At 66.2% G+C, this 57671-nt stretch carries 38 protein-coding genes (2 of these 38 cut by a window edge); 12 read left to right on the top strand and 26 right to left on the bottom strand.

Annotation, left to right across the window (positions count from 1 at the left end; all coding sequences use genetic code 11):
• Together EDF57_RS22490 and EDF57_RS22495 are read left to right on the top strand one after the other, a co-directional pair.
• On the top strand, positions 1-602 hold the 3' portion of the coding sequence (locus tag EDF57_RS22490) for an ornithine cyclodeaminase family protein (protein ID WP_134095932.1). 379 nt of this gene lie to the left of the window's left edge; the window shows 602 of its 981 coding nt (coding positions 380-981); the start codon falls outside the window, past its left edge; its stop codon occupies positions 600-602.
• Positions 599-2689, top strand: coding sequence for an amidohydrolase family protein (locus EDF57_RS22495; protein WP_243841235.1), 2091 nt, complete (start codon positions 599-601; stop codon positions 2687-2689). The genes EDF57_RS22490 and EDF57_RS22495 overlap by 4 nt, the downstream gene beginning before the upstream one ends.
• A 51-nt stretch (positions 2690-2740) precedes the next feature.
• Here EDF57_RS22495 and EDF57_RS22500 read toward each other — a convergent pair whose 3' ends face one another.
• The 5 genes from EDF57_RS22500 to EDF57_RS22520 form a co-directional block, all read right to left on the bottom strand.
• The gene (locus tag EDF57_RS22500) at positions 2741-4036 is read right to left on the bottom strand and encodes an amino acid permease (RefSeq protein ID WP_134095933.1); all 1296 of its coding nucleotides are present in this window, start codon (positions 4034-4036) and stop codon (positions 2741-2743) included.
• The gene (locus EDF57_RS22505; protein ID WP_134095934.1) at positions 4033-5568 is read right to left on the bottom strand and encodes a septum formation initiator; all 1536 of its coding nucleotides are present in this window, start codon (positions 5566-5568) and stop codon (positions 4033-4035) included. Before EDF57_RS22505 ends, EDF57_RS22500 begins: the two co-directional genes overlap by 4 nt.
• On the bottom strand, positions 5565-6734 hold the full coding sequence (locus tag EDF57_RS22510) for a pyridoxal phosphate-dependent aminotransferase (protein WP_132268891.1): 1170 nt from the start codon (positions 6732-6734) through the stop codon (positions 5565-5567). The genes EDF57_RS22505 and EDF57_RS22510 overlap by 4 nt, the downstream gene beginning before the upstream one ends.
• A gap of 85 nt (positions 6735-6819) precedes the next feature.
• Positions 6820-9828, bottom strand: a complete 3009-nt coding sequence (locus EDF57_RS22515) for a TonB-dependent receptor (protein ID WP_134095935.1) — start codon at positions 9826-9828, stop codon at positions 6820-6822.
• A gap of 150 nt (positions 9829-9978) precedes the next feature.
• On the bottom strand, positions 9979-11460 hold the full coding sequence (locus tag EDF57_RS22520) for a peptidase S10 (protein ID WP_134095936.1): 1482 nt from the start codon (positions 11458-11460) through the stop codon (positions 9979-9981).
• Positions 11461-11634: 174 nt separating this feature from the next.
• Here EDF57_RS22520 and EDF57_RS22525 point away from each other — a divergent pair, with 174 nt between their 5' ends.
• Complete coding sequence (locus EDF57_RS22525) at positions 11635-12903, top strand: aminotransferase class V-fold PLP-dependent enzyme (RefSeq protein WP_134095937.1); 1269 nt, start codon at positions 11635-11637, stop codon at positions 12901-12903.
• A 16-nt stretch (positions 12904-12919) separates the two neighbouring features.
• A complete protein-coding gene (locus tag EDF57_RS22530; protein ID WP_134095938.1) occupies positions 12920-14470 on the top strand; it encodes a peptidase S10 in 1551 nt (516 codons plus the stop codon).
• Between the two features lie 64 nt (positions 14471-14534).
• On the opposite strand, the gene EDF57_RS22535 is transcribed toward EDF57_RS22530, so the two are convergent.
• The 4 genes from EDF57_RS22535 to EDF57_RS22550 all read right to left on the bottom strand — a co-directional run bounded on the left by EDF57_RS22535 (position 14535) and on the right by EDF57_RS22550 (position 17696).
• Complete coding sequence (locus tag EDF57_RS22535; protein ID WP_134095939.1) at positions 14535-15005, bottom strand: nuclear transport factor 2 family protein; 471 nt, start codon at positions 15003-15005, stop codon at positions 14535-14537.
• Positions 15005-15631 (bottom strand): pyridoxamine 5'-phosphate oxidase family protein, encoded by a 627-nt coding sequence (locus EDF57_RS22540; RefSeq protein ID WP_134095940.1) that lies wholly within the window; start codon positions 15629-15631, stop codon positions 15005-15007. The genes EDF57_RS22535 and EDF57_RS22540 overlap by 1 nt, the downstream gene beginning before the upstream one ends.
• A gap of 71 nt (positions 15632-15702) precedes the next feature.
• Positions 15703-16686, bottom strand: a complete 984-nt coding sequence (locus tag EDF57_RS22545; protein ID WP_134095941.1) for an alpha/beta hydrolase — start codon at positions 16684-16686, stop codon at positions 15703-15705.
• 131 nt (positions 16687-16817) lie between these two features.
• Complete coding sequence (locus EDF57_RS22550) at positions 16818-17696, bottom strand: LysR family transcriptional regulator (protein WP_243841236.1); 879 nt, start codon at positions 17694-17696, stop codon at positions 16818-16820.
• 170 nt (positions 17697-17866) lie between these two features.
• On the opposite strand from EDF57_RS22550, the gene EDF57_RS22555 reads away from it, so the two are divergent.
• On the top strand, positions 17867-19264 hold the full coding sequence (locus EDF57_RS22555; RefSeq protein ID WP_134095943.1) for an aldehyde dehydrogenase: 1398 nt from the start codon (positions 17867-17869) through the stop codon (positions 19262-19264).
• 52 nt (positions 19265-19316) lie between these two features.
• Here the strand turns inward: EDF57_RS22555 and EDF57_RS22560 are convergent, their stop codons facing one another.
• Entirely contained in the window at positions 19317-19727 is a 411-nt protein-coding gene (locus EDF57_RS22560; protein ID WP_132268875.1) for a MarR family transcriptional regulator, read from the bottom strand.
• A 77-nt stretch (positions 19728-19804) separates the two neighbouring features.
• Here EDF57_RS22560 and EDF57_RS22565 point away from each other — a divergent pair, with 77 nt between their 5' ends.
• The 3 genes from EDF57_RS22565 to EDF57_RS22575 all read left to right on the top strand — a co-directional run bounded on the left by EDF57_RS22565 (position 19805) and on the right by EDF57_RS22575 (position 23250).
• Positions 19805-20638: a p-hydroxycinnamoyl CoA hydratase/lyase gene (locus EDF57_RS22565; RefSeq protein WP_132268873.1), complete on the top strand. Its 834-nt coding sequence runs from the start codon at positions 19805-19807 to the stop codon at positions 20636-20638.
• Positions 20639-20663: 25 nt separating this feature from the next.
• The gene (locus EDF57_RS22570) at positions 20664-22787 is read left to right on the top strand and encodes an acetate--CoA ligase family protein (RefSeq protein ID WP_134095944.1); all 2124 of its coding nucleotides are present in this window, start codon (positions 20664-20666) and stop codon (positions 22785-22787) included.
• Between the two features lie 85 nt (positions 22788-22872).
• Complete coding sequence (locus EDF57_RS22575) at positions 22873-23250, top strand: VOC family protein (protein ID WP_134095945.1); 378 nt, start codon at positions 22873-22875, stop codon at positions 23248-23250.
• Here the strand turns inward: EDF57_RS22575 and mddA are convergent.
• The 5 genes from mddA to EDF57_RS22600 all read right to left on the bottom strand — a co-directional run bounded on the left by mddA (position 23231) and on the right by EDF57_RS22600 (position 33148).
• Positions 23231-23986 carry a methanethiol S-methyltransferase gene (mddA, locus tag EDF57_RS22580; protein WP_134095946.1) on the bottom strand — a complete coding sequence of 252 codons (756 nt, stop codon included), beginning with the start codon at positions 23984-23986 and terminating at the stop codon, positions 23231-23233. The genes EDF57_RS22575 and mddA overlap by 20 nt on opposite strands.
• 201 nt (positions 23987-24187) lie before the next feature.
• The gene (locus tag EDF57_RS22585) at positions 24188-26701 is read right to left on the bottom strand and encodes an exo 1,3/1,4-beta-D-glucan glucohydrolase (protein ID WP_134095947.1); all 2514 of its coding nucleotides are present in this window, start codon (positions 26699-26701) and stop codon (positions 24188-24190) included.
• Positions 26702-26794: 93 nt separating this feature from the next.
• The gene (locus EDF57_RS22590) at positions 26795-29098 is read right to left on the bottom strand and encodes a glycoside hydrolase family 3 protein (RefSeq protein WP_166675364.1); all 2304 of its coding nucleotides are present in this window, start codon (positions 29096-29098) and stop codon (positions 26795-26797) included.
• Positions 29095-30648, bottom strand: a complete 1554-nt coding sequence (locus tag EDF57_RS22595; RefSeq protein ID WP_134095948.1) for a tryptophan halogenase family protein — start codon at positions 30646-30648, stop codon at positions 29095-29097. The genes EDF57_RS22590 and EDF57_RS22595 overlap by 4 nt, the downstream gene beginning before the upstream one ends.
• Positions 30649-30670: 22 nt before the next feature.
• Positions 30671-33148, bottom strand: coding sequence for a TonB-dependent receptor (locus tag EDF57_RS22600; RefSeq protein ID WP_134095949.1), 2478 nt, complete (start codon positions 33146-33148; stop codon positions 30671-30673).
• A 177-nt stretch (positions 33149-33325) separates the two neighbouring features.
• Here EDF57_RS22600 and EDF57_RS22605 point away from each other — a divergent pair, with 177 nt between their 5' ends.
• On the top strand, positions 33326-34591 hold the full coding sequence (locus EDF57_RS22605; RefSeq protein WP_134095950.1) for an MFS transporter: 1266 nt from the start codon (positions 33326-33328) through the stop codon (positions 34589-34591).
• Entirely contained in the window at positions 34588-35604 is a 1017-nt protein-coding gene (locus EDF57_RS22610; RefSeq protein ID WP_134095951.1) for a LacI family DNA-binding transcriptional regulator, read from the top strand. Before EDF57_RS22605 ends, EDF57_RS22610 begins: the two co-directional genes overlap by 4 nt.
• A gap of 276 nt (positions 35605-35880) precedes the next feature.
• On the opposite strand, the gene EDF57_RS22615 is transcribed toward EDF57_RS22610, so the two are convergent.
• Positions 35881-37041: an acyltransferase gene (locus EDF57_RS22615; RefSeq protein ID WP_134095952.1), complete on the bottom strand. Its 1161-nt coding sequence runs from the start codon at positions 37039-37041 to the stop codon at positions 35881-35883.
• A complete protein-coding gene (locus tag EDF57_RS22620) occupies positions 37038-38531 on the bottom strand; it encodes a hypothetical protein (RefSeq protein WP_208324939.1) in 1494 nt (497 codons plus the stop codon). Before EDF57_RS22620 ends, EDF57_RS22615 begins: the two co-directional genes overlap by 4 nt.
• A 393-nt stretch (positions 38532-38924) precedes the next feature.
• Here EDF57_RS22620 and EDF57_RS22625 point away from each other — a divergent pair, with 393 nt between their 5' ends.
• The gene (locus EDF57_RS22625; RefSeq protein WP_134095953.1) at positions 38925-41441 is read left to right on the top strand and encodes a calcium-binding protein; all 2517 of its coding nucleotides are present in this window, start codon (positions 38925-38927) and stop codon (positions 41439-41441) included.
• A 76-nt stretch (positions 41442-41517) separates the two neighbouring features.
• Entirely contained in the window at positions 41518-41712 is a 195-nt protein-coding gene (locus EDF57_RS22630) for a hypothetical protein (protein WP_134095954.1), read from the top strand.
• Between the two features lie 214 nt (positions 41713-41926).
• Here the strand turns inward: EDF57_RS22630 and EDF57_RS22635 are convergent, their stop codons facing one another.
• From EDF57_RS22635 to proP, 9 genes are all read right to left on the bottom strand, one after another.
• A complete protein-coding gene (locus EDF57_RS22635) occupies positions 41927-42472 on the bottom strand; it encodes a calcium-binding protein (protein WP_134095955.1) in 546 nt (181 codons plus the stop codon).
• Positions 42473-42958: 486 nt separating this feature from the next.
• Positions 42959-45625, bottom strand: a complete 2667-nt coding sequence (locus tag EDF57_RS22640; protein WP_134095956.1) for a S8 family serine peptidase — start codon at positions 45623-45625, stop codon at positions 42959-42961.
• A gap of 509 nt (positions 45626-46134) precedes the next feature.
• Positions 46135-46599 carry a hypothetical protein gene (locus EDF57_RS22645; protein ID WP_134095957.1) on the bottom strand — a complete coding sequence of 155 codons (465 nt, stop codon included), beginning with the start codon at positions 46597-46599 and terminating at the stop codon, positions 46135-46137.
• A 381-nt stretch (positions 46600-46980) separates the two neighbouring features.
• Positions 46981-48624 carry a hypothetical protein gene (locus tag EDF57_RS22650; protein ID WP_134095958.1) on the bottom strand — a complete coding sequence of 548 codons (1644 nt, stop codon included), beginning with the start codon at positions 48622-48624 and terminating at the stop codon, positions 46981-46983.
• 158 nt (positions 48625-48782) lie between these two features.
• Positions 48783-50072 carry a polysaccharide pyruvyl transferase family protein gene (locus tag EDF57_RS22655; protein WP_134095959.1) on the bottom strand — a complete coding sequence of 430 codons (1290 nt, stop codon included), beginning with the start codon at positions 50070-50072 and terminating at the stop codon, positions 48783-48785.
• Between the two features lie 13 nt (positions 50073-50085).
• The gene (locus EDF57_RS22660) at positions 50086-51438 is read right to left on the bottom strand and encodes an FAD-dependent oxidoreductase (RefSeq protein ID WP_243841237.1); all 1353 of its coding nucleotides are present in this window, start codon (positions 51436-51438) and stop codon (positions 50086-50088) included.
• Positions 51439-52652: 1214 nt separating this feature from the next.
• Positions 52653-53708, bottom strand: a complete 1056-nt coding sequence (locus EDF57_RS26245; RefSeq protein WP_134095960.1) for a MucR family transcriptional regulator — start codon at positions 53706-53708, stop codon at positions 52653-52655.
• A 245-nt stretch (positions 53709-53953) separates the two neighbouring features.
• Complete coding sequence (locus EDF57_RS22670) at positions 53954-56221, bottom strand: glycoside hydrolase family 3 N-terminal domain-containing protein (RefSeq protein ID WP_134095961.1); 2268 nt, start codon at positions 56219-56221, stop codon at positions 53954-53956.
• Between the two features lie 159 nt (positions 56222-56380).
• Positions 56381-57671, bottom strand: partial view of a glycine betaine/L-proline transporter ProP gene (gene proP, locus EDF57_RS22675; RefSeq protein WP_243841238.1) — the 3' portion only. The gene runs 155 nt beyond the window's last position; only the last 1291 of its 1446 coding nucleotides appear in the window; its start codon lies off the right edge, out of view; it ends in the stop codon at positions 56381-56383.

Below are 57671 nucleotides of genomic sequence, written 5' to 3' on the forward strand. Positions count from 1 at the left end.
CGCGGGACGATGCCGAAGTGCTGTTGCTGATGGGCACGGGCGGGCAGGTCCATTCGCACCTCGAAGCCCTGCCGTTGGTCCACCGCTTTTCGCGCATCCTGATCTGGGGACGCGATCCGGCCAGGGCGCAGGACGTGGTCGACGCCTGGAAGGACCGCCTGCCGGTGGAAGTGGCGCTGGACGCGCAAGCGGCGGCGGGCGAGGCGGACGTCATCTGCACGCTCACCGGTGCGCGCCAGCCGATCCTGCTGGGCGCCTGGCTGCGACCGGGCACGCACGTCAACGTCGTCGGCTCCAGCGGACCGGGGCCGGTGGAAGTGGACAATGCGCTGGTCGTCGCCTCTCGCTTCATTGCCGACAGCAAGGCCTCCGCCCGCGATGCCGCCGCCGAGTTCCTGGTGGCGAAAGAAGCCGGCCTGGTGGACGACGCGCATATTGTCGCAGAGATCGGCGAAGTCCTGCTGGGCCAGGTGGCCGGGCGCCGCAACGCCGAGGACATCACCGTCTACAAGTCGCTCGGCCATGCGGTGCAGGACCTGGCATCGGCCGCCCATCTCTACGAAGCACACAGCCACAAGATCCACGGAACCCAGAACCGATGACGATGAGACCGACCGCCGGCCTGCGCTGGCTCGCCTGTTCCGCCCTGGCGCTTTCGGCCGCCGCGCTCCATGCCGAGACCCAGCGCTTCGCGGTGATCGACAATGGCGAGAACGTCGGCCATGTCCTGGCCGATATCGAGGGCGATACCGTCTCGATCGACCACGACGTCAAGAGCAACGGCCGCGGCCCGACGATGCACGAGACGATCGTGCTGGGCGCCCAGGGGCTGCCCACGAGCTGGACCCTGCAAGGCACGTCGACGTTCGGCAACAAGGTGGACGAGCAGTTCACGGCCAAAGGCAAGCGGCTGTCCTGGGTCGACACCACCGGCAAGGGCGCGATGGCGGCCAGGGTGCCCACGCTTTACGTCGCGCAGGAGGGCAGCCCGTTCTCGCTCGGCCTCTATGCCCGCGCGCTGCTGGCCGATGCCGATCATGTGCTCGCAGCGGCACCGGGGGGAACGCTCTCGCTGGAGGAAGAAGCGCCGGTCACGCTGGGCGGCACGGCCTATCGCGCGTTCCTGGTCAAGGGCATCGGCCTGACCCCCAGCGCGATCCTGCTCGACGACAAGGGCGCGCTCGTCGCGGCCTATTCGCCCACGAATGCCACGGTGCGCGAGGACCTTTCCTCGTTCGCCGGGGACCTGGCGAAGATCGCCGCCGTGCGTTCGGCCGAGCGCTTCGCCGCGATCCAGAAGAAGGTCGCGCATACGTATACCGCACCGATCCGCATCCGCGACGTGCGCGTCTTCGACCCGGCGAGCGGCAAGATCGGCGATCCGGTCTCGGTGGTGGTCTTCGGGGATCGCATCGCCTCGGTGGAGCCGCTGGACAGCCCTGCCTCACCCGGCGAGGCGACCGTGGAGGGTGCGGGCCGCGTGGTCATTCCCGGCCTGCACGACATGCATGCCCACGTCTCGCTGCAGTCCGCCCTGCTCTACATCGCCTCGGGCGTGACCAGCGTGCGCGACATGGGCAACGAGAACGCCTTCCTGATCGACCTGACGCACCGCATCGATGCGGGCGAAGTGGCCGGGCCGCGCATCGTGCGCAACGGCTTCCTGGAAGGACGCAGCCCCTACAGCTCGCGCAACGGCTTCATCGCGGGCAGCGAGGCGGAAGCGCTGGACGCGGTGCGCTGGTACGGCGCGCGCGGCTATTGGCAGGTGAAGATCTACAACAGCTTCAATCCCGCATGGGTGCCCGGCGTGGTCCGGGAGGCGAAGCGCCTGGGCATGGGCGTGACCGGGCACATCCCGGCCTTCACCAATGCCGATGCCATGATCGCGGCGGGCTATGACGAAGTGACTCATATCAACCAGCTCATGCTGGGCTGGGTGCTCGATCCCAGGGAAGACACCCGCACGCCGCTGCGCCTCACGGCCATGCGCCGGACGGCGGGGCTGGACCTTGCCTCTCCGCGCGTCGCCGCCACGCTCGATACGATGCAGGCGAAGCACATCGCGCTCGACCCCACGGCGGTGACGCTGGAACTGCTGATGATGAGCCGCGATGGCAGGATCAGCCCGGCGGTGGCGGGCTATTTCGATCACTTGCCGGTGGGCGTGCAGCGCAATCGCCGCCAGGGCATCGCCCCGATCAAGACGCCCGAAGATGCCGCCGGTTACGACGGCGCCTTCGTGACGATCAAGGCGCTGCTGCTGGACATGTACAAGCGCGGCATCACGCTCCTGCCCGGAACCGACGACGGCACCGGCCTGTCGGTCCACCGCGAATTGCAGATCTATGCCGAGGCCGGGCTGCCCACAGCCGAAGTGCTGAAGATCGGCACGCTTGGCCCCGAGCGCTACATGCACCGCGACCAGTCCTACGGCTCGGTCGAGAAGGGCAAGTATGCCGACTTCGTGCTGCTGGACGGCAATCCGCTGGAAGACCTGTCGGCGATCCATCGCATGGCGATGGTGGTGAAGGGCGGGACGGTCTACTTCCCTTCGGAAATCTGGCGCGAGGTGGGGGTGAAGCCCTTTGCCGAGGCGCCCCGGATCGTGGCGCCCGTGGCCGAGGCGAAGCCGGTGGCGCTGACCAATGGATCGGGCGCCGAAGCCCACGAGGACCTCGCGTTCTGAGCCGGTAGAGGGCGCGGGCAGGGGCCGATAGGCCGCCTGCCCGCGCCTTCCTCAACGTTCCCGGCGGGCGAAATACCAGATCGCGCCGATGCCGCCCCAGACCAGCAGCAGCACGTAGGGCCGCCAGTCCGCCTCGAGGCCCACGGCGATCAGGCCGAGCGCGCAGACCGCGCCGGCCAGGCCCAGGACCACCATCGTCCGGCGCGCCGGCCTGAAGCCCGCGCCTTCGTGAAGCTGCGGGTGGCCATGGGCGACGCGGGCGGCGGAAAGGCAGATGCTGCCGTATTTCACCAGGTTCGGGATGTTCACGGCCAGGAACAGGAACGTCAGCTCCATCGGCATCAGCAGTCCCACGCAGCCGATGCCGAAGACGGCGAACAGGGCCATGTGCGGAACGTGCGAGCGGGGATGCACGCGGGCGATGATCCGCGGCAGCACGCCCGCCTCGGCCATGGCGAAGAGGCTGCGGCTGAACATCGTGAAGATCGCGTTGAGGCTGGTGCCGATCGCGGCGACGGCGGCCAGCATGATCACCGGCACGGCCAGGGGCCCCATGAAGCGTTTGGCCGTGTCGAGGATCGGCGCCTCGCTGCCGGCCAGGGCTTCCGGCCCGAGCACGGTGAGCGCCACGAAGGCGACGGCCACGTAGAGCACCGTGGCCGAGCCGATGGCGAGCGCGATGCCGGCCGGGATGTTGCGGCGGCTGTTCGCCACTTCGCCGCCGGCTTCGGTCGCGGCCTCGATACCGAAGAACAGGCCCATCAGCAGCGGCGCGGCGGCGAGCGCGCCGTGGAAGCCCTTTGGCAGGAACGGTTCCAGCCGCGCCGGTTCCGACGCGGTGAAGCCGCCCCAGGCCACGAACAGGCCGAACAGCACGATCAGTGCGGCCACCATCGCCGTCTGCGCGCGGGCGGCGACATGGACGCCCACGAGGTTCGCCAGCAGCGCCAATACCAGCACCGCGAACATCGTCGGCTTGACCGGCAGCGGCACCAGCATCGAGACATAGCGCACCAGCACCAGCGCCAGCACGACCATGGCGCCCATGTTGGCGATGATGCGCATCCAGGCGATGAAGAAGCCCAGGGTGGGATGAAGATAGCGGGAAGGCCATACGAAGCTGGCGCCCGATACCGGATCGGCCGATCCGAGATAGGCATAGCTGACGGCGATCAGGTACATCGGCAGCGCCGCGATCACGACCGAGAGCAGCATGCCCGGCCCGGCCAGCCCGGTGGCGGGGGATACGGCGGAGAAGATCGACACGCCCACCGCCGTCCCCAGGCCGAGCGAGACGACGCCCCAGAGACCGATGCCCTTGCGCAGGGCCTGTTCCGCGTCGCTCACTTGCGCGCCCCCCGGCAGCCGTCGGCCGCGATGAATTCGGCAAGGTCGGACTGGAACCGCGCACGGCTGCCGTCATCGGAGTAGAAGACGTGGCCGCCGACGTAGCGGGCGTTGCGATAGCGCTCGCGGGGCAGGCTGGACTGCGCGAAAAGGTAGTCGGCCGCGCCGATGGTGGTGGTGGTGTCGTAGATCCCGGTGCCGACGAACAGGCGCAGGCAGGCGTTGCTGGCGGCGTGGCGCTCCACGGTGGCCATGAACGGCCAGTCCGCGAAAGGCGAATCCTCGGCGCCGTAGCTCCAGCTTCCCTCGAAGCGCGCGATCACCTTGTAGGCATCGGCGCCCGGCGCCTTGAGCGTGCCGGCCAGATAGTCCTTCATCGCCTGGCCGAAAGCCTCGGAGATCGACGAGGACGGATCGCCGGGCATCATTGTCGTGACGTTGTCGGGCCGGTCGGCCAGGTAGCGCGCGTCGTAGCGACCCATGACCTTGCCTTGCGCGCGCAGGAGTTCGACGCGGAAGTGCTCCTTGGAGATGCGCAAGTCGTTGGCGAGGTAGAACCCGGCGGGAATGCCGGTGAGTTCGGCCAGCCGCGCGGCCAGGCGTTCACGCCCGGCCTGCGGCAGGTCGCGGCCAAGGTAGAGCGCGGGCAGGTATTCCTCGCGGGCGAAGCGGGCGGCCTGCGCCGTCACGCTTTCGGGCGTGCAGGGGGCCTTCACCATGCCGTGATAGCAGGCGATGGCGGCCAGCGTCGGCAGCGACACCGCATAAGTCACCACGTTGTCGGGCCGCTGCGAGGTCTCGATCATGTTGAGCGCCTGGCCCAGCAGGACCACCCCGCGCACGTTCTTCCCAAGGCCCTGCCGGTCCAGCGCATCGAGCATGGCCACGGCGCGGATCGTGCCGTAGCTCTCGCCCAGGATATAGACCGGCGCCCCCAGGCGGTCATGGCCGCGCAGCCATTGCCGCACGAGGTCGGCGGCGGCGTTGGCATCGCCCTCCACGGTGTTGTAGGGCGCCGCGGCTGCCCCTTCCGGGCGGCTGGAAAAGCCGGTTCCGGGCGGATCGATGAACACTACGTCGGCGAGGTCGTAGAGCTTTGCGGGGCCGGGGCCGCTGCGGCCGGGGCGGGCATCGCGGCTCGCCGGGTCCTGCGGGACATGGGCGAGCACGGGGCCAAGCAGCCCCATGTGCAGATAGGCGGCAGAGGCGCCGGGGCCGCCGTTGAAGGCGAAGATCACCGGCCTCTCGGCCGAACGGGCGACCTTGCGCGAATAGGAGAGGTAGCCGGCCGTGGCCGCGGAACTGTCCGCGCCGGCTGAAACAGGGACAAGTCCCAGCTCGGCGCGGACAGGATGCGCGGGATCGGGTTGCGATACCCGCGCATCGATGAGGACCCGTTCGGCCGGCGGCGCGGCCGCGAGCGTCGGAAGGGGTCCGGCAGACGCCGCTGACAGTGCGATCCCCGTCAGCACCGAAAGGCGCAGCGGAGACTTCTTTTTGCGACCGAAGGGCTGCGGCGGCGTGAACTTCATGGCGTTTCCAGCTGCTTGTTATGTTCCCGATAGGTGATGAGGCCGTCGGTCAGGGCCTGAAGCCCGTAATCGAGGCGCGACGGCTCCATGGCGAAGCCGAGGCGGACATGTCCGGGCGCGCCGAAATATTCCCCCGGCGCCACCAGTACGCCGCAGCGATCGGAAAGCCAGCCGGAGAAGCGCTCGGTATCCCCGATCCCGACAAGGCGGGGGAAGGCGATGCAGCCGCTTTCCGGCAGTTCGCCCTCGGCCAGGCCCTCGGCCAGCCAGTAGGCATGGTAGGATTCGATGATCGGCCGCGCCTTGGCCAGCACGGAGAACGTATTGTCCAGAAACCGCGCGGGATGCTCGACGATGAGCGCGGACACTGCGTGGGCGAGGTTCGAGATCGCGAAGTCCACTTCCTGCGCCAGTTCGCGCACGGGATTGACCACGCTCTCGTCCCCGACGATCCAGCCGCAGCGCAAGGTGCTGAGACCGAAGATCTTCGTCAGGCTGTTGACCGAGACCAGCCGCGGCGAGGCGCCGAGCGAGGCGGCCGGGCGGATCCGCGTTCCGGCGTAAGGCGCATAGACTTCATCCACCACGACGAGGAGGTCGTGCCGCTCGGCGATCTCTCCCAGCGCGGCGATCGTGGCATCGTCCACCGCCATGCCCGAAGGGTTGTGCAGGTTGGAGATCACGATCATCCGCGTCTCCGGTCGCAGGCCGGCCTCGACCGCGCCCGGATCGATGGCGAAGCGCGGTGCCGGGCGCTCGAAGGTGTCCACCGCGATGCCGCTGGCCTGGGCCAGGTTGCCGAACAGTTCGAAGCTGGGGTTCTCCACCAGCACGCGGTCGCCCGGCGAAAGCAGCGCGCGGTAGATCAGGGACAGCGCCCCCGTGGCGCCGGTGGTCGTCAGCACCTGTTCCTCGCGCACGCCGTAGTCCCGCGCCAGCGCGGCCACGAGGTAGGGATTGCCCTTCACGAAAGTGCTGGCGTAGCGCGAGGTCATGCCCGCCTCGAAGCCTTCGAGCAGCACGTCGCGCAGCAGGTCGCGCGGCTCGGGGACCGAGCTTTCGAACAGGCTGACGAGGAGGCTGCGGGAATTGCTGTTCCGGATGATCGAGCGCCTGACCCATTGGGCGTAGGACTGCGAAGTCTGGTCGTCTGGGCGGGAAGCCATTGTCTCGTATCTGCCGGGTAATGCCGAGTGCGTCGGGTGGCGGCGGCGCCGGGAAGGGAATGTTCCCCGGCGCCGCCGGAACCCGTCACATCTTCAGCTTGGCGCCGATCCAGAATCGGCGGCCGAGGATGTCGCCATAGGCGATCTGCGGGTAGGAAGGCGCTTCGTCGGTGAAGTTGTCGATGCCGGCGCGGAAGGTGATCGCGCCCGCTTCGACTTGCGCCGAGATCGAGTGCGTCAGGTTGCTGTCCAGCATCGGGTTGGGGTTGGTTTCGATCGTGGCGTCATAGGCGGCACGGGTCTTGTCGAGGTAGTAGGCCTGGTAGCTCACCCGCACCGGACCCCTGGTCCAGTCCAGGTTGAAGCGGCCTTCCCAGGTGGGCTTCTCGTACGTGTTGTCGGTGCGGATATAGTTCTCGCCGGTGACCGAGGTGGTCAGCAGCGTGTTGTGCGTGGCGTTGACGCCGACGTGGAAGGCGCCGATCCGGCCAGGCTCGAAGGTGTAGTCGATGGCGTAGACTTCGCCGCGATACTTGACGACGCCGGCGTTGAAGGTCGTGGTGGTGCCGGCCAGGATCGTGCCGCCCGGGCTTACGCCGTCCGAGGAGGCAATGCGCGAGAACGCATTGCAGACCGCCGGATCGGGGGTGGTGTTGTCATAGCAGGCGGCCGTGAAGTCCTCGGTGGTGAAGGCCGAGAGACCGTCCTTGAGGTCGATCTCGATGCGGTCCGCACTGATCGTCAGGCCGGGGATGAACTTGGGCTGGAGCACGATACCGTACGTGAAGGTATCCGAGATCTCGTTGCGCAGGTTCGGGTTGCCGCCCGTGGTGATGGTGGCGCGCTCGAAGTTCTCGGCCGGGTCCTGGAACCGGGCGAGGCGTTCGGCGGGGCTGAGGCCCGCATTGGTGCCGTCGGCCTCTACGCCGTAGTTCGCGTTCGCGGTGAAGGCGGCCAGGCAGTTGGCGTAGCGTACCGAAGGGTTGGCGCCGCTGTTGATGCGGTCGGCGTCGCAGGGGTCGTAGCCCACCGAACCGAGCGAGGTCGTCGTCGGCGCGAACAGCATCGCCAGGGTGGGCGCGCGGAAGTTGCGGCTGCGGCTGACGCGCAGGGTCACGCCGTCCACCGGCTGCCAGCGCAGGCCGAGATCCCAGACCTGCTCCTTGCCGGCGATCGAGTTGTCGACCAGGCGGCCCGCCGCGCTGGCTTCCAGCATGTGCACGATCGGCACGTTCATCGCGCTGTCGATCAGCGGGATCAGCAGTTCGCCGGAGAGTTCGTCGGTATTGTATCCGGCCGACTGCGCCATCTCCAGCGTGCCGCCGCCGAACAGGCCCTGCTGGTTGGCGGCGAGCGGGTTGTAGGAAACCTGCTCGTCGCGGTGCTCGTAGGCCAGGCTGAACTTCACCGTGCCGCCCGGCAGGCGGATCACGTCACCGCCGAGCGTGGCGAGAATGTCGGTCTGCTCGTTGCGATAGTCCAGTCCGGCGCGCACGCTTACGTACTTCTGCGCGGCCTTGGAGACATTGCCGTTGCCGAAGGGGTTGATCGGCGCGCAGGCCGCGTCGTCGTTGGTGGCATCGGCGTCGGCGTTGATGCCGCAGACGATCTGGCCGCCCGAGAGCACCGCGTCGATGGCGTTCGCGTACTTGGCGTTGTCCACTTCCCAGCGGCGCTGCGAACCGTCGACCCGGGCATAGCTGCCGGAAACCGACCAGTAGAAGTTGCGGCTTCCGGCCGAGAATTCACCGTCCACGCCGAGCAGGGCGCGATAGGTGTCGGTCTTGTAGCGCTGGAGATTGTCCGGCGTCAGGTCCTGGAAATACTTGGACAGGAACAGCGGCGCACCGGCCGCGAAGGCCGGGCGGGCGGCGGAAAGCGCGGCCTTGGCCTGGTCGGTCAGGTAGGGGTTGTCGATCGTGAAGACCACCGGCCCCGCGTAAGTGCCGAAGTTCAGGATCGTGCGGCTCTGGCCCTGCGGGATCTCGGTGCCTTCGGTATGGGCATAGAGCAGTTCGGTGCGCAGGGTGATCGCGTCGGTCAGGTCGTAGTGCGCGATCAGGTTGCCGGTGAAGCGCTGGACGCCGGTGCGCAGCCCCGCCAGGTCGCGATAGGCGAAGCCCTGTCCGCCGCTGGAGAAGGGAATGCCCACGCTGGTGCCGGGATCGTAGGGCACCACGTTGCCACTGGAATCGAACTGCAGCGGCGTGCCGTTCGACTGGGTCAGGAAGCGCGTGAAGGGGGCGGGCGTGTTGAACAGCACACCGTTCGAGTTGAATTCCCAGAAGTGCGCGTCGAGCAGTTCCTTGACCGAGGGAATGCCGTCGCTGGGGCCGGTATCGTCCGGGTTGCTCACCGTCAGGCGGCCCAGCGCCGAAAGCGGGCGCGCGGCGAACATCAGCGTAGGCGACTGGGCATAGTTCAGGTCGATGGCGACATTGCCGCGCCCGTCGGCGAAGTTCTTGCCCGCCGTGCCGCGCAGGCTGTAGGTGTGATAGTCCCCGCGCGAGGAAATGCCGTTCTGGCCATCGAGTTCGAGGCCTTCGAAGCTTTCCTTCAGCACGTAGTTGACCACGCCGGCGATGGCGTCCGATCCATAGACCGCCGCGCCGCCGCCCTGCACCACTTCGACCCGGTCCAGCAGGCCGAGCGGGATGATGTTGGCATCCACCTGGGCATCGCCCAGGCCCGAGGAGCTGGTCACCATGCGGCGGCCGTTGAGCAGGGTCAGCGTGCGCCCGGCGCCCAGGCCGAAGAGGTTGGGGAACTGCTGGCCCGAACCGCTGCCTTCGCCGCTGCCGTCGGCCTGGTTGAGCATGGGGCTGTTCGAAGTGAGCTGGTTCAGCGCTTCCGAAGCGCTGATATAGCCGCGATCCGCGATCGTCTGGCTGTCCACGACATTGAGCGGGGCGGTCTCGTCCGAGGCGTCGCGGCGAATGCGCGATCCGGTGACGACGATGTCCACGGCGGAGGCGCTGTCGTCGGCAGCCGGCGCGAGGTCCTGCGCGAAGGCCGGGGCGGCGAACAGCGCGGCGACGGCGGTGGAAACCATGAGCGCCGCCAGGCCGGCCCTCTCCATGCGTGACTGGATCATCGAACTACCCCTCATGTGCTCTATGCGTTTTTAATCCCTGAGCGAGAGACTAGCGCAGGCGGGCAGCGAGGGGGTTGCGTTGTGCGATGCGCGGGTGAGGCTGTTTGAATTGAAATTTCGCACCGAAGAGGAATCGCGAAATTTCTAGCCTCACTTTGCCGCGGGTTGTGAATTGCGGAAGAAGGCGGACAAGTCGCTGGCGAATTGCACGGCCTCTGCGGGTTCCTCGTACATCATGTGGCCGCCGCGATAGCAGTGCGCCGTGATCCGCTCCGCCAGGGCGGCGGGAAAATCGGCGGCGGCCTGCCGGTTGGCGGCGCAGCCGTTAAGCGAATCGTAAAGGCCGGTCGCCACCAGGACCCGCATGGCAGGCGCCTTCTCCAGAGCGCGCTGAACCCAGGGCTGCGATGCGCTGGGCGGGCCTTCGCCGGCCATCGCGCGGGCGAGCGATTCTTTGGTGATGGGCGATTGGTCGTATTGCCAGTCGTTGCCTACCGGCAGCTCCGGAATGTCGATCCCGGCGTATTGGCCCTGCCGATAGCCCAGCGTCTGGCGGTAGAAGGCCAGGATCGCGGCATCGCCGGCCTTGTCGTCGGCCGGCGGCGCGGTGCGGCGCATGTCGAAGATGCCCAGCGTCTTGCCCTCCGATGCCAGCAGCCTGGTGCGGAAGTCCCGCGGCGATACCCAGAGCGTCTTCGCGTCGATCGCGGCCGGTGCAAGTCCGGTATAGCGCGCCAGGCCGGCCACCACGCGGGCGCGGTCGCCGGGGGCATCGGGATGGGCCAGGGCGGGATACCAGACCTCCCGCGCCCATTGCTCGGCAGCGGCAAGGGTCCTGGCCGGCTTTGCCGCCAGCGCCGGGTCGAGCTTGCCGAGGGCGAGCGCCGTTGCCGTGCGATTGGGCAGGGTCAGCGCGCGCATCAGCGCCCGGTCGCGTTCCTCGCCCATCGGTATGCCGCCGGAAACGAGCGCGATCCCGGCGACCGGCTGGCCTGCGTCGATCAGGGCTTCCGCCACGCCGGCCGCGCGCCAGGTGCCGAAACTTTCGCCGACGAGATAGACCGGCGCCTTCTCGCGCCCCCGGCTCTTGAGAAAGTTCAGGATGAACGCCGTCGTGGCGGAAAGGTCTCCGGTGGTCGAATAGAGGCTCTTGGCCGCGCGTTCGGAAGCGGCCCGGCTGAAGCCCGTTCCGGCGGGATCGAGAAATACCAGGTCGGCCGCGGCCAGCGGGCTGCCGGGATTGTCCGCCAGCGCGGCGCCCCTGAGCGTTCGCGGGCCGAGGGCATGGAACTGCAGCAGGCGCGAATCCGCGCCGGGCCCGCCGTTCCACACGAAGGCGATGGGCCGGGTTTCGGGGCTTGCGGCCTTTGCGAAGTAGGCGGTGTAGAACAAGTCGGCCTGCTTGCCGGTCTGGCGGTCGCCGATCTCCATGGTCCCGGCACAGGCGGCATAGTCCATGCGGCCGAGCCGGGCCGAGGCACCGGATTCCGCAGGGGTGCAGGCGCTGCCCGCCGGTTCGGCATGGGCCGGGATGCTGTTCCCCAGAGTGGGGGTATTGGTCCCCAGTGCGGCGGCGATCAGGGCGGTGAAGATCCGTGCCGGGCGAGGCAGGCGGTTGGGCTTGGCAGGCATCTGGGACCTTTCACGGGGATCAGCTTCCCGCCGACCCTAGCCGAGTTGTGGAGGCAAGTTTATGCGCGAAGGGGGACGTCGCGCGATCACCTTCGGCACCCGTCCTTGACTGCCGATGCAGCAACGCCCGAAATGCGCAATTCTTATGCGCAAGCCTTTGCCTAGGATGCGTAAATGATCCAACGATCCGATTCGCCCGCCGAAACCGCACTTTCCCGTCGCACCTTGCTGCGCGGTTCGGCGCTCCTGCCGCTGGCCCCGGCGATGGCGGGAGAGGCCCTTGCGGCCGCGCCTGCCGCGGCCGGTTCGCTTTCGCGGGCGGGCGACTTCGCGCCCATGGCCAAGGTCTACCTCGATTCCGGCACCATGCATCCGGTGCCCTTGCCGGCCAAGGCATCGGTGGACGCCTATTTCCGGACCCGCACCGAAATGCGCGAGTGGTCCAGCCACGATACCGAAGTCCGCATCAAGTCCGCCTTCGCCCGCCTCATCAACGCAGCCCCGGAAGACCTCGCTTTCGTCCAGAGCACGACCGCGGGAGAGCAATCGATCGTCGATGCGCTCGACCTGCCGGCCGCCAAAGGCAGCGTGGTGACCGATACGCTGCATTTCTTCGGCTCGTTCTGGCTTTACGACCAGCTTGGCAAGCAAGGCGTGGACGTGCGCTGGATCCGGCCGACGGACGGCCGGATCGATCCCGATGCCTACGAGAAGGCGATCGGTCCCGATACGAAGCTGGTCAGCCTCTCGCTCGTCTCCACCTACAACGGCTTCGAGCATGACCTGAAGCGCATTTGCGAGATCGCCCATGCCCGCGGCGCGCTGGTCTATGCCGACATCATCCATGCGGCGGGCACCGTGCCGATCGACGTCAGGGCCACCGGCGTCGATTTCGCGGCGACGGCCAGCTACAAGTGGCTCATGGGCGATTTCGGGCTGGGCTTCCTCTATGTCCGCCCGGACCGGCTGCCGCGCCTCAAGCGCAAGCGCTTCGGCTACTATCAGCTCGATGGCTTCAACCCGCACGTCTATCCCTACGACCAGCCCGGCGAGACTATCGCCGACATGACGCCGCGCAGCGATGCCGAAGGCCTGTTCGCCATGGGCACCCATTCGCACGCGGTGATGGCCCAGCTCGACTGGTCCCTGGCGAAGCTGCTGGAGCTGGGCGTGGACAATATCATGGCCCATCGCCAGCCCCTGCTGCGCCGCCTGCACGAGGCGCTGCCGGCCAAGGGTTACACGGTCGTCACGCCGCGCGACTGTCGCAGTCCCTTGCTCACATGCGTCCTGCCGGATGCGCACAAGGCGCTGGCCGAGCCGCTGAACCGGGCCGGGGTGGCGATCACGCTCAGCCGCAACCGGTTCCGCATCTGTCCTTCGTGGTTCAACACGATGGACGACATCGAACGCCTGATCGCCGCGCTGCCGGCTTCCTCCTGATCCGGAACCAGACCCCATGTCCGCCAAGAAGACCGTTTTCCTGCGTTCCAGCCTGCTAGCCCTGTCCGCGCTCCTGCCTGTGGCCGCGCTCCTGCCCGCGGGTCCGCTGCTGGCGCAGGACGAAAGCCTGCCGATGCCGCCGGTATTCCTCAAGGCCATGGAGCCGATGGTGGAGCGTCCTGCCGCCAGCGACAGGGTCGTGCTCACCCGCCACGAGGGAACCTTCGGCGGCCGAAAGCTGGGCTATGACGCGATCGTCACCGAAACGCCGGTGGCGAACGCCAAGGGGCAGACGGCGGCGGTGGTCGTCACTTACGCTTATGTCGCGCGCAATGCGGCCCATGCGAAGCACACCGGGGCGCGTGCGAAGCGGCCGGTGCTGTTCTTCTTCAACGGCGGCCCCGGCGCATCGTCCTCGCCGCTGCACCTCAACGCCTTCGGCCCGCGCCGGATCGTCGGCAAGGGTGATGCCGCGCGGCTGGACGACAATCCGCACAGCCTGCTCGACGTGGCCGACCTGGTGTTCATCGATCCGCCGGGCACCGGCGCTTCGATGCCGGTGAAGGGCGCCGATGCCACCAGCCTGTTCTCGGTCTCCGGCGATGCCGCCGCCGTGGCCGACGTGGTGCAGCGCTGGCGCCGGGCCAATGGCCGCACCGATGCGCCTTTCGCGATCGTGGGCGAAAGCTACGGCACCGCACGGGCGCTGGCCATGCTCGATGCCGAAAGCAAGGCGAAGCTGCCGCTGCCCAACGGCGTGGCGCTGTTCTCGCTTTCGCTGGGCGACAACGACGGCCCCGTGATCTCCGACGTTTCGCTCCTGCCCACGCTCGCCGCCGTCGCCTGGTATCACCAGGCCGTCGACCGCAAGGGCAAGTCGGTGGCGGAGCACTTCGCCGAAGCCCGCGCCTTTGCGGAGAACGACTATGCCCGCGCCCTCATCGCCGGCGCGTCGCTGCCGGAGGCCGACCGGGCGAAAATCGCCGCACGCATCTCGGAACTGATCGGGATCCCCGCGGCGACGCTGGAAAAGGACGGGCTGCAGCTGGACCGGCAATCCTTCATGCTCGGCCTGCTTTCCGCCAAGGGCCTGCGCACCGGCCAGCTCGACGGCCGCGCGACGCGGGCCATTGCCGAATCCAACATGCACCCGCCCTTCGACGATCCTTCCATGACGCTGGGCGGGGAGACCGGCCATCTGATCGCCGACTACATCGGCAAGGACCTGGGCTATCCCTTGCCGAGCGCCTATCGCACGCTCAACCTGGGCATCAACTTCAAGTGGGACTGGGGCCGCGGCGAAGTCTATCGCACCGTGCGCTTCGCGCCCTTCCTGGCCAGGGCCATGGCCGACAAGCCGGACATGAAGCTGATGACGGTGGGCGGTTACTACGACATCACAACGCCGGTCGCGGCGGGGCAGTTCGCGCTCGACCATGCCGGGATCGGGCCGGATCGCCGCACCTCGAAGACTTATGCGGCGGGCCATTCGGTGTTCGAGGACGAAGGCGAACTGACGCGTTTTGCCGCGGACATGCGTGCCTGGGCCGGGACGCTGGGCCGCTGAACGTCCCGATGTGCCGGGCCGGGTGCGCTGACAGGCCACACCGCGCCCGGCGCAGCGGATATCGTCAGAGCCCGAGGTCGCTGAGGCCGCGGTGCTCGTCCGGACGGCGCCCGAGCGGCCAGTGGAACAGCCGGTCGGCCTCGGCGATGGGGGCATCGTTGATGCAGGCCAGGCGTCTGCGCATCAGGCCATCGGCGTCGAACTCCCAGTTCTCGTTGCCATAGGAGCGGAACCAGTCGCCGCTGTCGTCGTGCCATTCGTAAGCGAAGCGCACGGCGATGCGGTTTTCGCGGAAGGCCCAGAGTTCCTTGATCAGCCGGTAGTCGCGCTCGCGCTGCCATTTGGCGGTGAGGAAAGCGATGATGGCCGGGCGTCCGTTCAGGAATTCGGCGCGATTGCGCCATGCGCTGTCAGGCGTATAGGCCAGCGCGACCCGGGCGGGGTCGCGGCTGTTCCAGCCATCCTCGGCCAGGCGCACTTTCTCGGCCGCGCTTTCGGCAGTGAACGGCGGCAGCGGCGGGCGCGGGTTTTCCATCATGCGTGTCCTTCTTCCAGGCGGCTGCGCAGGGCTGCGTTCTCCGCCTCCAGTTCGGCCATCCGCTCGTGCAACGGGCGGACCGCCTGTTCGATTTCCCGCTCGGTGAAGCGGGGCGTGATGTGCTGGGGGCAGTTCCAGTCGAACGCCGCCAGCCGCAACCGGAAGATCCGCTCCGGCCGCGCCTTGTAGCCGGGGTCCATGACGAGATCGGTCAGCGCCGCATCGGCGTCAAGCGAGAGCTTCTCGACATGGGCATAGATCTTCAGCCGCATGCGGCGCGGATAGTCCATCAGGATCAGGCAGGCCCGGTCGTTCGCGGCCAGGTTGCCGGTGCTGATGTACTGGCGGTTGCCGCGATAGTCGGCGAAGGCCAGCGTCCGTTCGTCCACCAGCTTGAGGAAGCCGGCGGGGCCGCCGCGATGCTGGACATAGGGCCAGCCGTCCTCGGATACGGACCCCATGTAGAAGCTGTCGCGCGCGGCGATGAAGGCCGCCTCGTTCGCGGTGAAGCGGTCGAATTCGCGGTCTCCCTCGAAGTGGGCCCATTGCCGGTCGGCGCCCATTTCCGCCTGGGCCGCGCGAACGCTGGGCGTCATGGCGATATCCAGAAATCCGTAGGACATGGTCCATCTCCAAAGCGATGACGGGTGGTAAAAGGGTGCCGGGCGGGTGCCCGGCCCCCTTGTGGCCCGGATCAGCGGGTCGCCACCTCACGGTCGAGGAAGCTGCGGATGAGCGGCGCCATCTCGTCCAGCTTGTCCTCCAGCGCGAAGTGCCCGGTGTCGAGGATGTGCATTTCGGCCTGGGGCAGGTCGCGCAAGTAGGGATGAGCGCCGGACTCGGGGAAGATCATGTCGTTCTTGCCCCAGACGATCAGCGTCGGCGGCCTGTGTTCGCGGAAGAACTGCTGGAACGCGGGATAGAGCGGCACATTGGTGCGGTAGTCGTAGAACAGGTCGAGCTGGATCTCGCGGTTGCCCGGCCGGTCGAGCAGGTCCTGGTCGTGGACCCAGTTGTCCGGGCTGATGCGGGTGACGTCGCGGACGCCGTCGGTGTACTGGAAGCGGGTGGCTTCCGGCGTGACGAGCCAGGCCTGCGCCTCGCGGTCCTCGGCCGATCCGCTCTGCCAGTAGGTCTTGATCGGGTCCCAGAACGCGCCGAGCCCCTCGTCATAGGCATTGCCGTTCTGCACGATCAGTCCGGTGACGCGCTCGGGGTGCTTCAGCGCCAGCCGGTAGCCCACGGGCGCCCCGTAATCCATGACATACATGGCATAGTGCGCGGCGCCGATCTGCTCCAGCAAGGCGTCGACCAGGTCGGCATAGTGGGCGAAGCTGTAGTCGAAGGCGGTGTGGTCCGGTGCGTCGCTCTGGCCGAAGCCGGGATAGTCCGGCGCGATCACGCGGTAGCCGTCCGCCAGCAGCGGGATCAGGTTGCGGAACATGTGCGAAGAGGTGGGGAAGCCGTGGAGCAGAAGCACCACCGGAGCGTCCGCCGGGCCGGCTTCGCGATAGGCCATCGTCAGGCCTTCGACCGTGGCGGTGCGGTAGTGGATGGCGGCGGAGGCCGCATTGTGGGCCGCGGCGGAGGCCGTATTGTGGGCGGCGGCGGAGGCCGCATTCTGGGTGGCGGCTTGGAACGTCTGGGGGAGCGGAGCGGGGATCAGGGGCTTGGTCATGTCTTCCACTTTCGTGAGAGCGGCCGAGCGAGCTGCGTCAGCCTCTGATGGAAGAAGTAGTTCTTATGCCCGATCTCGATAATCGGGTGTCTGCGGAACTCATTGTTCCTATTTGAGGAATAATGACTCCGTCACTGCAACAGGTCGTTGCCGCGCAGGCGCTGGACGGCCAGGTCCACGAAAGCCCGCACTTTGGCTGTGGCATGCCGCCCCTCGGCATGGACGACGTGGATCGGCATCGGGCTTTCGGCATGATCGTCCAGCACGGACTGCAGGCGCCCCGCCGCCAGCGCCGGGCCGACCTGGTAGGACAGCACGCGGGTGATGCCCCAGCCCTGCTCGGCGGCGGCGATGGCGGCCTGGTTGGTATTGCACAGCAGCCGCGGGTGCACGGTCACGCGGGTCCGTCCGTCGGGGCCGAAGTGCCACTCCGGGGAGACCCAGGCGCCGGTCGGCACGATCACGCGGTGATCCGCCAGATCGGCTGGGGAGCGAGGCACGCCGTGCCGCTCGAAATAGGAAGGCGCGCCGCAGATCGTCCGCCGCACCCAGCCCACGCGCGTGGCGCTGAGGCCCGAGGCGGGGAGATGCCCGATCCGCACGGCGACATCGATCCCTTCCTCGACGATGTTGACGCCCCGGTCCACGAAGAGGCTGCGGCCGGTGACGCTCGGGAACATGTCGAGATATTCCAGCAGGATCGGCAGGACGTGCATCTGTCCGAACATGATCGGCCCGGTGACGATGAGCGTGCCGGTGGGATTGCCGTGCGATCCCGCCGCGGAAGCCTCCGCTTCGGCGATGTCGGCCAGGATGCGGCGGCAATCCTCGAAATAGCGCTGGCCGGCCTCGGTCATCTTCACCGATCGCGTCGTTCGCGCCAGCAGCCTGACCCCGATGTCCTCTTCCAGGCCCGATACCGCCCGCGTGACGGCCGGCGGGCTGAGATGCATCTGCCGGGCCGCCTCGACGAAACTCGCCGTTTCCGCCACCCGGACGAAGATCCTCATGGCTTGCCACCGGTCCAATTCCACATCCTTCAGCCATGCAACGCTGGGCGGACGATGCGCGGAACAGGGCCTGCCGGTCAACGCCTTGCGGCCGTCAGCCGATGCGCCCCGCTTGCATGGGCTGGTTTAATGCTATAGCCAATAGCTAAATCTTTGGGAGAATCCACGCCATGAAGTTCGAGCGCATCAATCCGCTGACCGGCGACGTCGCCTCCAGCGCAGAGGCCATGACGGCCGAACAGATGCCTGCGATCGCCGCCCGGGCCGGCGCTGCGCAGCCTGCCTGGGGCGCGCTGGGGCCGAATGCGCGCCGCGCGGTGCTGCTGCGGGCCGCCGATGCGCTGGAAGCGCGCAAGGACGCGTTCGTCGATGCCATGATGGGCGAGATCGGCGCGACCGCGGGCTGGGCCATGTTCAACCTGACGCTGGCCGCCGGGATCGTGCGCGAGGCGGCCTCGCTGACCACCCAGATCACCGGCGAGATCATCCCCTCGGACAAGCCGGGCTGCCTGGCCATGGCGATCCGCGAGCCGGTGGGCGTGATTCTGGGCATTGCGCCCTGGAACGCCCCGATCATCCTGGGCGTGCGCGCGATCGCCGTGCCGCTCGCCTGCGGCAATGCCGTGATCCTCAAGGCCAGCGAGCAATGCCCGCGCACCCATGCCCTGATCATCGAGGCTTTCGCCGAGGCCGGATTCCCCGAGGGCGTGGTCAACGTCGTCACCAATGCCCCGGCCCAGGCGGCCGAAGTGGTGGGCGCGCTGATCGATGCGCCTGCCGTGAAGCGCATCAACTTCACCGGCTCCACCGCGGTCGGCAAGATCATCGCCAAGCGCGCGGCCGAGCATCTCAAGCCCTGCCTGCTCGAATTGGGCGGCAAGGCGCCGTTCGTGGTGCTGCACGACGCCGACCTGGATGAGGCGGTCAAGGCCGCGGCATTCGGCGCCTTCATGAACCAGGGCCAGATCTGCATGTCGACCGAGCGGATCATCGTGGTCGATGCGGTGGCGGACGCCTTTGCGGAGAAGTTCGCCGCGAAAGTCTCCACCATGACCACGGGCGACCCGCGCGAGGGCAAGACCCCGCTCGGCGCCGTGGTGGACCGCAAGACCGTGGACCACGTCAATGCGCTGATCGCCGATGCCGCCGACAAGGGAGCGCGCATCCTCACGGGCGGCGCGGCGGACAGCGTGCTCATGCCCGCGACCGTGGTGGACGGCGTGACTTCGGCGATGAACCTCTACCGCGACGAGAGCTTCGGCCCGGTCGTCGCCATGATCCGCGCGCGGGACGAGGACCACGCCGTCGAACTGGCCAACGACACCGAATACGGCCTTTCCGCCGCTGTCTTCACCCGCGACACCGCGCGCGGGCTGGGCGTCGCGCGGCGCATCCGATCCGGCATCTGCCACGTCAACGGCCCGACCGTGCATGACGAGGCGCAGATGCCCTTCGGCGGCGTCGGCGCCTCGGGCTATGGGCGCTTCGGCGGCCGGCAGGGCCTGGACAGCTTCACCGAGACCCGCTGGATCACGGTGGAAACGCAGCCGGGCCACTACCCGATCTGAGGGAACCGAGAGCGGGGCAACCCGCTCTCCACTTCGGCGGCGCGCCCGCCGCCTATCGCCAGATGGCGTTGAGCGCGGGGAGCAAGTGGTCGCGGTGCTCGGCGGGCACGCGGTCCAGCAGCTTCTGCTCGAACGCTTCGATCACTTCACCGAGTTCCGTGACTTTTGCCGCCCCTTCGGGCGTAAGCATGATCGCCAGCGATTTGCCGTCCAGCGGCTCGCGGCGGATCCAGCCGGCCGCTTCCAGCCGGTTCAGCAGCGGCACCATGTTGGCGCGCTGGATGTCCAGCGTCTTGCCGATCTGGCTGCTGGTGAGGTCCGAACGGTCCTGGACCAGCAGCAGCACGGCAGCCTCGGTGATGCGGAAACCGCGATCGCCCAGCAGGTCGCCCAGTTCGCCCATCACGGCATTGGCGGCGCGGCGCAGCGCATAGCCCGGCAGTTGCCCCAGAAGATCGGTCATGGTCCCTCGTTGTTTATGCTATTGACGATAGCAATCGTGTTGCTATGCATGACAGCAATCAAGGAAAGAGGATAGCCATGCAAGACCGCGCTGAAACCGATACCGTTTCCTACACCGTCGAAAACCGCATCGCCTGGGTTTCGTTCAATCGCCCCGAGAAGCGCAATTGCATGAGCCCCAGCCTCAACCGGCGCATGAAGGAAGTGCTCGACGAGCTGGAATTCCGCGACGACGTGGGCGTCCTGGTGCTGACCGGAGAGGGCACCGCCTTCTCGGCCGGCATGGACCTCAAGGAATACTTCCGCGAAAACGAAGAGAAGGGCCTCGGCCATGTCCGCAAGGCCCAGCGCGAAGCCTATGGCTGGTGGGAACGCCTGCGCTGGTACGAGAAGCCGACGATCGCGATGGTCAACGGCTGGTGCTTCGGCGGCGCTTATGGCCCGCTGTTCGGCTGCGACCTGGCGGTTGCCGCGGAAGACGCGCAGTTCGGCCTGTCCGAAATCAACTGGGGCATCCTGCCCGGCGGCGGCGCCAGCAAGATCATCGTCGAGCTGACCGGCTTCCGCAACGCCATGTACCACGCCATGATGGGCGAGAACATCGATGGCCGGAAGGCCGCCGAATGGGGCCTCGTCAACGAAGCGGTGCCGGCGGAGAAGCTCAAGGCGCGCGTGACCGAAGTGGCCACGGTCCTGCTCGGCAAGAACCCCGTGGCGCTGCGCGGCACCAAGTGGGCGATCCGCCGGGTGAGCGAGATGACCTTCGACAATTCGATGGACTACCTCGTGCGCACGCAGGAAGCGGCGAACTTCTTCGATGGCGAGGGGCGCAAGGAAGCCACTCGTCAATTCATCGACGACAAGACGTACAAGCCCGGTCTCGGCGCCTACGATCTGAACAAGGCGCGCTGAGCGCCAGGCCCTGGGAGAGGCAGCGATGAACGAAAGAACCCTGCCGAGGGACGCGATCGCGCGTCTGCTGCGGCCGCGCTCGGTCGCGGTGGTGGGTGCAAGCGACAAGCCCGGGGCGCTCGGCGCCTCGGTGCTGGGCAATCTCGACCGCAACGCGTTCGCGGGGGAGGTCTATCCCATCAACCCCAAGCGCGAGACGATCGGTTTCCGCACCTGCCTGCCTTCCGTGGAGGCTCTGCCCGAAGGCGTCGACGTGGCGGTCCTGGCGATCCCGCAGGCAGGCGTGGTGGACGCCGTGCGCGGTCTGGCCGTGCGCGGCTGCGGCGGCGCGATCATCTTCTCGGCAGGCTTTGCCGAGGGCGGTGAAGAGGGCAAGGCGCAGCAGGCGGAAATCGCCCGCATCGCCGCCGAGCACGGCATGGTGATCGAGGGCCCGAACTGCCTGGGCCTGGTCAACCATGTAGACGGCATACCGCTGACCTTCGTGGAGACCGACACGGTCGCCCCGTCGGGCCGCCGCGCGGTGGCGGTGGTGTCGCAATCGGGCGCGATGGCGGCCGTGCTCTGCACCACCTTCCAGGCGCGCGACCTGGCGATCAGCTATTCGGTTTCGACCGGCAACGAGGCCGCCAGCGGCGTCGAGGACTATGTCGACTGGCTGGTCGAGGATGGCGACACCCAGGTCATCGCCATGATCGTGGAGCAGTTCCGCCGTCCCGCGCGCTTCCTGGCCGCGGCGCGCCGTGCCCGCGCGGCAGGCAAGCAGGTGGTGCTGCTGCACCCCGGCAAGTCCAGCGCCGCGCGTGAGTCCGCCGCGACTCATACCGGGGCCATGGCGGGCGACTACAAGCTGATGCGCCGCAAGGTGGAGCGGGCCGGCGTGGTCTTCGCAGAAACGCTGGAAGAGCTGGGCGATATCTCCGAAGTGCTCCTGCGCGCGCCCGCGCTGGCGCAGGCGGAGCTGGCGGTGCTGGGCGAGTCCGGCGCCTTCAAGGCGCTGACGCTCGATCTGGCGGAAGAGCTGGGCATTGCCCTTGCGCCGCTGGGCGATGCGGATTCCCCGGCCCTGCGCGCCGCGCTGCCGCCTTTCGTGCCGGTCAGCAATCCACTCGACATCACGGCGCAGGGGTTGAGCCAGCCGGAGATATACACCCATACGCTGGCCGCTCTGCTGGACGATCCGCGCGTCGGCGGCGTGGTGGCGGGGATCATCCAGACCGATCCCGTGACGTGCGCCATCAAGGTGCCCGCGATCCTGGCCGCGCTGGAAGGCCGCACGATCGACAAGCCGCTGGTCTTCGCCGGACTGGACGAAGGCGCGCCGATCCCACCCGAGCATATCGCCGCGCTGCGGGCGCGGGGCATCCCCTGCTTCCCCAGCAACGAGCGGGCCTTCCGCGCGCTCGCGCGGCTGGGGGCGCTGGCGGCACGCGACCTCAAGGCGGCAGAGACGGCCCCGATGCCGGTGCCGGGTCTGCGCGACCGCGAGGGCGTGATCGCCGAGTACCGCGCGAAGGAACTGCTGGCGCCGCTCGGCTTCGCGTTCCCGGCAGGGCGCTTCGCGGACAGCGCCGAGGCTGCCGTCTCGGCTGCCGATGCGGTGGGCTATCCGGTGGCGATGAAGGCCCAGGCGGCGGCGCTGGGGCACAAGAGCGACGCGGGCGGGGTGATCCTGGGGCTGGCGGATGCCGATGCGGTGGCCCAGGCGTGGACGCGCATCCATGCCAATGTCGGCGCCTACGATGCCGCGCTGGTGCTGGACGGCGTTCTCATCGAGAAGATGGGCGCACGCGGGCTGGAAATGATAGTCGGCGGTCGCAACGATCCCGAGTGGGGCCCGGTGGTCCTGGCCGGGTTCGGCGGCGTGACGGCGGAAATCCTGCAGGACGTGCGCCTGTTCACGCCCGACATGACGCAGGAGCAGATCGCGGCGGAGCTGATGGAGCTTGAAAGCGCGCCGCTGCTGGCCGGCTATCGCGGATCGCCGGCCCTCGATGTACGGGCGCTGGCGCGGCTGGTAGCGCAAGTGGGCGCGATCCTGGCGGCAGAGCCTTCGCTGGCGGAGATCGACCTCAACCCGGTGATCCTGCATCCCACTGGGCAGGGTGCGGTGGCGCTGGATGCGCTGATGCTCGTCAGTCCCGCCTGACGGGTCGGACCGTCATCCGGTTCCGGCGAAGCGGCAGCAAAGCCCCCGCGCCGGAACCGGATCGCCCGGCGCTCGTTCCCCGGGCATGCTCCATCACGTTTCCCTCGGCACGTCCGACCTCGCCCGCGCCCGCGCCTTCTATGACCCGGTCATGCGCGAGCTGGGGCTGTCGCGGACCCTGGATGTGGATGAGGCGGTCGGCTACGGGGCGGGGATCACCGTGTTCAGCCTCAACCTCCCGGCAGATGGCGGCGCGGCGACGCCGGGCAACGGCGTCCACATCGCTTTCGAAGTGGAAGCGCGCGCGGCGGTGGAGGCGTTCTTCCGCGTGGCGATCGCCAGCGGCGGCAGCGCCGACGGGGCACCCGGACTGAGGCCGGAGTACGACCGTCACTACTATGCCGCCTTCGTGCGCGATCCCGACGGCAACAAGATCGAGGCGCTCACTTTCGCGGCGGCCTAGAAGTTTTCCCCGGGAACCGCGGCACCAGCATGCCCACGCGCAGCCGATAGCTCTCGTAGTCGTGGCCGAACAGATGCACCAGGTCGCGCTCCTCGTAGCGGATGGCGATCAGGATATAGGCCGAGATTCCCAGCGCCAGCAGCAGGTGGCCGGCGGTCATGGTCGGCGCGGCCCAGAAGGCCAGGAAGAAGCCCGAATAGAGCGGATGGCGCACGACGCGGTAGAACAGCGGCTGGCGCATGCGCGGGGCGGCGGGCGTTCCTCCGCGCGCGTGGCGGATGACCTGGCTCAGGCCGAAGAGTTCGAAGTGATCGATGAGGAACGTGCTCGTCAGCACGATCACCCAGCCCGCGGCGAACAGCGCCCAGACCAGCGCGCGGGGCGTCGGGCCGGAAAGATCCCAGACGACCGCGGGGATGGGCCGCCACAACAGGAACAGCACGATCAGCGCGAGGCTGGCAAAGAGCACATATGTGCTGCGCTCGATCGGGGGCGGGACGATCCGGGTCCATCGCCGCTTGAAGCCCTGCCGCGCCATCACGCTGTGCTGGACGCCGAACAGCGCGATCAGCGCCAGATCGAGCACCACTGCCGCCGCGAAAGGAGCGCCCGGTCCGCGGTCCACCGTGAAGGGAAGACCCGGAACATTGCCGAGGAAGCCGATCAGATAAAGGAAAGTCGCCAGGAACAGTCCGTAGACGACCAGGGCGTAGACCAGAAAAGCTGCCTTGTGCATGGCGAGGTCCCAACGTCAGGGGCCAGCACCATGGCCCGGCAAGAGGGCCCATCGTCAGGGTAACGGACCCTTTCTGCGCAGGCCGACGCTTGCAGGCCGGGCCTACGCGTGCAGGACGGATTAAATCACTTCTGCGGGTGGAACTCAATATGTCCGAAGGGCCGAAAAGCGGGGGAGATGCGTTCCGGCCCCTTGCGGGCCTCAGCCGCCGCAGGCGTTCATCGGCATCGAGACATAGTCCAGCTTCACATCGGAGATGGCGATGGCGAACGGTCCGGTGGCGGACAGCACCAGCGGCGCGGTGAGGGCGTGCATGTCGGCGCCGCGGCTGGCGAAGCATTGCAGCGGGATGGCGAACGTGGTCCAGGTGCCCGGCGCCGCCTTGGCCAGCGTCTGCGTGAGCGGGACTCCCACCGTCTTGCCGCCGCTCTCCATGCCCAGCGTGACCGGGCCGGTGGGCTTGCCGTCCAGCCGGTACTGGATCACCAGGCTGATCTCTCCGTTGCTCTCGCGCGAGAGGTCGATGGGGCGGGGCGCGACGATGGCGACGCGGCCTGTTGCCGTGCCGCTTCCCGCCTTGCCGCCCGGCTCTCCCCAGGTGAACAGGCGGGCATCTTCCTGCGCGCGCCGGTCCACGCCGGTTTCCTTGACCAGCTGCGTGTCGAACTGCCAGCCCGGAGGAGTCCGCCCGGTGCCGTAGAACGTGCCGGGAGTCGCCTCGGTCATGCCTGCGGGGCGGGTTTCGTCCAGCTTGCCCACTTTGCCGGGGCGGGCATAGGAAAGGCCGTAGCCGAACGCGAACAGGGGATCGTAGCCCGGATCGCGGCGGTTCAGCACATATTGGTCGGGGCGCTTGGGCCAGGAGAAGCTGAGCTTGCCCTTGAAGTCGTGAGCGACCGCGCCGTCGGCCCTGGCGAACAGCACGTCGGCCACGCCGCCGCCCTCGCTGCCCGGCAGGAAGGCCGCGACGAAGGCGTCCGAGGCGTTCAGCTCCGCATTCACCCATAGCGGCCGGCCAGACAGGAACACGGCGACGACCGGAATGCCCGCCGCCTTGAGGCGCTTCAGCATCGCCAGGTCCGGCTTGTCTCCGGGGCTGTATTCCAGGTTGGGAATGTCGCCCTTGAACTCGGCATAAGGAGTTTCGCCGAAGACCACGATCGCGGCGTCGGGCTTCTTCGCGAATGTGCCGTCCGGCGCGTAAGTCGCGGTGCCGCCTGCAGCCTTCACGGTGTCCTCGATGCCCTTCCAGATGGTGGTGGCATTGGGGAACGCGGAGTTGGGCAGGTCCGCGCCCTGCCAGGTGATCGACCAGCCGCCGGCCTGCTGGCTCACGCTGTCGGCCGCCTTGCCCGCCACCAGGATATTGGCGCTGGGCTTCAGCGGTAGCACGCCCTCGTTCTTGAGCAGGACCAGCGATTCCTGCACCGCCTGCCGCGCAATGGCCTTGTGGGCGGCGCTGGCGATCACGTCGAACTTGCCGGCCGCCACGCGGGACGAGGGGCGGCCGCGCTCGAACGTACCCGCGCGCAGCTTCACGCGCAGGATGCGGCGCACGGCATCGTCCAGGCGGGCCATGGGAATGGTGCCGTCCTTCGCCTCGCGCAGGGTGTTGTCGTAGAGCTGCTTCCAGCCCGGCCCGGAATACATGAACATGTCCAGCCCGGCGTTGATCGCCTGGGGGCAATCCTCGTTGGTGCAGCCTTCGACCTGCCCATGGCTGTTCCAGTCGCCCACCACGAAGCCGTCGAAGCCCATGCGGTCCTTCAGCACGCCGGTGAGGAGCGACTTGTTGCCGCTCATCTTTGCGCCGTTCCAGCTGGAGAAGCTGGCCATGACCGACTGGGTGCCGGCCTCGATCGCGGCGGGATAGCCGCCGAGATGGACGTCGCGCAGAACCTCTTCGGAAATCCGCGTGTCGCCCTGATCCCGGCCGCCGGTGCCGCCGTCGCCCAGGAAATGCTTGGTGGTGGCGATCAGGTGGTTGGGGGCGAGGAAGTCCTTGGTGCCGACTTTGCCCTGCACGCCTTCGATCATGGCGCCGGCATAGTCCGCCGCGATCTCCGGCTCTTCGCCATAGCTTTCGTACGTGCGGCCCCAGCGGTCGTCCTGCACGACGGCGAGCGTGGGCGCGAACGTCCAGTCGAGCCCGGCCGCCGCCGTTTCCAGCGCGGTCACTTCACCGATCTTGCGGATGAGATCGCGGTCCCTGGCGGCGCCAAGGCCGATGTTGTGCGGGAAAAGCGTGGCGCCGACGATGTTGTTGTTCCCGTGGACCGAATCCGTGCCCCAGATGATGGGAACCTTCGGGCGAGAATCGCTGCGGGTCATCGAGGCGTCGTAGAACTCGTCCGCCAGCTTCAGCCACTTGGCGGGCGAGGCATATTCGTCGTCATAAGGGCCGCTGTTGCCGCCGTTCAGCACCGAACCGATCTTGTAGGTGACCACGTCCGCGGGCTTGATCGAGCCGATGTCGACCTGGATGATCTGGCCGACCTTGTCTTCCAGGGACATCGCCTGGATCAGCGCATCGACGCGCTTTTCCACTTTGGGATCGCGCTTCGGCTGGGCGTTCACCTTGGGCCAGATCGCCGGATTGGCCACTGGGGAGGCTGCCTGAGCGGCGGCCTGAGGAGACGCAGATTGCGCGCCCGCCGCTCCGGTCAGCGCCAGGGCGAGGATCGACAGGGAAGCGGCTGGGAAACGGCGGGTCATGAGGTCTCCTGTGAGGGCGGGCGTCAGGATGGGGCTGTGGCGGCGCTCCGACGGGAAGCCGGTGCCGCCGCCGGGGGTATCAGGGCTTGGTCGTCACGGCCTGGCGGTCACCCGGTCGAGATTGGCGGCGCCTTCGAGAGCGGCGTCACCGGCGAAGTGGCCGATGCGCAGGCGATAGGCGCCGGCATCGACGATCCAGCCGGGCGCGGCGTTGTCGAAACGGGCGATCACGCGCGGGTCGACGGTCAGCGAGACGTGACGGGTCTCGCCGGGCTTGAGCCAGACCTTCTCGAACCCGGCCAGGCGATAGGCGCTCGTGCCTGCGGCGCTTTTCGCCTCGACATAGAGCTGCGGCACGTCGGCGCCCTCGCGCTTGCCGCTGTTGGTCACGTCGAAGGCGACGGTCAGCCTGGCGCCGCCGGACACCTTGAGGTTGGCGTAGCGGAAGCTGGTGTAGGTAAGGCCGAAGCCGAAGGGGAACAGCGGCTTTTCGTTCTTCGCGGCATACCAGCGGTAGCCGACATCGGCGCCCTCCGGGTAGTCGACCGGGAAGGAGGCGACGCCGCCGCTCATGCCGTAGACGGTCTTGTCCCCGGCGCTGCGCCGCGCTTCGGCGGCGTGGAGTTCGGCCAGGCCGAGCGGCTGCGGGCGCGGGGCCTGATCGATGCCGACCGGGAAGGTCATCGGCAGGCGGCCCGAAGGATCGACCGCGCCGAACAGGATATTGGCGATCGCCTCGCCCCCGCGCTGGCCGGGATACCAGGCCTGGAGAATGGCGGGCACGCGGCTGACCCAGGGCATGAGCACCGGGCCGCCGGCCTCGACCACCACCAGCGTCTTCTTGTTGGCGCCGGCGACGGCCTCGATCAGCGCGTCCTGGTTGTCGGGCAGGGCCATGCTCTCGGGGTCCTGCGCCTCGGTGCGCCAGGCCCACGCGAAGACGAGCGCCATGTCCGCGCCCTTCGCGGCGGCGGCTGCCGCCTTGGGGTCGCTGCCGTCGACATACGTGACGCTGGCGCCCGGCGCGAGGGCCTGGATCGCTTTCAGCGGCGAGGAGGCATGCCAGGTGATCCGCGCGAAGGAAGCGGCGGCGCCCTTGGTCAGGGGGATTTCGACCGGCGCGCCGCCTACGGAGCGGACCTGCGAGGACCCGCCGCCCGAAAGCACGCCCACGTCCGCATGGGCGCCGATCAGCACGATCTTCTTCGCGGTCCTGGCGAGAGGCAGCAGGTCGCCCTGGTTCTTGAGCAGGACGATGCCTTCCTCGGCCGCGCGCTGGGCGACTTCGGCGTGAGCCGCATAGTCGATCTGCTGGGCGCTCTCGGGAACGGGGTTGTCCATCAGGCCGCTGTCGATCACGCCGAACAGGATGCGGCGGACCATGTCGTCAAGGCGGGCCATCGGGATGCGCCCGGCCTTCACCGCTTCGGCGAACCTGGTGTCGAAGAACATCTGGTCGTCCAGTTCCTGGCCGGAATCCTGGTCGAGGCCATTGATGGCGGCCTTCTCGGTGGAATGGACCGCGCCCCAGTCGGACATGACCCAGCCCTTGTAGGCCCAGTCCTGCTTGAGCACCTTGTTCAGCAGCCAGTCGTTCTCGCAGGCATAGTCGCCATTGACCTTGTTGTAGGCGCACATGACGGAGGCGGGCTGGCCGGCCTCGATGCCGAGCTGGAAGGCCAGCAGGTCGCTCTCGCGCAGTTCGGCGGTGCCGATCCGGGCATCGAGCACGGTGCGGCCGGTCTCCTGCGAGTTCAAGGCGAAGTGCTTGATGGTGGAGACGATGTGGTTGCTCTGCACGCCCTTGATGTGCTCACCCACCATGACGCCGGCGAGCAGCGGGTCTTCGCCGAGATACTCGAAATTGCGGCCGTTCCAGGGGTCGCGGGTCAGGTTGACGCCGCCGGCCAGCAGCACGTTGAAGGTCTTGGCGCGGGCTTCGGCGCCGATCATCGCGCCGCCTTCATAAGCGAGCTTCGGGTTGAACGTGGCGGCGGTGGCGATGCTGGCCGGGAGCGCGGTGGCGACGTCGCCCTTGCGCTGCTCGATCTGGTTGGCGACGCCGAGGCTGGCGTCGCTCTCCCGCAGGGTCGGGATGCCTAGGCGCGGAATGCCGGGAATATGGCCGGCAGAGGGGATCATCGCGATGGGCACCGCCGGCTTGGCCAGCGGCGGGAAGAACCCGTGGACCAGCTGCAGCTTCTCTTCCAGCGTCATCTGCTTGACGAGGGCATCGGCGCGGGCCTGGGAGGACGGCGAGGTCGCGGCGGACGTGGAGGCCCCAGCACTCTGGACAGGCGCGCTCTGGACAGGCGCGTTTTGAGCCAGCGCCGGTGCGCTCAGGCTGGCGCCGGCCATGAGGCCGGCGATCAGGGCAGTCTTGGTGGCAGAAATCATCGGAAAACCTTGTTGGGCTGGGGGGCCGAGCGAGCGTGATAATGGTCGAGAAGGGCGCGGTGGTCCGGCAGGGCACCGCGGGCGCCGGCATGGGCGCTGCGGACGCGGGAGAAGACATCGCGCGCGGCGGCGCCACCGGGATAGCGGGCCGCTCCGGCGGAAAGGCTGGTTTCGAAGCCCATGCCGTAGAGGATGTAGTGGTAGCTTGGCGGCAGGAAGGTCTCGAGATCCACCACGAAGTCGAAGCGCGAGGGCGGGCGGTGGCGCCACTGCGCCAGCATGTCCTGCAAGGCTTCGGGGATGGAGGCCGGATCGGCATTGTCGCGCCAATAGGCGGTGTCGGTGCGCCGGGTGATGCAGTAGTGCAGCTTGAGGAAATGGACGATGCGCTCGAAGCGGGCCGCCATCAGCCGGTTGAAGCTGCGCGCGGCAGCATCGCGGGCGGCGCGGCTGCCGGGAACGAGGAACTCGCCGATCATCTTGAGCGCGGCCTCGATCAGCATGATGCCGGTCGATTCCAGCGGCTCGAAGAAGCCGGCGGAAAGGCCCACGGCCACGCAGTTGCCGATCCACTGGGTCTCGCGGTAGCCGGTTTCGAAGCGCAGCTGGCGCGGGGTCAGGCTGTCACCTTCGCTGCCGACATAGCGGCGCAGGGTCGCTTCCGCCTCTTCGTCCGAGCAATGGCGGCTGGAGTAGACATAGCCGATGCCGCGGCGCTCGCTGAGGCCGATGTCCCAGGTCCAGCCCGCTTCGTGCGCGGTGGCCAGAGTATAGGGGCGCACCGGCGCGCCGGGTTCGGCATAAGGCACCTGCATGGCCAGGGCGCGGTCGTTGAACAGGCTGCCGGCGCAGGAGGTGAAGCCCGCTCCCAGCGTCTGGCCGATCAGCAGCGAGCGGAAGCCCGAGCAATCCAGGAAGAAGTCGCCTTCCACGCGGCGGCCATCGGCCAGCACGAGCGCGGCGATATCGCCATCGCCCGCACGCTCCACGGTTGCGACGGTTCCTTCGATGCGGTCGACCCCGGCGGCGACGGATATGTCGCGCAAGTAATCGGCAAAGCGGGCCGCGTCGAAGTGGTAGGCATAGTTCATCGGGCCGGAGAAGTCGGGGTCTTCGACCCGCTTGGGACCGCGTCCGGCGCGGATCACCTGTTCCTGCACGGTGACGGCATCGGCCCAGGGCAGGCGCTGGCCGCTGTCATCGGCGATCCAGTGCGGCAGCAGCGCTTCGTCTTCGCCGCCCACGGGCAGGTTGAACGGATGGAAATAGCTGTCGGTGCCGGTGGCCCAGCCGTCGAACAGCACGCCCTGCTTGAAGGTGGCGTCGGCGCGGACCAGGAATTCCGCCTCGCTGATCCCGAGGCCCGCCAGTGTCGTGCGGATCGTGGGAAAAGTCCCTTCCCCCACGCCGATGATGCCGATTTCGCTGGATTCGACCAGCGTGACGTTCGGCAGCTTCAACGTGCGGGAAAGGTAGGCGGCGGCCAGCCAACCGGCCGTACCGCCGCCCAGGATGACGACGCGACCGGAGGAGGGATAGTCGGTCGTCATGTTCTTTCCTTTCAGCTCGCTATCAGAAGTTCGCGCTGGCGCGCACACCCCAGGTCCGCGGCGGCTGCAGGTTCGAGAGGAACACCGGATCGTAGCGCGGCGCGCCGAAGGCACCGGCACCGGTACGGATATGCCCGTTCTCGATGTTCTGGACGAAGGCTTCGACCGAGTACCTGCCGTCTGCCGGGCTGAACCGGAGCGAGGCGTCGGAACGGAAGTAGGCCTTCTGCTTGTCCCACGACGTGCCGTTGGTGCCGCGGTCGGGCATGTTGTCGGCCGGATCGTTGACGTTCACGAACGGATTGGCGTCGCCGTTGAAGTAGCTCAGCCAGCTCTTGGTTTCGTAATGGGTGGTGAAGCGCGGGGTGATCCGGGCTCCGCTCGCCAGTTCGAAATCATGCTCGTAGCTCAGCGTGGCCGAGAAGCGCGGCGCGTGGGCCAGTTCGTTGCCCTGCAGCTGCACGATGGAGGACGCCTTGCCACCGTCGTAGAGACGGCCGTCGACGCTTTCCAGATCGTCCAGCTTGGTCTTCTGCAGCGTAGCCGAGAAGTTCAGGCGGTCGTTGGCGGTGAAGGCGGCATTCATTTCCGCTTCCAGGCCGTAAGCCTTCGCGCCCTTGGCGTTCTGGGTCACGATCTGGCTGCGCACCACGTTGCCCGCATCGTCGCGGAAGGTGACGGCCTGGTTGACCTGGTATCCCTTGAAGTCGGAATAATAGGCCGCCAGGTTGAGCGTCACGGCCCGGTCGAGCAGGCGGGTCTTGAGGCCGACTTCGTAGTTGGTCAGGGTTTCCGGATCGGTCAGACCGGCATTGTCCTGGATGTTGCCCGACTTGAAGCCGGTGGAGATGCTGGCATAGCCCAGCGTGTCCTCGGCAAGATCGGCATCGACGCGGGCGAGGTAGGTCAGCTTGTCCCACTTGCCCTTCACGTCGTTGTTCGAGATCGAGAAGCCGGGCAGCAGGGCCACCAGTTCCGCGGCCGAAGCATCGGGATAGGCGCCGAAGATGCCGGTGGTGCAGGCGCCGCCGGGTGCCTTGTCGGCATCGGTGCAGCCGTCGCCCGAGAACGTGACGTTACGGCCGCCGATGTCCTGCTTCTTGTCCGAGGTGTAGCGCAGGCCGCCGGTCAGGCGCAGCCAGTCGGTGGCGTGCCACACGGTCTGGCCGAACACGGCGCGGCTGTCGATCTGGCGATTGGCCTGGATGAAGCTGCCCGCCCAGCTGAACGTACCGTCGCGGTAGCCGTTGCGCTGGTCGATGTCGAAGCGGATCTTGTTCTTCTCGTGGCTGTAGTAAGCGCCCAGGATCCAGTCGAGTTCGTTCTCGCCGCTCGACTTGAGCTGGAGTTCGTGGCTCTGGAAGTCATAGCGCGACGACAGCGTGGCGTTCTCGTTGAAGGCGCCGAGCGGCAGGTCGTTGCCGTCCGCATCCACCTGGCCGGTCGGGGGTAGGGCGCCCGCATCGGCATCGGTGCGGGTGCTGCCGCCGATGCGCGACCAGCCGGCGATGTAGCTGAGCTGGACGCCGTCCGTGATGTCGTAGTTCATCGTGCTGCGCACGGCGACCGAATAGCGGTCGGTGCTGGGCGCGGTGTCGCTCAGGGTGGACCAGCGCTTGGTGCCCGCGCGCGGGGTCTGGAGCAGGCCGATCACCGGCGCGCCATTGTCGAGGAAGCCTTCCGCCGACAGGTTCCAGCTGAACTTCTCGCTCGGCTGCCAGAGCATCGAGACGCGGCCCGACTGCTGGTCGGCGGCATAGTACTTCTTGCCCGAAGTGACGAAGGCCGACTTGTTGATGCCGGCGATGTCAGGCGCGGCCTGGTAGTCGGCATAGCCGTCGTGGCGGTCGCTGACGAAGGCGACGCGGAAGGCCAGGGTGTCGGTGACGGGGATGTTGATCGCACCGCGCACGCCGAGACGGTCGTAGTTGCCGGCGGTCACTTCGACATTGCCGCTGAACTCACCGAGCTTGGGCTTGGCCGAGATCAGGCTGAGCGCGCCGACGGTGGCGTTGCGGCCGAACAGCGTGCCCTGTGGGCCGCGCAGCACTTCCACGCGTTCCATGTCGTACATCAGTACCGAGGCGCCCTGCGAGCGCGGCGAGTAGATGCCGTCGATGTAGATGGCGACTTCGGGGTCGGCCACTTCGGTATAGGCACTGTCGTTGCCGATGCCGCGCAGGGTCAGCAGCACGGCCGACTGGTCGCCCTGCTGGTTGAACTGCAGCGAAGGCACGAAACGGGCCAGGTCGGTAACGTCCTTGACGCCGTTCTTGGTCAGCGTTTCCTGGCTGAAGGCCGAAATCGCGATCGGCGTCGACTGAAGAGTCGTTTCGCGGCGCGTGGCCGTGACGATGATGTCACCGTTGGAAGCAGCCGACGACGCCTGTTGCGCCGAATTCTGGGCAGGTGCTGTGGCATCCTGCGCGTGGGCTGCGGTGGAAATGGAAAATAGGCAAGCCGCGAGCGCTGTGCCCGCGACGAGATCGTGCCTCGTCATGTCATCCTCCCAGATGGTTTGTACCTTGTGAGCGGCTGATGGCCGCAATCTGACATCGATGTCAAGCGCATTTGAAAACGGTTCGGCAACGATTTGACATCGATGTCAGATTGTGGATTTCATGACACATCATTTCCGCGATCCGGCCCGTTTGCCTTCGCCTGCCGAGTGCCATAGATGTCCACCATGTCGCTTTCCCCCCCGATCAGCCGCACGTCCGAAGCGCAGGAATCGGTGACCCGCCGCCTGTTCTGGCTCTCCATCGGCGTGTTCTTCATCGGCGGGTTCCTGAGCGCTTCGGTCGGCCTCCTGGTGCCGCAGCTCAAGTCGGTGCTGGCGCTGGACTACAAGAGCGCGCTGCTGATCCAGCTGGCTTTCCACTCCAGCTACTTGCTGTTCGCCCTGCCGGCGGCGCTATCGGTGGTTCGAATCGGATATATGCGGGCGATCGCGGCGGGGCTGACCGTCATGGCGGCGGGTTGCCTGGCGCTGGTGCTCGCGCAGGGAATGCGGCAATTCCTGTTGGTGCTGGGAGCATTGCTGCTGCTTTCGGCCGGGCAGACGGTCCTGCAGATCGCGGCCAATACGGTGGTGACGGTGATCGGCCCGTCGCGGCGCTCGGCTTTCCGGCTCAACCTGCTGCAGGGCTTCAACTCCCTCGGCACCGTGCTTGGCCCGCTGGTGAGCGCGCCGTTCCTTCTGGCCGACATCGCCCCCGGCGCGCGCGTGGAGGTGACCGCGTCGATACCCTTCATCGCCATCGGGGCAGGACTGGCGACGCTGGCCACGTTCTACATCGCGCACCGGGCATTACTGGCCGACGCGCCGTCCGCCGCGGGCGACTATCTCCCGCGGGACTGGACCCGGCAGATCTTCGCCGTGCTCGGCGAGCGCCGGCTTCTCTGGGGTGCCTGCGCGATCTTCCTCTACGTGGGCGCGGAAGTGACGATCGGGACGCTGATGACGAACGTGCTGATGCTGCCGAACCGGCTGGCGCTGGAGCCGGTCAGTGCCGGGCGACTGGTCAGCCTCTACTGGGCGGGGGCCATGATCGGCCGTTTCGCCGGGGCCTGGCTGATGACCTGGATCGCCGAGGCCCGCTTGCTGGTCTACGCGGCCCTGGCGGCGATCATGCTGACGGTGGCCGCGGCCCTTCTGCCCGGCGCGGCTGGTGCCGGCGCCCTGATCGCCGTCGGTCTGTGCAACGCGATCATGTACCCGACCATCTACGCGCTCGCCATGCCGCGGGACAGCAGCAAGGCCCCGCTGGCCTCGATGTGGCTCTGCATGGCGGTGGTCGGCGGGGCGATCGTGCCGCTGCTTACCGGCATGGCGGCTGACGCGATCGGCCTGCTGCCGGCACTGCTGCTGCCGGCGGCCTGCTACGTGGGGATCGCCCTGTTCGCCGCCCTGTGCGTGCGCGGCGGGGAGGCAGCGTCTTGAGCATCGTCACGATCAAGGATGTCGCGGCCAAGGCCGGCGTCTCGCCCAAGACGGTGTCCCGCGTCATCAACGGCGAGGCCTATGTGCGGCCCGAGGTGCGGGAACTGGTGCAGAAAGTCGTGGCCGAACTCGACTATCGGCCCAATGCCTTTGCGCGCAGCCTGTCCAGCTCGCGTTCCTATTTGCTGGGCCTGTTCATCGACGATCCCGTCTCGGGCTATGCGACGGACGTTCAGCACGGAGCCTTGATCGGCTGCCGGCAGCGCAGCTACCACCTGGTGGTGGAGCCGGTCGATCTGACGGCGCCCGATTGGGAGAGCCAGGTTCGCGGCAGTATCGCGGCGCTCCGGCTCGACGGGGCGATCGTCGCCCCGCCGATCTGTGACGAAGCGGCGCTGATGGCCGTTTTCGCCGAGTCCGGCCTGCCCACCGTTCTTGTCGCGCCCAGCAGCGCCCCGCCGGCTTCGGGAACGGTGCGCATGGACGATCGCCGTGCAGCGCAGGAGATGACGGAATATCTGCTGGGCCTCGGCCATCGGCGGATCGGTTTCGTCCAGGGCCCGATCAGCCATAGCGCCTCGGCGCGGCGTGAAGAGGGCTTCCGCAAGGCCATGGCCGCAGCGGGCGTCACGGTCGATGAGGACTGCATCGTGCGCGGAGACTTCAGTTCGCGCACGGGCATGGAACTGGGTGAGCGCCTTCTGGCCCTGCCGGAACGCCCCACCGCGATATTCGCCTCGAACGACGACATGGCGCTCGGGGTGCTGATCACCGCGATGAAGCATGGCATTGCCGTGCCGGAAAGGCTCTCTGTCTGCGGCTTCGACGATGCGCCGTCTTCCCGGGCGGCCTGGCCGCAAGTCACGACCGTCCGCCAGCCCAAGGCGGAGATGGCGGCGGCGGCTGTCGATATTCTGGTGAACCCGCAGTTCCGGCAGAAGGCGGGGGACGAGCACGCGCATCTGATGCTGCCGCATGAACTCATCCTGCGCGGCAGCACCGGCCCGGCATAGTTGTGAGGCGCGGTAAGCGGGGCGAAAATTGCCGGGCCAAGGGTCGTGAAAACGGAGCGCGTCAGGGCCCTCCAGTGGCCGGCCGCTGTCCTTGAGAGTGCTGGGCCGGGGATGTGCGCTCTCAGGCTGGACGGAACGGAGCCCAGGATCGATCTGGACATTGCCGAGACCTTGCTGCGGCCGATCATCTGCACATCCGGCACTTGAGAAAACGCATGCAGTCCCGCGGGTCCGTCTTGCATGTGATCATGTCGCACCAGGACTCGTCAGGTCCATTCACGAGTCTGCGGTTTCGTGGCGGAGTCTTCTGGCGCTCACGGGATTTGCGGGCGATTTGCGCCCCGGTGATACTTCCACGCCGGGCTGCCGATACCGCGCTTCCAAGGCCTTGCGAAGAATGCGTTGGGCGGGGCGGTCATAGAAAGTGGTAGCGAGGGCGGCCACGCCCAGGATGACCGGAACCATCAGGTAGGCTTCGAACCCGGCATCGCTTCTTCCGGTCAATCTTTCGGAGAGGCCCGAATAGAGCGCGAGGAAGGGGACGTGCAGCCCGTAGACGGCGTAGGAAATCGTGCCGAGGAACCGGGCGCCCGGCACAATGCTCTGGCGGCCCGAGCATACTGCCAGCACGAGCGCGGCCGGCAGTGCCAGGGTCGTCATGGCAACCACCCAAGATACATCGCTCACCGGCAGGGCCAGCGCCGCCACGGTCACCATGATCGCGATCGCGGCAGCGCCTCGCCCCAACACGGGCAGCCGATCGCGCGCCGCGTGGATCAGGAGTCCGGTGAGGAAACCGAACGATACGCGCGCCATGCCGCCCGCCAGCGTCGGCCCGCTCCAGCCGAGATCCATTGTCCCGTGATGGCGCGCCAGCAGGCAGAGGCTGACCAGGGTGAGGATCGCGAGCAAAGCCAAGGTGCCGGGGCGTCTGGCGACCAGCCATGCCGCCCATATCAGGTTGATGACGATTTCGAAGAACAGCGACCAGAGGGGGCCGTTGATCGGGAAAACTTCCCAGCCCGTTGCCGATCCGTGCCACCATTTCGGAAGCAGCAGTCCATTGAGCAGGGCGCTTCCCAGGATCGTCGGCAGGTCGTCCGACCGCGAGGGCGCCGCGTACCAGCGGGTGAGCGCGTAAGTCGTCCCGAGACAGACGCCGAGAACCACGATCGGCATCATCCGAGCCATGCGCCGCATGGCAAATTCGGCGAAGGTCATCTCGCCGGTGAGCCGCCGTCCATAGGCTTCCGCCAGGACGAAGCCGCTCAGCATGAAGAAGAAGTCGACCGCAAGGTAGCCGTTGGCAGCGACCACCGGCGCCCCGATGCGCGTCCCGATGTGGAAGAGCAGGACGACAAAAGCCGCAATTCCGCGAAGTTCATCCAGGAGACCATATCGATCATGCGCGTTGGTCAACGCCGTCGCCGCGGTCATGAGGTTGCAGCTCCGCTCGGCAGAAGCGCCGCTTGATCCATCGGGGCTGCACTGAGCGATGCCGGAGGGTGCGCGGGCGACCCTTCCGGCACATGACCCATTCCCCTTCGCTGTGCCTGGGCGATGGCAAGGGCGGCGGTGATGCCGAACCCGAACCCGGTCAAAGGCTCGAAGTTGGCGTCAGCGATCATCAACGACACGACGATCATCGGCACATAGGAAAACCGGAATGCCGACATGATGATTTCGGATTCCACGGTCGCGTATCGCGGGGATCGAAAGAACGATTGCGCCGCGAAGGCGTAGAACAGAATTCCGCCCAGTATTCCCGTTGCGCTCAACACGGCGACGATGCTGCTGGAAGAGCGGGTGCTCCCCAGGCCAATCCCGAAGCCATGGCTGTCGAACAGGCTGGAAAGCGCGATCACCCGCCACATTCCGCGTTCCTCGTACGACAGGGAGGATGTCTTTTGCAGAACCATCCGATCGATCAAGGCCAGTATCGGATCGAGCAAGCCCGGTTTGAACAGCAGCGCCAGGGTTATCGCGACCAGTATCGTGACGAGAACGGACAATTCGCCCATCAGGCCTTGCCTGTATACATGCGCGCCCCGACCTTGCGCATGGGCGCGTAGCAGCCATTCCAGTGCGGCCATCGCCGCGAACACTGCCAGCCCCACATAGGCGGCGGAAGACTTGGACTGCCAGCACAGGACGACCAGCAGGACGAGCAGTATGGGGCATATCCTGTCGCGCAACGTCTGGCTCAGGATTGCGCGCCGGTAGAAGTGCAAGGCGCAGAGGAATCCTAGGCAGTAATTTCCGAAGGCCGAGGCTTCCGGCATGAGGCCGACCACGCGCTTCGAGCCCAGCACCTCCACTTCGGTCGCGAGGGCGTAGGAAGCCGTCCGAAAGGGCGCGAGCACCGCGGCGAGAGGCAGGTATTGGCTGGCGAAGTCGAGCAGTCCGGTTGCGATCAGCATTGCGGCGCCCAGGCAGATGGACTGGAGGGCATGCTGGCGCATTGCAGGATTCTGGAGCAGTCTGGCCATGGCAAAAACGGTGAAGACCGAGATAGTCATGTAGACCCATTGCGACAGGTTCTGCGTGGTTGGATGCAGCGGCACGGGCGTGCTCAGAACGCCGCGAACCGGCACGACGAGGATGTCTCCGGCGAACAGGTGCGGCATGAACAGCGTGGCGACACTGGCGACGATCCAGAAGGCGAAAAGGCACAGCAGCCGGTCCGGCAGGAGCGCCAGCGTGAGGAAAGACGAAGGCCCGCCGCGAGTGAGGAAGGTCTTGCCGATGACAATCAGCGCCACGATCGGTGTCGCTACGAATGTCAGGCCGCCGGTGAGGTTGGTCGGGATGGCGGCGCAGGCGCCGAAGGGCATCGTGGCGAAGAACAGGTAGAGCGCGAAAGGCGGCCGGCCGATGATGGCGCAACAGATGAGGAGCCAGAACAGGACGATGGGAACGGCGTTCATGACGCGACTGAAACTGACGCCAAGGTTTCACGCCCCGGTGCGCTTCCTGAAGCATTGCTGGCTCTGGCGGGTATCAAGTCGATCTCCGAAGACGTCGCCCTTGCGAGTGCGGACTGGCGTTACCTTAGTCCTGCAGACGTCGATCTTGCAGCGCGAACATCTCCGAAATCGACGTAACGGCCCGCAGTTCAACAGGAAGCATGGCCATTATCGATGTTTGTTGCAGCATAACGGCCGTCCAATCGGCGGAAAGCGCAGTATCTATAAGTAACAATACGTGATCGGTACGGAACAGTCTGTCAGGAGAGATGTTCGCGCGGATAACCATGCACTTACATCGATTGGTACTGTCTGCGGCGCATCTGGAGCGAAACCATTCCACGAGGCCGTTTCATGACTATCGTTCTGGGTGCGCAAACCCATTTCAGCCAGGGTTGGAGCCCCTCTCTGCTCGATGCCGCAGCAACGCTTGGCGCCGAGGCCATTCGCGACAGCATTCCCTGGGGCGCCGTGGAGACGGCGGCCGGTCGCTACGACTTCACGGTGCCGCAGGCCGCCTGGCTCGATCGGGCGCTGGGACAGGGGCTCTTCGTCACGCTGACTTTCGCCCATGCCAATGCTCTCTATGACAAGGGTTTCACCGTCTACAGCGATGCGGGCCGGCAGGCATTTGCCGACTTCGTCGTCGCCACTCTGAAGCGCTATCCCGGCGTAGGCGCGATCGAGATCGGCAACGAATACAATTCGAACTCGTTCGTTACCGGCCCGATCGCCACTGCTTCGGCCGCCGAGCGTGATGACTACTATGCCAAACTGGTCTCCGCGGTAGATACCGCGCTTGGCAAGGCCGGCATCGAGGTGGAAATGGTGGGCGGGGCAACCCATTCCATTCCGGTCGATTATTTTGCCGATCTCAAGGCGTTGGGGACGCTGGATCTTCTCGACGCGATATCGATCCACCCCTACACGACGCCGCCCGAGCAGTTTGCCGACCAGATCGGCGTGCTGCGCGGCGTGATCGGCAATCGGATCGAGATCCGCGTTACCGAGTTCGGCGGCAATTTTGCTTCCCTGGATGAGGCGCCCGCCTATCTGGCCAAGATGCTCAGCGTCATGGGGGCGGCCGGGATCGAAAGCGCGAGTTGGTATGCCCTGGCGCGGCAATCCTATTTTCCGAACATGGAGCTGTGGAACACGGCTGCGGGGCAGGCCACGCCGGCTGGTGAGGCCTTCCAGTTCCTCGACGGCCTGTTGGCAGGCGCCCCGACGATCGCGCGAGTGGCCACCGATGATTTCACCTACTTCTATACCTTCGGAGACAATGCGGCGGTGCTCTGGGGGCAGACCGGCTCGGTTTCCCTGGCCCCGGGGGTTGCCGCCTACGATCTGGAGGGGAACCGCATCGCCCAATTCGATGGAAGGATTTCGGCAGACCAGCCGATCATCCTGAAGTCCGAAGGCGCGATCTCGGCTGCATCGGTGGCCTTTCATGCCGGGGCGCTCGTCGCGGACAGTTTCGACCAGTTCGACGTGACCAACAAGGATGCCGCCGGCACCGGTTTCGAAGGCCCCTGGTCCTACTTCACCCGGTCGGGAACGGGGCAGACGACGGCTCTCCAGACCATGGGCGGAGGCTTGAAAAGCGGGGAACCCTGGACGCCCTACCTGGGATCGCAATGGCTCCGCCCGCTAGAGGTCAATGCGACCACCGTGACGCCCGTGGACTTTTCCGGCGGGACCAGTGCCGCCTCGCGCTATGCCGTCCTGGAGCGATATACGTCTCCCGTGGCCGGTCTCTTCACGATCAAGGGCGACTACGACGTGGGCGACCAGTCCAAGGATGGCATCTATCTCACCGTGACCGTCAATGATCTGCAGATCCTGCAGCAGCACGTCTACGATCCGGCCCACGGCAATCGCTATAGCTTCAGTCTCGACCATGTCAGGCTGGCGGCGGGCGACCGGGTGGAGTTCACGGTATCGTCGGGTGCCAATGCGACCGGCGACGCCACTGCCCGGCATATCCAGATATTCTCCGAGGCGCCGGCGCTCGCGGCGATGGCCGAGGTCCCTGCTGCGGACTGGAGCAATGCCAAGGCAGGCGTTCGGCTGGATCTGGCGGCGGCGAGTGCGGTGGTCGATGGCAGGAAAGTCGCCGTGAGCGCGTCCGACGCGATTGGCTCCAGCCACAACGACATCCTTTCGGGCGATGCTCGCGGCAACCACCTGGAGGGCGGCGCGGGAGACGACCGTCTGCTGGGGCTCGATGGGGATGACGTCCTGATCGGCGGAAGCGGCGCGGATCGTCTGGACGGCGGGCACGGGGCGGATCGCATGGAGGGCGGAAGCGGGGACGACACGTATTATGTCGACAACGTTCGGGACCAGGTCATCGAGCACATGGCGGGAGACGGCGTCGATACGGTCCGTTCCGATGTGGACTTCGTTCTGGGCGACTGGATCGAGCATCTCTATCTGACCGGCACCGATGATATCGACGGAACCGGAAATGCGCTGCCGAACATCATCTATGGCAATGACGGTGCCAACGTGATCTCGGGCGGTGGCGGTGCGGACAAGTTGCAGGGCGGAGCGGGGGCGGACGTGTTCCTGTTCGACGTGCTGGAATCCGGCCGAAACGCCGATATCATCCTGGATTTCACGCATGGCGTGGACCGCATCGCCATCGACCGGGATGCCTTCCCAGGCATCGCTGGCTGGTCGGCGGGCGTTGTGGAGGGCTTTGGAATCGGAAATCAGGCGACGAGACCCGACATGCACCTGTTCTACGATCCCGCGATCGGCATGCTCTACTACGATGCGGACGGCGACGGTGCGGCCTCTGCAGTTGCCTTGGCCAGTCTGCGCGGAAAGCCGATGATCGATGCGACCGATGTCATCCTTTTCTGATCCGCGCGGCCCGGCGGCGACCGACGGCCTTGCGGAGGCCAGGATGCACCGGACTGCCGCCGTGCCGGAGGGGGCAGTGCCTCGATCTTCACCCTGGGCGGCAGCGCATCGCGGACGGGATCCCGGCGAGCGCGCGCGCCTCTGTCGTTCGACGGCAGCACTGGAGCATGTCTTTGCAAGCGAGGAGCCGCGGCGACCGATGCTGGGGCTGGCGGTGGCGGCAAGTCTTTCCGCCTTGGCCTGGGGCTGCCTGCTGACGCTCCTGATCTGAGGTTCAGGTCTGGATTTCACTGCCCCGGTGTCAGGCGGTGTCTCCAAGGCATACTGAGTTTCTGCTTAGCCTTGGACCGCCTATCCGCGCTTGGACAATGCCGAGATAGGGCCGCCGTTGGGCGACATTCGCGCGCGCCGCGCGCCCCGCCCTATGGACACGAAGAACCGGAGAAGGATGGGCCTTCTCCGGTTCTTGTCGTGTGCCTTGGGTGTCAGGCGACGAGAATGTCCGCATCGACGAGGTGGACGTCGTAGAGCATTACCGAAGTGCTGCCGTAGGTCAGGATGGTATTGTCTCCAAAGAACGAGATCGAATATCCGGCACCTTCCGTCAGCTGGACTTTGTCGATGCCCTGTTCGAAATCGAACACTTTGTCCGACCCATCGTCCTTGTCGAACTGGAAGATGTCGGAGCCGGTTACGGACGGGTCGTTGGGGTCGTCGCCATAGAGCACGTCGTTGTCGGCACCACCCTGGATGATGTCGTCTCCGGCGCCGCCATAAAGGCGATCGTCGCCGCCGCCGCCGTGGAGCGTGTCGTTGCCGTCGCCGCCGCGCAGCTTATCCGGCGAACCCTGGCCCCAGAGAATGTCGTCACCCTCGTCACCATAGAGATTGTCGCTGTTCGCGCCGCCCTGGATGATGTCGTTGCCGCCATTGCCGTGCACGGTATCGTTGCCCTGGCCGGACAGGATTTCGTCATTGGCCGAAGTGCCCGACAGGATATCACCAATCGAAGATCCATCAATTATTGCCACGGGATGTTCCTTCCGAAAATCGTTGAGTCATGAATCGCGATAATTCGACGACGATTGTGCCGGCTTCCCGATTATCTCTTCAGCAAATCACGCCCACTCAAGAGACTTGGCGAAGTTCCCCTGTTGCCCAATTCCCGTTTGGTGGATCTGGAACAGCAATTCGACCTACTCTCTATCGTGACAGACGAATACTCCGTATCTTGATGGAGTGGCAATAGAATAAATCATCATGACGGCGCTGATAGTGCAGTATTAATTCGTTACGGATCTAATACTAAGTATAATTGCTTGGATCATGCCGTACCTGTCTATGTGGAAACAGGCCTGTTCAAGCGCTTGGTTGAGACGATACAGCTTTCGGCCTGTCCGATACGGACGAGGATTGTTCTGCGGAAACGGAAAAAGGGCCCCGATCGATCGGGGCCTTTTCCTTGGCTGCATCCTGCCGGAGCGTCGGGGCGATGCCGCGAGAGGGTAGCCGGATTCTCAGGCCCATAGCAGGCCGGCGTCGGTGTCGGCCATGTGCAGGCCGTCCATGCCGGTGCCTTTCAGGCGGGCCAGGAGGTGGTCTCCGGCCTCGTCATGCATTTCGAGATAAGTGCTGCCGGCGCTGGTGACGATGTCGAACGTGGCACTGTTCCCGGCGCCGGTGATGAGGATCCGGTCGCCTTCGGCGGCATTGAAGTCGTAGATCGTGTCCATGGCCGAAAGGTCGGCGGAGTCGAACACGAATGTGTCCGCGCCGGCTTCGCCATAGATACGATCCGCGCCGGTGCCGCCGAAGATCCAGTCGTTGCCCGCGCCGCCCATGATCGTGTCCACGCCTCCGTCTCCGTAGAGGTAGTCGTGCCCCTCGTCGCCGTAGATCGTGTCGTCGCCGTTGCCGCCGTGAATGCCGTCATCGCCGGCCATGCCGCGCAGCTTGTCGGCGCCGTCCATCCCGTCGATCCGCTCGCCTGCCGCGGTTCCCGTCAGGCGGTCGTCGGCGGCCGTGCCGTTGAGGCTGGCGGCATAGACGTGATTGGCGTCGCCGTAAGGGCTGGTTGCGGCATGCTCCGTCGGCGTGCCGGAAGCGGGGGTTTCGACGGTGACGCCGGAGCCGCCGCCCGCAGGCTCGGACGGAACTTGCGAGACGGGCTGCCCGGCCGAGACGCCGCCTGCGGCCAGCAGCTTGGCCAACTGGTCGTAGGAATAGGTCCCGTCCGAGAAGGTGAAGCTTTCCACGTTGCACACGCTCGACACTTCGCCCGCCTTGGCGGAGATCAGCAGCGCGCCCGAGGCGGACATCGATCCGGCGATCTTGGACACCGCGCAGTTCAGCACCAGGCTGTCCACGCCTTGTCCGCCGTCGATCCTGTCGTTGCCGAAGCTGAAATAGATCACGTCGTTGCCACGCCCGGCGTTCAGGGTGTTCGCGGCACTGCTGCCGATCAGCGTATCGTTGCCGTCACCCGTGTAGAGGTTTTCGATCGTGTTCGCCGTCAGCGAGAGCGTGACGCCGGCGATCGAGCTTGCCTTGGCCGCCGTCAGGTCGACGACGGAGTTCGTCGTCACGGCTGCCGCGTTGATCGTGTCGATGCCGGCATTCACATCCTGCAGGACGCTGCGGTGGGCTAGATCGTCACCCTGATAGAGCACGCCGAATTCGTTGGTGTAGATATACGTGTCGTTCTTCGAGACGGCTGCGTCGCCCATCAGGGTCAGGGTGGCGCCCTTGAACTTTCCGTTGAGCGGCACGCCGGTCTTTTCCGTGGCTGCGGGATCACGGTTGTAGATGTCCACCTTCCAGGTGCCGGCGGAATCCTCGCCCATCGATGCGACCGAGCTGAAGGTGAAATTGCGGATGCTGCCCACGCGCGTCTCGGTTGGAAGGTCGTAGACGAGACGGACCTGGGTGCCGTCCGGCGATGTCAGGTAGACGTCGATGTCGCCGGAATTCAGCCAGTTGAGATCGATGGAGAGCTGCACATGCTCAAGGTTGACGGCGTCGGTGATCGGAATGTCCAGCGAGATGTGGTCGTTTGAACCGGCCACCAGCGTCTGCGCCGAGGCGACGGTCTTGCTGACGCTGGCCATGTTCGCGAAAGTCTGCTGCTGGTCCCAGGTCTCGGCCAGGCGGACGGCGTCGTGGACGTTGAGGAAGCCGTAGCCGAAGGCGTCGCTGAAGTGCAGGCCGCCGCCGTTGAAGTTGTCGGCGCCGTTGGTGCGCCAGCCGTCGCCGAAGTTGGCGCTGTCGCTCAGGCCGACGCGGTGTGCGGAATAGGCCAGGATTTCCTGTACGTCGCGAAAGCCCAGGTTGGGGTTCGCCTGGAGCATGAGGCCGACCGCGGCCGAGACCGCAGGCGCGGCGAACGAGGTTCCGTTCACGCTTTCGTAGCGGTCGTTCAGGGTGGTCGTCATCACATCGCGCCCGGCGGCGGATACTAGCACGTTGGCGCCCAGGCTGTTGAAGGAAGAGGGGCTGCCGTCACTGTCGACCGCGCCCACGGCGATCGCGTAAGGCGAATTCTGGAAGTTGTGATAGTTGGAGATGCCGGTCGTCCCGGCATTGCCCGCCGCGAAGACTACGGAGGTGCCCAGGCCGCCGCGACCTTCGGAAACGGCGTGGACCAGCGCGGCCTTGTATTCGGGATTGACCGCGAAATTGTCGGCAAAGTTCTCGACGAAGCTCCAGCTGTTGTTGGCAACATCGACCGCCGCGGACTTTTCCAGCGCCGCGGCGATCTGGCCGGCCGCATTGGCAGCGGCATAGTCGACGCCGTAGCCGACCAGAGTGGCGCCCGAGGCTATGCCCACGGTGCCCACGCCGTTGCCGGCCTCGGCTGCGATCACGCCCGCGACAAGCGTGCCATGCGATGCAGGAAGCGCGGTGGCGCTGATTGCGACGTTGTCCGTGCCGGACGCGAAATTAAAGTCGAGCGCGGTATTGTAGGCCTTCTTCAGATCGGTGTGGCGAAAGTCGATCTGGGTGTCGATCACGCCAATCTTCACGCCCGCGCCATTGTAGTCCTTCCAGACGGAATAGGCATCGATGCTCAGCTTCGAGCGGGTTGATCCGTCAAGATACCACTGCTGCTTTTCAAGAAGATCGCCGTAATACGGGGTGAGACTTGCGGCGCCCGAAACAGAATTGCTATTGGTCTTGGTGCTCATGGCTCGAAACTCGCTATTGTCCAAATAGGTTCGATGAAATTCGGACCTGAATGGATCGGAATGGGGTGTTCAGCGAGGAGCGTTTTTGCGGAATAAAACTAATTACGGGCTTCTTGGTGCAGTAAATTGAAATTAGGTTTCGCCAGTGCTGTATCTGTACGATTTGTTTCTAGGATTTAGGTATTATTCCGGGTAATTTAGAATCGACGAGCCGGTCGCCGCGGTTTTCTTCAATGGGGACAGGCGATTGGCAGTGCCGCGAGAAAGCTGGCGTTAACCATAGGGCCGGCTGGCCGCCGATTTTGGTGCTTCCGGCAAGGAATTCGAGACGCAAATCTACGCAGAATTCCGCGGCGCTCGGGACTAAGGAGTTGGACTTAGGCGAACAGATTTTTTCAGTCTGCGGCGTTTGCGGGCCCTGCGAAATGGGCGAGCCTTGATATGAGCGTTGAATGTCCGGGATCGCCCGAAAAGGCGGATGCTTCCGTCCCAGGCTTGGCCAACTCCGGCTAGGAGAGGTGATCGAGGCGCTTTATGCGCGCCAGGTCCTTCGGACGGCCGAACCTCTGAAACATCCCGCGAAGTTCCTGCAACTCCGGTACGAAAATCGTGATGGCGCCGATGGTTACGGCGCGGCGGGTGGCGGGCAGCATGGGTCGCCACACTCCATCCAGATCGCGCAAGACGAAGTTTGCCATGAATTCGGCAACCAGTGGGCAGGCTTCCCATCGGCCAAAGATCTCGGATCGGAAGCGTGGGTGGTTCGATTGAGGCTCCTGCGCGATACCGATTCGGGCGGACAGGCGCTTGGCATCGTCGATACTGAGCATGACATCCACGTCCGAGACAGTGATTGGCTGCGCTCCGTGGATCGCTGCAGCCGCGCCGGAAATGATCCACCAAGGGTCGCGAGCGTCCGCCAAGATCGATCCCACGGCGACAATGGTTTCGTGAAGTGGATCGGGCAGTGTCATTCCATGACGGTTGCCCGATTGCACTGCCGGCTGCAAGCGGACGATAGTGGCGAGGCGGGGCGTGTTCCGCTGTCTTCAGGGCTTCGCCGATGTCGTCTGAACCTTGTCATAAGTCCATCGCGGCGCCGCTCAGGCTTCGTTCGGTCCGCTGGGAAGTTTGCTCATCGCGGTTCCGGAACAACCGTTGGCCTGGGGTCCTGAAACAAGTTCAGGATGACGGGGCGGCCCAGCGCTTCAACCAGTGCTCCGTCGCGGGGCCCAGGGCGGTTGAATGTTTGAGCCCCTTGGACAAGGCTTGTGATCCGGCCCTGTCCGCAGTGTTTCGGGCATACTGCTGCGCCGCCTGGCCGAAAGCGCCTGTCGTGCGCTAGAATCAAGGTTTCATCGCATGATCGGCAGCTTTTGTCCTGTGCTGGGTCGGCCTGAAGGACAGGCCGCAGGATCGAACACACGTATGCGGTATCGGGTGGCGCTGTCTCGCGCCGTGCCATTCCACCCGATCGAGAAAGTCAGGCTCCGACCAGCCTGGGCCTGAACTTGCCTATCGAACAGGAAATGGGGCGCTTGCTGGATAAGCGATACCTGCCCGTCATTTACCGAGAATGAAATTGCCGCACCGGCCGCACCGGGATTTGCCGCCGTGAATTCGCCGACGATGTGCAGAGTCCGGGTATGGGCAGACCTATTTTCCAGCAGCAGTTCTGCTCCGGGACCTGGCAAAGCGAGGTCTGCCGCGAGCCGCGGAAGCGCGGCGTCTTTTCGACCGAGATAGGGCGTCCAGGGCACGCCGTCGTTCTGCTGACCGGGCATGGTCGCAAGGGGCACCCTTCCCGTGGCCGTCTGCGCGTAAGCCGTGAAGCCAGGCGGAGCACGGGATGGCCGGACTGGGTCATCGGGAAATGTGAAGCCCAGAAAGCTGTCGGCAACAAGGGGAGAGCAATCGAGACTCACGTTCTCGCCAAGAACCAATGGCTTGCGGCCCCGGAGTATCAGAACCCGGGTTTCGTCGAGCTTGAGACCCGCGTTATCGATCCGAGCGCCCGTGGCGTCGAGGGCCGTCACGGCGACCGGGTCCAGCCGGATGGCGCGCGGCGCTCCCCAGACCGCCCAGAGGTTCGGCCCGAAAGCGTGGATGAATGTAAAGGGATCGGGGCTGAGATTGCGCGCTGGCATCGACGTGAGCTGCTCGGTCACGAACCGAAACGCGCGGCCTGCCGTGGTTGGTGTTCCGTCCCGGCGCAGTAGCGGGACGAAACCGTCTCCCCGCTCTCCCAGCGGATACCAGTCCATTTCGGCCGCGCCCAGCGACGCAAGGGTCGCGTAGGAACGCACGAGTTCATCCGGCGCCGTCTGCGGATTTTGGCTTCCGAATTCCGTGATGTGGAGGGGCTGGTTCCGCAAGGCGCTCTGGCGCCGAAGCACGCCGATCTGCGCCGGCAACTGGTCGATCGGCGTCGTATAAGGATGGAGCGCCAGACCTTGCAGGTATCCCGCGCCGGGGGCGTCCAGCAGCGGCCAGAGAAACCCGCCCGGCAGCGAGTGTACCGATCCGCCGATCACGCGAACTCGGGCATGGGCCGACCTCACGCCCTCGGCGGCGCTGCCCACCATGGCCAGATGGTAGGCCCTTCTGCCTGCAAGATCGGCGTTCTTCACCGGCCCGTTTACGAAGTTGGCGCCGTTGATCTCGTTGCCGACCTCGATAGTGTCGATCGCCGGATAGCGTTTCACCAGTTCAGACACGAAGCGGCTGAAGGCCGCCAGAGCTTCGGGCGAATGGGGCGTCTGTCCGCCGTCATAGAGTGGGTTGCCCCAATTGAGCGTTACAGTCAGCCGGGCGCCGCCGGCGGCCAGTCGCTCGGGAAACCGGGTCATCGGCGTCTCGAAGGTATATTGCCCCTTGGTCTTCTCGACATCCGCCCAGCGAATGCTGTCGCGCCAGTTCGTCAGGGGAAGAGCCAGTGCGGCCGAGAACATCGCTCCGTTCCAGCCCTGCGAGAAGTTCGAGGCCGCTCCGAGCCGCATCGGTGCAACAGGGGAGGCCTGCTCCGGCGAAATGATTGCCCGGGGCCTAGTGGTCAGCGCGCCTATCTCGATACGGTGACGCACTGGCCGGAGAGGCGCCTGCCAAGCGGCAACCAAAGCTGCCATGGCGGCCAAGGCAAGGGCAGCAAACCTCAAGATCATGCCTTCATTACGGCCTGAATGATTTCGGCATGGAGCATGGCGACACCTGCGCGTGCCTGCTCCATGACGGCAGCGTGCGCCTCTGCTTCAATGCCGCAGGCCATCGCCCTGCCGAGCAAAGCGCCAGCGGCCTGGGGAGAGGTGTTGAACGGGTCGATCAGCCAATCGCCGCGCGCAACGGATTGGACGAAGGAATCGAGTTTCGTATCCCATTGCAGCGCCACGAAGGGGACGCGGTACGAATAGGACGCAATAACGGCATGCATTCGGAACGCGACCAGGCCCTGGAAGCCGCCGATCAGGATTGCAAGTTCGGCGGGTGTTTCGGGTTGGGCATGGGAAAATCTCTCGGACCACGTGCTGGACTGGAGCGCCGCCCGGACGCGGAGCGCGCAAGCACGGTCTTCGGGGCTCCCGTTGGTGAATAACCTGACCTCATGCCCGGCGATGGCGAGTTCCTGCGCAAGATCGCAGTACCAGCGCTCCAAGCCGCCGGTCTCAACCGGCTGGCTGGAGTGGTAGCGTACGGCGACGGGGCTGGTGATATTGAGCCCTATGACGCTTCGGCCCGTCCGGGTCGGCAGTGCTTTCATTCCCGATTCGTATCGATAGGATGCAAGCAAGCCGGGATCGGGGACCACCAAAGCCGGCAAGCCGTGAGCGTCCCCGAATTCGGCGTTCCACAACAGGCGAGAGCGTTCGTCTCGCAGGAACACGCCGCGTACCACGCCTCGTTCCAGCGCCCGGCGCATGCGTGCATGGCCCTCTCGGCTCCAACCCGAGGACATGCCGCAGCCATAGATGAAGGCCGGCAGGCCGCGTTGCTCTGCGGCCCGTATGGCCAGCGCGATCTTTGTCGGAAAATTGAGATCGAGATCGACGATCAGATTGCCGCCACCGATGACCACGCATTCCGCGCCGAGCAGCGCGGCACTATAATGCGGTTGCCATCGGCGGCGCGACTGGATTGCGAGCGGCAGGCGCACGGAAAGCTGTCTGACGGGGGGGGGCAGCATGTGCAGCGCCCGGATCAGCGCGCCGCGTTGCGCCGGGCCGGGGCCATACGCTTTTCGTCCTGCCAGATCAACCGAGCGGGTGTCGGCATGGGCGCCGCAATCGATCAGGGCCTGTTCGAGGCATTCTGAAAGCAGGCCGTCGCCCAGGTTCGGGCTGTACTTTACGTTGAAGATCCTCACGCGGAGCGGATTGCTCCGCGCGCCGTCCTGTGATGGATTGAAGTCTCGCGGGACGCCTGGAAATTCCTGCGCGGCAATTGAATAGGTCATCGCTGCAAGGTCCTCATGCGGCCAGCTCCGAAGGGCGGGCGGCGGCCTGTGCCATGCCGAGGTGGCGCGAAACTTGCGCGATCACGCCGGTGGAGGTGGGGAGGTATTCGAAGCGACCCTGACGGCCTACGGTAATGACTCCGGCTTGAGCGATCCGTTCCAGCACCGCGTCGACCGTCTTTCGGGCGCCGATGCGGTAGAGCGGATAGCAGCTCTCGACATGGTCGTGGCCCTCCAGGCGCAGGCCTCGGGCGAGGCCGAGTTGCTCTGCATGGGAGCGAAATGCCTCGAAGGTGGATTGCGGATCGTGCGGGGATCCGGGTGCCAGTGTGGTTTCAACCGAGAAGTAACGCCTCGCGATGGCGGGGTCGGGATAGAGACGCGAATAGATCGTGGCGCGCTTCCATGCGCCATCGGCGTGAAAGTTGAAAAGGACGTTTCCGGTATCGGGCCTTAGCCAGTCGGCGGAAATGTAGAGCGTGGTCATGTCGAGGCTGTTGAGGTTCGAAGACTGGGAGAAGAGAGCGCGGTGGAGCGTATCGAGGGGCACTGTACTGACGACGACCCCGGCCGTGCGAGTGCTGCGGTCGGTTTGAACCTTGAAGATGGGACTATCCTTGCGGAGCGACAACAGGCGTTCGCCGAATGCAAAGGTCGCGCCGCGAGAAACGAGATGCCGAACTATGGGATCGAACAGTGCGTCGAAGCCTTGGCGCGGTCTGACGCGCATCGGCCAGTGTTGTGCGGAGTGGTGCAACTTTTGGGAGAAAATCGCGCGCGCTGCGCTGCGGGCCAAGTTGCTCGTACGCGAGAAACGTTCGATGATTGCCATGCGGCGAAAGAAGAACTCTTCGTCTATCTCGCTGGGGCAAACGTGGTGAAACCGAGTGACATAATGTTCCAGCCCGGTATCGGCGAAGAAACGATTGCCCAATCGCTTGCGGCAAAGCGTGTCGAGGGAGCCGTCCGGCGTCAGACGAAGGCGTGAGGCGAGGAGATCCAGCACTGAGGCTGCCAGGCGCGGTGCGGATTGACGGAGCAGGTCACGCGGCTCGATCGGATAGAGCAGGACCGATCCGTCGGGCGCGACCCGTCGCTGAATGCTTGAGACTTTCGGGCAGAGCTCCCGCAGCGATGGGGCGAGATCGAAGATCCGGGCGGTTTCTTCGTAGAATATGCTGCCGACGTCGAAAGTATAGGCCCCGATCTGTCGGCTGCGGTGTGTGCCGCCGGCGCGATTCTGCTGATCGAGAACCAGAACGTCATGACCGGCATCCAACAAGTGTGTGGCGGCGGCAAGACCCGCGACGCCTGCTCCCAGGACGATGACGGTTTCCGCTGGTGCCGGGAGCGGGCGCTCGCTCACAGGGAGGTCGCGGCTGTGCAATCGACACTATGGCGGGGCCGGACGGGTTCATCCATCAATATGATGGGTATGTGCCCAAGACAATTACCGAGGGCGGGGGGCAGGGGAACGTTCGGTCGCGATCTCATTGTTTCCTCACGTTTGCTGGACTACGCTTCAGTAGCGATGCGGTTCAGTTATACTGTTTCGATCCATCGCCGCAATTCGATCAGAAACCGTTTTGGCGGAGTAGATCGGTATTGGATGCTTCTCCAAAAAGAGCGATTTACTGAGTTAGAGCGGCTCTATACGTCGAGTGGGGAATGATTGGTGTCTGTCTGAATCGGTCGCCGATATGGTGAGGGGAATGGGAAACGCATGGCGATCGCAATAGCGCGGAAGCGTAGCCTCAGAGCGGAAGCGGTCGGTGCCTCTGGCGAAGAGACTTGGATTGGGGCGACCGACAGTAACTTCTTTCTGGTCCATGGAGGCTAGGTACGGTTCGTCGAAAGGTCAGTATTCGGGAATGCAACGTCGTGTGCCGCGCAAGTTACCAGCTATTCTATCCCGGATGCGGGTCTTCGGCCACTTGTTGCGAGGTCTGACAGGCCGCCTAGAGGGGCCTCGGCGGTTCAGGCGGGCTGGGCGGGCGCGAGTAGGCAGGCATGGCGGCTGGCACCGGCAAGCCGCCGTCTGCAAGCTAGCGTTCGGACGTTGTCGCCTGCGAGTGCGCGTCAGCAGGTTAGCGTCCGCGTAATGGCTCACGCGGCGGGCGCGGTTTGCGGGTGGCAGGTCGCGAGGCATGGAAAGCTGCGGGGCAGGTCGCCGACGGTTCGGGGCGCGGTGCGAGCAAGCGTGCACGGCGTGGCGGCGGCAAGCTCGCGCGCACAGGATTTTGGCCGCGGCGGTCGCGTTCCGGACGGCTGGTTGTGAAACCCGGTAGGCTACGGAGGAAGGTGCGGACAGTTTGGATGCAGGGCCGGCGCTGGCGGGCGTCTATCGCGGTTGGCTCCAGAAGGCATGCGTCTGGAAGTCGGCGCTCGCAAGTGCATGTCTGCGGGTTAACGGCCGCAACATCGTGGTCGCGGCGGTCGCGGTTTCCGTGCACGGCGGCGGGGATCGGGAGGCCGGGAGGGGTACGGCAACCAGCGAACGTCGCACGATGCAGACCTGAGGGCGGCAATCGTAGGGAGGCACGCGGCCCGGCAGGGTTTGTGCCTGCCGGGCCTGGCGTTTTACTCCGGCTGGTTGGCCGGCTTGGCGGGTTCCGTCTTCGCTGCAGTGTTGCGCGGGGCGGAGGACGTCTTGGTTGCGCTCGACTTGGCGGTGCCGGTCGATGCGGACTTGCTGCGCTTGGGCTTGGCAGGTGCTGCAGGCTTCTTTGCGGCATTCGCGGGATCGCCCGCAGGGGCTGCAACTTTCGCTGCGGGCTTGGCGGTGGCTGGGGCTGCCGGTTGAGCGGCCGGCGCAGTGGTCGCTCCGGTTTCAGCCGGCTTGGCTGCCGAAGCAGCAGTGGCGGCGGGCTTGGCGCTCTTCGGCTTGGCTGGTGCGGCCTTCTTGGCCGCGTCAGGCTTAGCGGCGGTCTTGGCGGCAGCAGGCTTGCCCGGCTTCGATGCCGACTTGGCAGCGGGCTTTGCTGCCGGGGTGGAGGTTACCGGAGCTTCTGCCGTCTTGGCCGCTTGGGGAGCGGTGCCGCTCTGCGGTTCCCGGGCGAAGCGCTTCTTGCCGCCGCGCGACTTGCTCGCGCTGTCACCCGTGGCCGACGACTTGGCCTTTACTGCCGGAGCCTTGGCTGCGGGCGAAGTCTTGGGCGCTGCCGGAGCAGAGGGAGCGGCCTTCGCTTCGGGAGCGGGCTTGGCGGGCGAGGTTGCGGTTGCCGCGGTGTCGCGCTTGGCGGCACCGGGGCGACCGCCCAGGCCCATGCGCTGGGCGACGGCGCGGCGATGCTCGGAATAGGCCGGGGCGACCATCGGGTAATCCGCTGCAAGGCTATAGCGCGTGCGATATTCGGCCGGGGTCATGCCGTTATTGGCCAGGTGGCGCTTCAGGCTCTTGTAGGGCTTGCCGTCGATCAGGCTGAGGATGTGCTCCTTGGAAGCCAGGCTGTCTTCGACAGACACGGCCGGCTTGTGGACTGCTTCGCCATCGGCGGCCGACTGGCCGGCAAGGGCCGAACGGGTCTGCTCGATCAGGGCGGCCAGTTCGTTGCTGGGCACGCTGTTGTTGGCGACATAAGCGCTCAGCAGTTCAACTGTCAGACGCGTGAGGTCGGGCTGTTCGCTATCGGGCATCACATGCTCCCTTGGAGTTTTGCGAGGAGGATCCTGTAACGCTGTCCTCGCACGATTGACGTAAATAAACAGGAAATCCTTTGCGGGCCAATAGTCAATTTGGAGGGATGCCAGTTGCGGCCCATCCTGACGGCGTTTGGCACAGTGTGCGCGGTCGAATACTATGGTGTCACCGGTTCCATCGCACCGCTTGCTGCAGTGCAACAGGTGCGGCGCCTTGGCCCCGTGCAAACATAGGGCGCGCCCTAGGTCGTCGGTGCCGCGGCATAGAGTTCGATCTGCGAATGCAGTCCTCCTGTCGAGGATTGACCGACCCAGATGTCGAACAGTCCGGGTTCGGCGATCCGGGCGTTGCCGGCGCCGACGAATTCCAAGTCCTTGCGCGCTAATGGGAAACGTAGGGTCTTGCTGTCGCCGGGATCCAGTGTCACGCGCTCCATGCCCTTGAGTTCGCGGATCGGGCGGGTGCGGCTGGCGACGCGGTCGCGCATGTAGAGCTGGACGACTTCGCTGCCCCGTCTACTGCCCTTGTTGGTGATCCTTACCGAGATGTCGACAGTCTCGTCCCAGCGCATGGCGGTGTCCGAAAGCTTGAGGTTCTCCAGCACGAATTCGCTGTAGCTGAGGCCGTGTCCAAAGGGGAAACGCGCGCTGTTGTCGGTGGTGGTGTAGCGGGCGCGATACTCGGTGCGGTTGTCGACGACCGGGCGGCCGGTGGACTTGCGGTCGTAGAAGAACGGTTCCTGGCCCGATTCCCAGGGGAAGCTGACCGGCAATTTGCCCGAGGGATTGACCTTGCCGAACAGCACGTCGGCCACGGCATGGCCCGTCTCGGAACCGAGGAACCAGGTCGCCAGGATGGCCTGGGCATTGGCGACCCCGTCGTGAAGCGCCAGCGCGCGGCCGTGGCGCAGCAGGACGACGACCGGCTTGCCGGTCGCGGTCACGGCATCCGCCAGGGCCTGCTGGGCGGCGGGAATCTCGATGGTCGTGCGCGATTGCGCTTCGCCTGACATGGTCTGCGATTCGCCCAGCGCGAGCAGGACGACGTCTGCCGCCTTGGCCGCGTCCACGGCCTTGGCGATGCCGCCGTCCATCGCATTCTCGATGCCGCAGCCGGGCGTGATCGTCAGCCTGGCCGGGTCTGCCAGCGCTGCGCGCAGACCGCTGGCGATGTCCACGCCCTTGCCCGGGTCCCCGTAGAACGCCCAGGGGCCGTAGACATTATCCTTGTCCTCTCCGAACGGTCCGATCAGGGCGACCTTCTGGCCTTGCGCGGGGTCCAGCGGCAATAGGCCGCTGTTCTTGAGCAGGACGATGGAGCGCCCGGCAGTTTCTCGCGCCAGTTCGCGATGGGCGGGCGTGGCGATGTGAGTGCGTTCCACCTCCTCGTCCAGCGAGCGCCAGGGATTGTCGAACAGGCCCATGGCCATTTTCACATAGAGGATGCGCCGCACGGCCACGTCCACCGTGCCCATCGGCACGGCGCCGCTCTTCACCAGATCGGGCAGGTAGCGGACGTAGAGCCCGCTCTGCATCGACATGTCGACGCCTGCCAGCACGGCAAGGCGCGCGGCGTCGCGTTCGTCTTCGGCATAGCCGTGAGCGATCAGTTCCTCGTCGGCAGTATAGTCCGAGAAGACGAAGCCGCGGAACTCCATCTCGCCGCGCAGGATGTCGGTGAGCAGGGCGCGGTCGGCGGTGGCGGGCACCCCGTTTATCTCGCTGAAGGCCGCCATGGTGGTGAGCGCGCCAGCGGCGAAGGCGGCGGAGAAGGGCGGTAAGTGGGTTTCGCGCAGCGTTTCGTCGCTGATGTCTACGCTGCCGTATTCCAGGCCGCCCGCGACGGCGCCATAAGCGGCGAAGTGCTTGGGGCAGGCGAGGAGCGAGTCGGCGCGGCGCAAGTCGCGGCCCTGGAAGCCGCGTATCCTGGCCGCGGTCAGCAGCGCGGTCAGCGTGACGTCCTCGCCCGATCCTTCGACCACGCGGCCCCAGCGCTGGTCGCGCGCGACATCGGCCATGGGCGCGAAGGTGAGGTGCAGGCCGGCGGCGGTGGCTTCCACGGCCATGGCGCGGGCACTCCGCTCGGCCAGGGCAGGGTCGAACGTGGAGGCTTCGGCGAGGGGTACCGGGAAGATCGTCTTGAGCCCATGGATCACGTCGCCGGCGAAAAGCAGGGGTATGCCGAGGCGGCTTTGCTTGACGGCAAGTTCCTGGGCGCGGCGGGCGCCGGCTACGCCAATGCCGTTGAACAGGCAGCCCACGCGGCCCTTGCGGATCTCTTCCGAGAGGCGCTTTTCGTCCTGGATCCCGGCTTGCGGATTGGGCGGGTTGAAGGGGCGGAAGGCGTCGGCAAGGCAGGTCATCTGCCCCGCCTTTTCCTCGATCGTCATGCGCGCGATCAGCGCGTCCACGCGGCTGACCTCGTCGGCGGCGAACGTGATGCGCGGCAGGCCGAGGGCGGCGGCGCCTCCAAGGATGCCAGAAAGGACGGCGCGGCGATGAATGGTCATGGAAACGAGAACAGGATCCGAGTGATGCAAACGATGCCCCCGGAACGCGGCTAGAGATATTATTGTTGCACTGCGGCACAAAAGCGACCGGCCGGGTGTCGCGTGGGACAACCGGCCGGTCGTGGTTCTGTCAGGCCGGGAAGGCCAAAAACGTTGAGGTCAGGCGGGGCTGGCGATCATGACCGCGGGCCGGGCCTTCGGCGCTTCCGGGGCCATTCCCGGGATGGCGTCGTCCACGGTGACGGGCTGGCCGCTCTTGATGAGGGCGATGGCCTCGCGCCGGTTCTCCACGGCGGGCGGCGAACCGCGAAGCGGCATGCCGGCGGTCTCGCGCACGGTGAGCATCGTCAGGATGCCGATCGCGGCGGCGCCCATCAGGTAATAGGCCGGAACCAGCGGATCGCCGGTGCGGCTGACCAGCCAGGCGGTGACCAGCGGCGTCGTGCCGCCGAACAGCGAGACCGAGAGGTTGAAGGCGATCGACAGGCCGCTGTAGCGCACGGGGGTGTAGAACAGCGCGGGCAGGGTGGAGGGCATCGAACTGGTAAAGCAGACCAGCGCCACGCCCAGCGTCATCAGGCCGAGGAAGATCAGCCAGTCGTTCCCGCTGCCGATCAGCAGCATGCTGGGGATCGACAGGACCATCAGCGCCACGCAGGCGCCGATGATCATCGGCCGGCGGCCGAGGCGGTCGCTGAACAGGCCGCCGACGACATTGAGCGGCATCATCACCAGCATGACCAGGATGATCAGCAGCAGGCCCTTGCTCTCGGCATAGCCCATCGTCACCGTCAGGTAGTTGGGCATATAGGTCAGCAGCATGTAGTCGGTCACGTTGAAGACGAGGACCAGTCCCACGCACTTCAGAAGCTGGCGCCAGTGCAGGCGGAACATGTCCGACAGGCCGGGGCGGTCCGCCTCGCGGGCGTCGACCTGCTCGCTATAGGCCTGGAACGCCGGGGTCTCTTCCAGCTTGAGGCGCATGTAGAGCCCCAGCAGGCCGAGCGGGCCGGCGACCAGGAAGGGCACGCGCCAGCCCCAGGACAGCATGTCCGCATCGCTGAGCGACATCTGCAAGGCCGTGACCGTGCCGGCGCCGGCGATATAGCCGCCGAGCGTACCGAATTCGAGCCAGCTGCCCATCAGGCCGCGCTTCTGGTCGGTCGAATATTCGGCGATGAAGGTGGCGGCGCCGCCATATTCGCCGCCCGTCGAGAAGCCCTGGACGAGCCGGGCCACCAGCAGCAGGGCCGGTGCCGCCAGGCCGATCCGGTCATAGGAGGGAATGAGGCCGATGGCGAAAGTGCCGGCCGCCATCATCACCATGGTCAGGGCCAGGATCTTGTGGCGCCCGTAGCGATCTCCGAGCGGGCCGAACACGAGGCCGCCAAGCGGGCGCACGAGGAAGGCCGCCGCGAAAGTCGCCAGAGTGGCGATGAGCTGAACCGTG

This window comes from Novosphingobium sp. PhB55 (assembly GCF_004368805.1).
Taxonomy (GTDB): domain Bacteria; phylum Pseudomonadota; class Alphaproteobacteria; order Sphingomonadales; family Sphingomonadaceae; genus Novosphingobium.

What these genes read in the sequence shown, in the direction of transcription:
- EDF57_RS22495 (WP_243841235.1), top strand. Translation starts at nt 599, where the DNA reads ATGACGATGAGACCGACCGCCGGCCTGCGCTGGCTCGCCTGTTCCGCC.
- EDF57_RS22505 (WP_134095934.1), bottom strand. Translation starts at nt 5,568, where the DNA reads ATGAAGTTCACGCCGCCGCAGCCCTTCGGTCGCAAAAAGAAGTCTCCG.
- EDF57_RS22510 (WP_132268891.1), bottom strand. Translation starts at nt 6,734, where the DNA reads ATGGCTTCCCGCCCAGACGACCAGACTTCGCAGTCCTACGCCCAATGG.
- EDF57_RS22515 (WP_134095935.1), bottom strand. Translation starts at nt 9,828, where the DNA reads ATGATCCAGTCACGCATGGAGAGGGCCGGCCTGGCGGCGCTCATGGTT.
- EDF57_RS22520 (WP_134095936.1), bottom strand. Translation starts at nt 11,460, where the DNA reads ATGCCTGCCAAGCCCAACCGCCTGCCTCGCCCGGCACGGATCTTCACC.
- EDF57_RS22525 (WP_134095937.1), top strand. Translation starts at nt 11,635, where the DNA reads ATGATCCAACGATCCGATTCGCCCGCCGAAACCGCACTTTCCCGTCGC.
- EDF57_RS22530 (WP_134095938.1), top strand. Translation starts at nt 12,920, where the DNA reads ATGTCCGCCAAGAAGACCGTTTTCCTGCGTTCCAGCCTGCTAGCCCTG.
- EDF57_RS22535 (WP_134095939.1), bottom strand. Translation starts at nt 15,005, where the DNA reads ATGGAAAACCCGCGCCCGCCGCTGCCGCCGTTCACTGCCGAAAGCGCG.
- EDF57_RS22540 (WP_134095940.1), bottom strand. Translation starts at nt 15,631, where the DNA reads ATGTCCTACGGATTTCTGGATATCGCCATGACGCCCAGCGTTCGCGCG.
- EDF57_RS22545 (WP_134095941.1), bottom strand. Translation starts at nt 16,686, where the DNA reads ATGACCAAGCCCCTGATCCCCGCTCCGCTCCCCCAGACGTTCCAAGCC.
- EDF57_RS22550 (WP_243841236.1), bottom strand. Translation starts at nt 17,696, where the DNA reads ATGAGGATCTTCGTCCGGGTGGCGGAAACGGCGAGTTTCGTCGAGGCG.
- EDF57_RS22555 (WP_134095943.1), top strand. Translation starts at nt 17,867, where the DNA reads ATGAAGTTCGAGCGCATCAATCCGCTGACCGGCGACGTCGCCTCCAGC.
- EDF57_RS22560 (WP_132268875.1), bottom strand. Translation starts at nt 19,727, where the DNA reads ATGACCGATCTTCTGGGGCAACTGCCGGGCTATGCGCTGCGCCGCGCC.
- EDF57_RS22565 (WP_132268873.1), top strand. Translation starts at nt 19,805, where the DNA reads ATGCAAGACCGCGCTGAAACCGATACCGTTTCCTACACCGTCGAAAAC.
- EDF57_RS22570 (WP_134095944.1), top strand. Translation starts at nt 20,664, where the DNA reads ATGAACGAAAGAACCCTGCCGAGGGACGCGATCGCGCGTCTGCTGCGG.
- EDF57_RS22575 (WP_134095945.1), top strand. Translation starts at nt 22,873, where the DNA reads ATGCTCCATCACGTTTCCCTCGGCACGTCCGACCTCGCCCGCGCCCGC.
- mddA (WP_134095946.1), bottom strand. Translation starts at nt 23,986, where the DNA reads ATGCACAAGGCAGCTTTTCTGGTCTACGCCCTGGTCGTCTACGGACTG.
- EDF57_RS22585 (WP_134095947.1), bottom strand. Translation starts at nt 26,701, where the DNA reads ATGACCCGCCGTTTCCCAGCCGCTTCCCTGTCGATCCTCGCCCTGGCG.
- EDF57_RS22590 (WP_166675364.1), bottom strand. Translation starts at nt 29,098, where the DNA reads ATGATTTCTGCCACCAAGACTGCCCTGATCGCCGGCCTCATGGCCGGC.
- EDF57_RS22595 (WP_134095948.1), bottom strand. Translation starts at nt 30,648, where the DNA reads ATGACGACCGACTATCCCTCCTCCGGTCGCGTCGTCATCCTGGGCGGC.
- EDF57_RS22600 (WP_134095949.1), bottom strand. Translation starts at nt 33,148, where the DNA reads ATGACGAGGCACGATCTCGTCGCGGGCACAGCGCTCGCGGCTTGCCTA.
- EDF57_RS22605 (WP_134095950.1), top strand. Translation starts at nt 33,326, where the DNA reads ATGTCCACCATGTCGCTTTCCCCCCCGATCAGCCGCACGTCCGAAGCG.
- EDF57_RS22615 (WP_134095952.1), bottom strand. Translation starts at nt 37,041, where the DNA reads ATGACCGCGGCGACGGCGTTGACCAACGCGCATGATCGATATGGTCTC.
- EDF57_RS22620 (WP_208324939.1), bottom strand. Translation starts at nt 38,531, where the DNA reads ATGAACGCCGTTCCCATCGTCCTGTTCTGGCTCCTCATCTGTTGCGCC.
- EDF57_RS22625 (WP_134095953.1), top strand. Translation starts at nt 38,925, where the DNA reads ATGACTATCGTTCTGGGTGCGCAAACCCATTTCAGCCAGGGTTGGAGC.
- EDF57_RS22640 (WP_134095956.1), bottom strand. Translation starts at nt 45,625, where the DNA reads ATGAGCACCAAGACCAATAGCAATTCTGTTTCGGGCGCCGCAAGTCTC.
- EDF57_RS22645 (WP_134095957.1), bottom strand. Translation starts at nt 46,599, where the DNA reads ATGACACTGCCCGATCCACTTCACGAAACCATTGTCGCCGTGGGATCG.
- EDF57_RS22650 (WP_134095958.1), bottom strand. Translation starts at nt 48,624, where the DNA reads ATGCGGCTCGGAGCGGCCTCGAACTTCTCGCAGGGCTGGAACGGAGCG.
- EDF57_RS22655 (WP_134095959.1), bottom strand. Translation starts at nt 50,072, where the DNA reads ATGACCTATTCAATTGCCGCGCAGGAATTTCCAGGCGTCCCGCGAGAC.
- EDF57_RS26245 (WP_134095960.1), bottom strand. Translation starts at nt 53,708, where the DNA reads ATGCCCGATAGCGAACAGCCCGACCTCACGCGTCTGACAGTTGAACTG.
- EDF57_RS22670 (WP_134095961.1), bottom strand. Translation starts at nt 56,221, where the DNA reads ATGACCATTCATCGCCGCGCCGTCCTTTCTGGCATCCTTGGAGGCGCC.